The following is a 57671-nucleotide window of genomic DNA, read 5'->3' as shown; positions in this document are numbered from 1 at the left end:
GCCTCGCCGAACTGGAGGCGGACCGCCGCCTCGCCCTGGAGGCGGCCGCCGGGCTGACCGCCGCCCGCGCCCGGGAGGAACTCGTCCGCACCGTCGAGGGCGAGGCCCGCCGCGAGGCCGCCGTGACCGTCCGGGAGATCGAGCGCCGGGCGAAGACCGAGGGCGACCAGCGGGCCCGGGAGATCATCGCCGGCTCGATCCAGCGGCTGGCGGCCGAACACACCGCCGAGACCGTGGTCGCCTCCTTCAAGCTGCCCAACGAGGACATGAAGGGACGGGTGATCGGCCGCGAGGGCCGCAACATCCGCGCCTTCGAGGCGGTCACCGGCGTCAACCTGATCGTCGACGACACCCCCGAGCTCGTCCAGCTCTCCTGCTTCGACCCGGTGCGCCGGGAGGCCGCCCGGCTCACCCTGGAGGCGCTCACCGCGGACGGCCGGATCAACCCGCTGCGGATCGAGGAGGTCCACGAGCGCAGCCGCGCCGAGGTCGAGCGCCTCTGCGTCCGCGCCGGCGAGGACGCCCTGCTCGCGGTGCAGCTCGACGGCATGGAGCCCGAGCTCGTCCGGACCCTCGGCACCCTGCGCTACCGCACCTCGTACGGGCAGAACGTGCTCGGGCACCTGGTGGAGTCGGCGCACATCGCCGGCATGATGGCGGCCGAACTCGGCGTCGACCGGGAGCTGGTGAAGCGTTCGGCGCTGCTGCACGACATCGGCAAGGCGCTCAGCCACGAGCTGCCCGGCAGCCATGCCGCGATCGGGGCCGAGTTCGCCCGCCGGCACGGCGAGTCCGCGGAGGTGGTGCACGCCATCGAGGCGCACCACGGGGAGGTCGAGCCGAAGACCGTGGAGGCGGTGCTCACCCAGGCCGCCGACGCCTGCTCCGGCGGCCGCCCGGGCGCCCGCCGGGAGTCGCTGGAGGCGTACGTCCGGCGGCTGGAGCGGCTGGAGGAGATCGCCCGCTCGCACGACGGCGTGTCCAAGGTCTTCGCGATGCAGGCCGGGCGGGAGGTGCGGGTGATGGTCCAGCCGGAGAAGGTGGACGACCTGCAGGCCCAGACGATCGCCCGGGAGGTCGCCCGCCAGGTGCGCGAGGAACTGACCTACCCGGGCCAGATACGGATCACCGTGGTGCGGGAGAGCCGGGCGACCGAGTTCGCCCGCTGAGCCGGGCCGCCGCGGTGGTGTGACGGCCGGTCGGCGGTCCGGTGGGCGCCGGTCAGCGCCGTGCGGCGCTGTCCCGGGCGGCGTCCTCCCGCGGTGCCTGCACGTCATGGCCGGCCGGCCCGCCCGGCCGGTGGACGGCCGCCTCCTGCGCCGTGCCCGAGCGCTCCGCACCGGCCCGCCCCGCGTCCTTGGCCGTGCCCGCGGTGAGCGGGGCCGGCCCGCCGCGGGCGGCGTCGGCGAGGCTGTGCAGCTCGTCGGCGCGGCAGCCCTGGGTGGTGCCGACCAGGTGCCCGTCCGGACGCACCAGCAGCACGGTGTGCGGCTCCGCCCCCGGGTACTCCTCGGTGACCAGCACCTCGGCGGGGACGGGCAGGGCGGCGGCGACCTCGGTGAGCCGGGGCATCAGGCCGGCGCCCAGCCAGTGCCGGGAGGACCAGACGGCGGTGCCGGGGGCGACCAGCACCAGCAGGAAGCCCAGGCCGAGCCGGGCGCGCAGCCGGTCGGGGGTGCCCTCGGTGGTGACCACCGGCAGGTCGGGGACCTGGACGCCGGGGGCGGTTGCGGGCAGCAGCTCGGTGAGCGTGGTGCCGCGGCCCGGTCCGCGCGGGACGGGCACCCGGCCGGCCTCCCCGGCCGGGGCGGTCGGGTAGGCGGGGGCGCCGCCGAAGCGTCCGGTGCCGAGCTGGCCGTCGGCGAGCAGCGGGGCGTGCTTGCGGAAGGAGCCGGTGAACAGCGAGCGCCGGGTCTGCTGCCAGCCGCGCAGCGGGCGCAGCAGCGGCATGGTCTGGTCGACGGCGCGCAGCCGGGCGCCGACGGCGCCGCGGCGTTCGGCCTCGTAGCCGTCCAGCACGGCTTCGCCGTTCTGCGGGCCGCCGGCCTGGCGGTGCCAGGCGAGGGCGAGTCGCCAGGCGAGGTTGTCGGCGTCGCGCAGGCCGTCGACGAGGTTCTGCATGCCGAGGGCGCCGTGCAGGTGGGCGGCGTCGCCGGCGAGGAAGCAGCGGCCGGAGCGGAAGCGGGCGGCGAGCCGCTGCTGGGCGGTGTGGTCGGCGGCGGCGAGCAGTTCGTACGTGGGGAGTTCGCCGCACCAGCCGGCGAGGGCGGACTTGACCCGGGTGAGCAGGGTGTCGCCGGTGACGATGCCGGGCCAGGTGGCGTGCGGGTCGACCGGCTCGGTGGGGGCGGGGCGGCCGGGGGGCAGCCGCCAGTCGAGGCGCCAGAGGCCGTCGGGGAGCGGGCGGGCGGAGGCCTCGCGGTCGCCGCGCCACGGGGGTTCGCGGTGCAGCCGGGCCTCGCCGGGGAAGGGCAGGTCGACCCGGACGGTGGCGACCGCGTGGCGGTCGACGGCCGGGCGCCCGGGGAAACGGATCTTCAGCAGTTTGCGGACGGTGGAGCGGGCGCCGTCGCAGCCGACCAGGTGGCTGCCGCGCCACCAGGTGGCGGCGCCGTCCCGGGTGCCGGTGGTGCGGACGCCGACGCCGTCCCGGTCCTGTTCGAGCTCGACGACGCGGGTGAGCGGGACGAGCTGGATCAGCGGGGTCGCGGTGACGGCGTCGCGCAGGCCGCGCTGCAGCCGGTGCTGCGCGAGGTGCAGCACCGGCTCCTCGCCGAGCGGGATGCGCAGGACCTCGGCGCGGCGGCGCCATACGGTGAAGGCGTCCCAGCGGGCCGCGTCGGAGGCGGCCCTGCTGTAGCCGAGCCGTTCGAGCAGGGCGGTGGTGTCGGCGCCGAGGACGACCGTCCGGGGGCTCTCCGGGCACAGGCCCGCACCCTCGTCGAGGACGATGCTGGGCACCTCGTGCCGGGCCAGTGCCAGGGCTGTGGACAGCCCCACCGGCCCGGCCCCGACCACGATCACCGGATCCACGAGGGGACCTCCGGGCGTGCGGGATCAGCATGTGCCGCGCGGGTGGTCCCTGGTGGTGTCACGAACAGCAATGCAACAGATCACCGGGGTTGCCGTCAAGCAGCAGCAGGTGTGCGCCGGTTCGCGCCGCGGCGGCCACGCGCCTCGAGCCACTTCGCGAGGGCGGTGAGCGCCAGGCACAGGCCGATGTAGAGCGTGCCTATCACGATGATCATCGGGATGTACGGGTACCCGGGCGAGTTGCTGGCGATCAGCTTGCCGGCGTAGAGCAGCTCGGGGTAGGTGATGATGAAGCCGAGCGAGGTGTCCTTGAGGGTCACCACCAGCTGGCCGATGATGGCCGGGAGCATGGCCTTGACGGCCTGCGGCAGCAGGACCAGCCGCATCGTCTGGTTCTTGCGCAGACCCAGCGCGTACGCGGCCTCGCCCTGACCGCGCGGCACCGCGAGGATGCCGGTGCGGATGATCTCGGCCTGGACGGCTCCGTTGTAGAGGGTGAGTCCGAGGACGAGGGCCGCCATCGGCTCCGAGGCGAAGACCCCGCGGTACAGCGCGAAGATCATGATGAGCAGCGGCATGGCCCGGAAGAACTGCACCACGACGGTGCACACGGTGCGCACCGGCTTGTGATCGGAGAGCCGGCCGACGGCCAGCAGCCCGCCCAGCACGATCGAGAGCACGCCGGCCAGGGCGAAGGCCTTGAGGGTGGCCAGCATGCCGTTGAGGATGCGCTCCTGGACGGTCGCGTACAGGAACGGGTCCCACAGCTCGGCGTCGAACTGTCCGGCGTCGGCGAGCTTGGCGTACGAGTACCAGAGCAGCCCGGCGATGCCGAGCAGCGAGGCGATGCCGAACAGCCGGTAGCGCAGGCGGGCCTTGGGGCCGGGGGTGTCGTAGAGGACGGACGCGGTGGCGGTGCGGGTGCTCATCGGACCACCGCCAGGCGGGTCTCCAGGAGACGGAACACTCCGCCGATGGTGAAGCTGAGCAGCAGGTACGCCAGTGCCACCCAGAAGAAGATCCCGAAGATGGCGTACCCCTTGTCGGTGAGTGTCGCCTGCAGGTTGTAGAGCTCGGCGTTGTTGAACGCGCCGGCGATCGCCGAGTTCCTGGGCAGGGCGATGAAGACACTGCTCATGGGCGGCAGCACGGTCCGGGCCGCCTGCGGGAGCACGATGCTGCCGAGCGTCTGGCCGAAGGTCATGCCCAGGCTGCGGGCCGCCTCGGCCTGGCCGAACGGCACGGTGTTGATGCCCGAGCGCAGCACCTCGCAGACGAACGCGCCGGTGTACGAGCTCAGCGCGATCACCGCGAAGGTGAAGGCGTCGAAGTGCGCGTCCAGCCGCGGCAGCGCGAAGAACGCCACGAAGAACAGCAGGGTCAGCGGGGTGTTCCGGAAGGTGTTCACCCATACGGTGCCGAACACCCGCAGCGCCGGGACCGGGGAGACCCGGAAGGCCGCCAGCACGGTGCCGAGCAGCAGCGCGAACAGTGCGCTCACCGCGCTCAGCTCGATCGTCTGCAGAAAACCGTCGCGGAAGAGTGCGAAATTGTCGTCCTCGAACAGTATGCCCACGCCGGCGGCCCTCCTCTCAGTGTCGGTTCAGTCGGTCAGCGCCCGACTCAGTAGCGCTCCAGCGCCGGGACGGCCGGAGCGGCCGCGCCCGACAGGCCGAGGGTCGCGTCGTAGGCCTTCTTCCAGTCGCCGTTGTCCTGGTGGGCCTTCAGCGCGTTGTTGATGGCGTCCCGCAGCACCTTGTCGTCGTGGTTCAGGCCCACGCCGTACTTCTCGGTGGAGAAGGTCTTGCCGACCACCTTGAGCTTGCCGGCGTTCTTGGCGCCGAAGCCCTTGAGGATCGCGTCGTCGGTGGTGACCGCGTCGACCTCGCCGGTCAGCACCTTCTCCACGCACTGGGCGTAGGTGTCGTACTGGACGACCTTCTTGCCCTCGCCGACGTACTTCTCGATCTGCTTCACCGAGGTGGAGCCGGTGACCGAGCAGACGTTCTTGCCCTTGACCGACTCCGGGCCGGTGATGTCGGTGTTGTCCTTCTTCACCAGCAGGTCCTGGCCGGCGATGTAGTACGGGCCGGCGAAGGAGACGTCGGCCTTGCGCTTGTCGTTGATGCTGTAGGTGCCGACGTAGTAGTCGAGGCCGCCGCCCTTGATCTCCGTCTCGCGGTTGGCCGACACGACGGTCTTCCAGGTGATCTGGTCGGGCGAGAAGCCGAGGTCGGCGGCGATCATCTTGGCGATCTCGATGTCGAAGCCGTTGCGGGTGTTGGTGGTCAGGTCCTCGAAGCCGAGGAACGGCTGGTCCGCCTTGGCGCCGATGGTGAGCTTGCCCTTGGCCTTGGCAGCCTTCCAGACCGGCGAACCCTCCAGGTTCGCGGACTTGTTGACGGCGTAGGTGGGCAGCGTCGGGGCGGCGGCGTCGGAGCCGGCGGCCGGCGAGCCCTCCTTGCCGCAGGCGGCGACGGCGGTCAGCGCGAGCACCGACAGGGCGGCGGCGATGGTGCGACGAGTCCTCATGAGGGTTGGCTCTCCTCGGTTGTGGCCACCGGACGACCGGGGCGCTGGGCGGGACCTTCCGTGACTGCGGCCGGGCACCCCGTCGGGCCCGGCCGTTACTGATCGGCGCGCTGGGGCGCCGGTCTGCTCAGTGGCTGAGGATTTTGGACAGGAAGTCCTTGGCTCGGTCCGTCCGCGGGGCGGTGAAGAACGCGTCGGGGTTGTTCTCCTCGACGATCCGGCCGTCCGCCATGAACAGCACCCGGTTGGCCGCGGAGCGGGCGAAGCCCATCTCGTGCGTGACCACGACCATCGTCATGCCGTCGGCGGCCAGTTGGCGCATGACCTCCAGCACCTCGGTGACCATCTCCGGGTCGAGCGCGGAGGTGGGCTCGTCGAAGAGCATCACCTTCGGCTTCATCGCCAGCGCGCGGGCGATCGCCACGCGCTGCTGCTGGCCGCCGGAGAGCTGCGCCGGGTACTTGTCGGCCTGCGCGCCGACACCGACCCGCTCCAGCAGGGTGCGGGCGGTGGCCTCGGCCTCCGCACGCGGCACCTTGCGCACCTTCACCTGGGCGAGGACGACGTTCTCCAGCACCGTCTTGTGCGCGAACAGGTTGAAGCTCTGGAACACCATGCCCACCTCGGCGCGCAGCCGGGCCAGCTCCTTGCCCTCGGCGGGCAGCGGCTGGCCGTCGAGGGTGATGGTGCCCGAGTCGATCGTCTCCAGTCGGTTGATCGTCCGGCAGAGCGTCGACTTGCCCGAGCCGGACGGGCCGATCAGCACCACGACCTCGCCCTGGCGGATGCTCAGATCGATGTCCTGGAGCACGTGGAGCGCGCCGTAGTGCTTGTTGACCTTGTCCAGCACCACCAGCGGAGCCTGGCCGGCCACGGCATCGGTGACGGCTTTCTCGGTCATCGCGCGCGCTCCTCGTCTCTGACCCAGGGCGAACTCCCTTGGGACGCAGTGCTGGTGATGCAAGTTGGTGCCGGGGGCCGGAGCCGGCGGAGCCCGCAGCCCCCGGTGGGCAGACCATAGGAGCCCCGACGATGCCATGTCAGTCGATCTGAGCGGAACTTGAGGATCACGATCCGGCCACGCATTCCGCCGGTGCCCTGCTCGGAGCCGTGCCGGGGCCCTGTTCCCCGTGCCGCTGCCGGTCCGGCGGCCCCTCCCGCCACCGGCCGGGGCCGGCGGCCCGCGTGCCGTGCACCCGGGATCGCGGCAGCTCCGGGACGGTTCCGCGGGAGCCCCCGGCAGCTCGGGCACTGCCCCCCGGAAGGGGGTGCGGAGGTCCTGCCGCGAGCTCGCGGCGCGTCCGCGGCGGACGGCCGTCCGGGCCCGTTTGGGCCGGTGGTACCGCGGCCCCTGCGGCGAACGGCACAATACTCCGAACCGCGCGGCCGTACCGGTGCGGCCGGGAGCCCGGCACACTGGCCGGACAGGCCCGTGCGGCAACGGGAGAAAAAAAGGAGGTACCGGATGCGACTGCTGCTCGTCGAGGACGACGACCGCGTCGCCGCCGCGCTCACCGCTGTCCTGGGCCGGCACGGCTTCCAGGTCAAGCACGCGCGCAGCGGGCACGAGGCGCTGGACGCCCTCGTTCCCGACGGCAACGATCCGTTCCGGGTGGTGCTGCTCGACCTCGGGCTGCCCGACCGGGACGGCTTCGAGGTGTGCAGCCGGATCAGGGCGGGCAGCGGCGTACCGGTGATCATGGTCACCGCCCGCGCCGACATCCGCTCCCGCATCCACGGCCTCAACCTCGGCGCGGACGACTACATCACCAAGCCGTACGACATGGGCGAACTGCTCGCCCGCATCCACGCCGTCGCCCGCCGCGGCCTGCCCGCGACCCCCGCCGGCACGGCCGAGCCGGCCGGCGGCCCGCTGGAGTCCCGCGGGATCGTCATCGACCGCGAACGCCGCCGGGTCAGCGTGCACGGCCGCGACGTCCCGCTCACCCGCAAGGAGTTCGACCTGCTCGCCCTCCTCGCGCAGAGCCCCGGCGTCGTCTACCGCCGCGAGCAGATCTTCAGCGAGGTCTGGCGCAGCGGCTGGGAGGGCAACGGCCGCACCCTGGAGGTGCACATCGGCTCGCTGCGCACCAAGCTCGGCCTGCCCGGCCTGGTCGAGGCCGTCCGCGGCGTCGGCTACCGGCTCATCCCGGAACAGCCCGCCGACGCCCCCGACACCGCCCCGCAGCCCGGTGCCGCGGACGGCACCGCGGAGCGCTGACCCTCCGTGCGCAACCGCCTGCTCGGCATCCTGCTCTCCCTGATGGCCTGCGTCCTCGCCGCCCTCGGGCTGCCGCTGGCCGCCGCCGTCGCCGCGGCCGAGCAGAGCCGGGTGGTGGTCGACCGGATCGACGACGCCGCACGCTTCGCCCAGGACCTGCCCACCCAGGGCAGGGCCGGGTCCGACACCGCCGTCAAGGGCGGCACCGTGCCCGCCGCCGGCGACACCACCCGGCTGCACATGCTGGCCCTGGAGGCCGCCCGCTACCACGGCCTGTACGGCGTGCGGATCGGCATCTTCCAGCGGGACGGCAGCGCGATCGCGGTCGCCCCCGACAGCTGGACCGCACCCGGCGGCGGGCCCGGCGGGCAGGCCTTCCAGGAGGCCCTGGACGGGCGCCGCAGCCACAACCCGCCGCAGGTCTGGCCGTGGACCCCGGACCGCACCGTCACCGTCGCGCTGCCCGTGGTCCGCGACGGCGACGTCGTCGCCGTGGTGATCACCGAGTCGCCCACCGGGCCGATGCGCGCCCGGGTGCTGCACCGCTGGCTGTGGATCGGCGCCGGCGAGGCACTCGCCATGATCATCGCCGTGCTGCTGGCCTTCCGGCTGACCGGCTGGGTGCTCCGCCCCGTCCGCACCCTGGACCGGGCCACCCACGACATCGCCACCGGCCGCCTCAACGCCCGGGTCGCCGCCAGCGGAGGCCCGCCCGAGCTGCGCCGTCTCGCCCGCTCCTTCAACGACATGGCCGACCACGTGGTGCTCGCCATCGACCAGCAGCGGGCCTTCGTCGCGGACGCCTCGCACCAGCTCCGCAACCCGCTGGCGGCACTGCTGCTGCGGGTCGAGCTGCTCGGCCTGGAGCTGCCCGAGCGGCACCAGGAGGAGGTCGGCGCCGTCCGCGAGGAGGGCACCCGGCTGGCCCGCGTCCTGGACGACCTGCTGGGCCTGGCCACCGCCGAGCACGCCCGCCCGGAACCCGAACCGGTGGACCTCACCGCCCTGGTGCTCGCCCGGGTCGACGCCTGGCGGCCGGTCGCCGACCAGCGCGGCGTCGACCTGGTCTGGGACGGGCCCCCGATCGCCTACGGCATGGCCGACCCGATCGGCTTCGGCAGCGCCCTGGACGCGGTGCTCGACAACGCGCTGAAGTTCACGCCCGCGGGCCGCCGCGTCGCGGTCGACACGGTGCTGCGCAAGCGCGAGGTCAGCGTCGCGGTGACCGACTCCGGGCCGGGCCTCACCGAGGAGGAGCTGGGCCGGATCGGCGACCGCTTCTGGCGCAGCCCCCGCCACCAGAACGTGGACGGCTCCGGCCTCGGCCTCTCCATCGCCCGCACCCTGCTGCTCGCCGGCGGCGGCTCGCTGGACTTCGCGCAGGCCGACCCGAGCGGCCTCACCGTCGTCCTCACCGTCCCCCGCCAGCGGAACTGAGTCACGGCCGGCGCCAGGGGCACCGGGGCAGCCACTCGGGCGCCCCCACGCGCCCCTCGGCGGCTGCCCCGGTGCGGACGGCCGTCAGGGCTTGATCGAGGTGTAGTACCGGCGGGCGCCCTCGTGGAGGGGCAGGGGGTCGGTGTAGACGGCGGTGCGGAGGTCCACCAGCTGGGCCGCGTGCACCACGGAGCCGATGGTGTCGCGGCTGTCGATCACCGCGGCGGTCACGCCCTGCACCAGTCCGGGATCGACGTCGTCCCGGGTGATCAGCAGGTTCGGCACGGCCACCGTCGGCACGGCGGTGCCGGCCGGCTCGGCCTTGGGGTAGGCCTCCTTGGGGATGGTCGCGACCCGGTAGGCGTCCGTGCCGCCGCCCTCCTGCTGGTGCAGCCCCTCGGCGAGGTCGGCCAACGGCACGATGCGGATGCGGAACCGCTCCGACAGGTCGGTCAGTGCGTTGGTCGGCAGGCCGCCGGACCAGAAGAACGCGTCGATCCGCCCGTCCCGCAGCTGGTCGGCCGCGTCGCCGACGCCCAGCAGCGCCGGCCGGACGTCCTTGTCGATGTCCAGGCCGGACGCGGCCAGCAACTTGCGGGTGACCAGGTTGACGCCGGACTTCTCCTGGCCCACCCCGACCCGCAGGCCCTTCAGGTCGGCCGTCCGCCGCACCGGCGAGTCGGCCGGCACCACCAGCTGCAGGTAGTCGTCGTAGAGCCGGGCGATCGCCCGCAGCCGCCACTTGGACGGGCTGTTGAAGCCCGCCACCGCGTCGGCGGTCGCGATCGCGAAGTCGTCCTGCCCGGCGGCCACCCGTTCGAGGTTGTCCACCGAGCCCTGCGAGTTGTCCAGGCGCATCTGCACCCCGGGCATCGCCGTGGACACGTAGCCGCGCAGCAGCTGCCCGTAACGGTCGTAGACGCCGCGCTGGACGCCGGTCGAGAAGCCGATCTCGCCCTTCGGGTAGGCGGGCGCGGCGGACGAGGACAGCCACCAGCCGGTCAGGCCGCCCGCCAGGAGCAGCAGCACGAGGCCGAGCGGAACCGGCCGCCGGCGGGCTGCCCGGCGCACGGCGGCGCCGAAGCGGGCGGGTATCGAGGACTGGGCCATGCAAGGGATAGTGCCAGGCCCGGCGGCCCGGCGGGAGGCCCGTCCCACTGCCCGTACCCTTGCTGTCGTGGGTATGGAGGAGAGCTTGCGAACTTACAAGGTCGTCACGTACGGCTGCCAGATGAACGTCCACGACTCCGAGCGGCTGTCCGGCCTGCTGGAGGACGCCGGCTACACCAAGGCCGCCCAGGACGGCGACCCCGACCTGGTGGTCTTCAACACCTGCGCCGTGCGCGAGAACGCCGACAACAAGCTGTACGGCAACCTGGGCCGCCTGGCGCCCGTGAAGCAGCAGCACAAGGGCATGCAGATCGCCGTCGGCGGCTGCCTCGCCCAGAAGGACCGCGACACCATCGTCCGCAAGGCGCCCTGGGTCGACGTCGTCTTCGGCACCCACAACATCGGCCACCTGCCCGCCCTGCTGGAGCGCGCCCGGGTCGAGCAGCAGGCCCAGGTCGAGATCCTCGAGTCGCTGGAGACCTTCCCCTCCACCCTGCCCACCCGCCGCGAGTCCGCGTACGCCGCCTGGGTCGCCATCTCGGTGGGCTGCAACAACACCTGCACCTTCTGCATCGTCCCCGCGCTGCGCGGCAAGGAGGAGGACCGCCGGCCCGGCGACATCCTCGCCGAGGTCGAGGCGCTGGTCGCCGAGGGCGTCGTCGAGGTCACCCTGCTCGGCCAGAACGTCAACTCCTACGGCTCCGACCTGGGCGACCGCGAGGCCTTCTCCAAGCTGCTGCGCGCCTGCGGCGAGATCGAGGGCCTGGAGCGGGTCCGCTTCACCTCGCCGCACCCGCGGGACTTCACCGACGACGTCATCGCCGCCATGGCCGGGACGCCGAACGTGATGCACCAGCTTCACATGCCGCTGCAGTCCGGTTCCGACCCGGTGCTCAAGGCGATGCGGCGCTCGTACCGGCAGGAGCGCTACCTCGACATCATCCGCAAGGTCCGCGCGGCCATGCCGGACGCGGCGATCTCCACCGACATCATCGTCGGCTTCCCCGGCGAGACCGAGGAGGACTTCGAGCAGACCCTGCACGTCGTCCGCGAGGCCCGCTTCACCAACGCCTTCACCTTCCAGTACTCCAAGCGGCCCGGCACCCCCGCCGCCGAGATGGAGGACCAGGTGCCGAAGGCCGTCGTCCAGGCCCGCTACGACCGGCTGATCGCCCTCCAGGAGGAGATCTCCTGGGAGGAGAACAAGAAGCAGGTCGGCCGGAAGCTGGAGATCCTCGTCGCCGAGGGCGAGGGCAAGAAGGACGACCGGACGGACCGGCTCTCCGGCCGCGCCCCCGACAACCGGCTGGTGCACTTCACCCGGCCGTCCGAGCCCGTGCGGCCCGGCGACATGGTCACCGTGGAGATCACCTACGCGGCCCCGCACCACCTCCTCGCGGAGGGCACCCCGATCGCCGTCCGGCGCACCCGGGCCGGCGACGCCTGGGAGAAGCGGCAGGCCGCCCCGGCCAAGCCCGCAGGCGTGATGCTCGGCATCCCCACCGTCGGCGCCCCGGCGCCGGCGGCCGCACCGGGCTGCGGCTGCGACTGAGCACCCGCGGAGAAGGACCACTGGGGCGCGGGGCACTGCGCGGACGGAAGGCTGCGGCCTGCACCTTCCGCTCTCGCGCAGTGCCCCGCGCCCTGCCTCTTGTGAGGGGCGCCCGCCTTCCGGGCTGCGCGGTTCCCCACGCCCCTGATCCGGCCGCCCCCGACTTGTGAGGGCTGCCCACCCCTGGGCTGCGCAGTTCCCAACGCCCCGGTGGTTCACCGCGGGCGTTCGGCGGAGCCGGTGCGATTAGAGTGATCGCCATGCTGGTTGCCGCCGCCGTGTGCCCTTGTCCGCCGTTGATCGTTCCGGAGGTGGCGGCGGGTGCCGCGCCCGAGCTGGACGGGCTGCGTGCGGCCTGTGCGGAGGCGGTGGGCGGGCTGCTGGAGTCCGGGGCGGAGCTGATCGTCGCGGTCGGGACGGGCCCGAAGGCGGAGGTCTGGACGGAGGGCGGGGCCGGGTCCTTCCGCCGGTACGGGGTGGATCTTGCGGTGAAGCTGCCTGCGGCCGGTGTGTCCGGCCCGGAGCTCGCCCCGTCGCTGACCGTCGGCGCCTGGCTGCTGGCCGAGGCGGGGGCGGCCCTGCCGACCCATGCCTGTGCCGTGCGTGCGGACACCGCCCCGGAGCGGCTGGCCGGTCTGGGCCGGGGCCTGGCCGACCTCGCCGACCGGGTCGGCCTGCTGGTGCTGGGCGGTGGCAGTGCGTGCCGCTCGGTCAAGGCGCCGGGCTACTGGGACGAGCGTTCCGAGGCGTACGACGCGGCGGCGGCCGCCGCCCTGGGGACAGCCGACACCGCGGCACTGGCCGCCCTCGACCCGCAGCTCTCGGCGGAGCTGCAGGCCGACGGCCGGGCGCCCTGGCAGGTGCTGGCGGGTGCCGCGGAGGGGGCCGGCCTGGGCGGGCGGCTGCTGTTCGACGAGGCGCCGTACGGGGTGGGCTACCTGGTCGCGTCCTGGCGCTGAGCCGGGGAACGCCCCGCCGGCGGGGGTGTCACGAGGTCTTGCCGGGGCCCGGCTTGGTGGCGAAGTCGTTGATCATGTGCTTGGCCTTGGCCGTGCCGTGCTCGATCTTGGCGTGGTACTTGTGCTTGGTCGCCTTGTCGACGGCCTCGCCGGTCTTGTCGACGGCGTTGTCGATCGTGTCCTCGTGCCGGCCGGTGAGTTCGCTCGCCTTGACCTTGAGCTCGCCGGCCTTCTCCTTGAGGCTGTCCTTCAGTCCCATGGCTGGTCTCCTCGTCCGGTGGGGAGGGCCGGACCCGGCAGGCCGGCGTCCCCCTTTGGTCCAACGCTCGGATGTGCCCGGTTGTCCTCCTCGACAAACCAGGTGTAATCGGACAAAACGATACGGCGGGCCGACTCCCGCCGCAGGGTTTGCGAGACTGGGCGGGTGAGCAGCTCCAGCCCCACCCCGTCCCGCGTCGTCTCCGTGGTCGGCGCGACCGCCGCCGGCAAGTCGGACCTCGCCGTCGCCCTGGCCCGGGCCCTCGGCGGCGAGGTGATCAACACCGACTCGATGCAGCTCTACCGGGGCATGGACATCGGCACCGCCAAGCTGACGACGGAGGAGCGCGGCGGCATCCCGCACCACCTGCTGGACGTCTGGGACGTCACCGAGGCGGCCAGCGTCGCCGAGTACCAGCGGCTGGCCCGGGCGGAGATCGACCGGCTGCTCGCGGCGGGCCGCACCCCCGTCCTGGTCGGCGGTTCGGGCCTGTACGTCCGGGCGGCCGTGGACGAGATGGAGTTCCCCGGCACCGATCCGTCGGTACGCGCCCGACTCGAGGCCGAGTTGGCCGAAATCGGCTCCGGCGGGCTGCACCGGAGGCTGGCCGGGCTGGACCCGGCGGCGGCCGCGGCGATCCTGCCGAGCAACGGCCGGCGGATCGTGCGCGCCCTGGAGGTCATCGAGATCACCGGGCAGCCGTTCACCGCGAACCTGCCCGGTCACACCGCGGTGTACGACACCGTGCAGATCGGCGTCCGGGTGCCGCGCCCCGAGCTGGACGAGCGGATCGAGCTGCGGGTGGACCGCATGTGGGATGCCGGACTCCTGGACGAGGTACGGGAATTGGAGAAGGTCGGGCTGCGCGACGGGAAGACCGCCTCGCGCGCGCTCGGCTACCAGCAGGTGCTCGCGCACTTCTCCGGCGAGTGCACCGAGGCCGAGGCCCGGGAGGAGACCGTCCGTGCCACCCGGCGGTTCGCCCGCCGCCAGGAGTCCTGGTTCCGCCGGGACGACCGCATCCACTGGCTGGACCGGCCGGCCGGCGCCGACCCGGTGGAGCTGCTCGCCCGCTCGCTCGAACTGATCGCCCCCTGACAACCCGGCCGGAGCCCGCAGGGGCGTGATCCGGCCATGTCGTTCGTGCAGCTGCCCACGCAGCGGAAGGTGCAGGACGAACCGGCGGTTACAGGGGGATCACGTCATGGCCACGGATCACCCGAGGACCCTCGGGACGCCCTGTCGGCGACCTTGGACATGCCATCATCGTCAGTACCAGGGGTCGGTCCGCGCGGACCGGCCCGACCGTTCACGAGTCCGTGAACTCGTGTCGATCCGTCAGGGGAGGCCGCGTGTCGACGGGTACCGGCCCCGAAACCGAGGAGCTGTCGCACAGCACCGATCGTGTGCTGCCCGAGCTCGTCGTCCCCACCTCGTACGCGATCGCCCTGCCCGCCATCGAGGACCTCGCCGCCCCCGGCGTGGTGCACGAGCGGGAGATCCGCCCGCGCCGCAGGCTGCGCTGGTGGCAGCTGCTGCCGATCGTCCTGATGGCCACGGTCGGCTCCCTGATGTTCGCCTTCCCGCTGGCCTTCTCCGGCGACGCGGCCTCCTCGATGATCGGCATGCTCGGCCTGCTGCTGACCGCCGCCTCCGGCGGCTGGGGCGCGATGGCCGCCCGGCGCGCCGGGTACAAGTGGCCGGGTCTGCCGCGGCGCGGCAGCGGCCGGCGGGCGAGCCGGCGGGCGATCGCGATGTACACGCTGATGGCGGGCGCGGCGATGGCGCTGGCCCTCTGGCGGGTCGTCCACCTGCGCGGCTGATCAGTACCATCGGCTGTGTGAGCGCACCCACCACTCCCGGCCTCGCCTTCCTCAAGGGCCACGGCACCCAGAACGACTTCGTGATCGTCCCCGACCCGGACGGTCTGCTCGACATCGGCCCGGCCGCGGTCGCGAGGATCTGCGACCGGCGCGCGGGCGTCGGCGGGGACGGGCTGCTGCGGGTGGTGCGCTCCGCCGCCGACCCGGCCGCCGCGCACCTGGCCGACGAGGCCGAATGGTTCATGGACTACCGCAACTCCGACGGTTCGATCGCCGAGATGTGCGGCAACGGCGTCCGGGTGTTCGCCCGCTACCTGGTGCGGGCCGGCCTCGCGAAGCCCGGCCCGATCGCCGTCGCCACCCGGGCCGGCGTCCGCCGGGTGCGGGTGGCCGAGGACGCACCGGACGGCACCCCCGGCGACGTCACCGTGGACATGGGCCGCGCCCTGCTGCCCGGCCCGGACGGCATCGAGGTCACGGTGGGGGAGCGCACCTGGCCCGCCCTCAACGTCAACATGGGCAACCCGCACGCCGTTGCCTTCGTCGCGGACCTGGACGAGGCCGGCGACCTGTTCACCGCCCCGGGCACCAGCCCGGAGGGCGCGTACCCCGAGGGCGTCAACGTCGAGTTCGTCGTCGACCGCGGCCCCCGGCACGTGGCGATGCGGGTGTACGAGCGCGGCTCCGGCGAGACCCGCTCCTGCGGCACCGGCGCCTGCGCGGTGGCCGTCGCCGCCGCCCGCCGCGACGGGCTGGACCCGGCCGCCACCGGCGAGGCCGTCCGCTACACCGTGGACGTGCCCGGCGGCCGGCTGGTGATCGAGGAGTTCCCGGACGGCCGGGTGGAGAAGACCGGCCCCGCCGAGATCGTCGCCACCGGGACCCTCGACCCCGCCTGGCTGGCCGCCCTCCCGGCCTGATCCGACGGTCCGTCGGGCGCCGGCCGGCCGTACCCGTCGGTCCGTCATGTCCCGGGCGTACCGCCCGCTTTCCCGTTTCCGTGACCGGTGAATCCGCCCGTTCGGGTGATCCTGGTCACGGACCGGCAGCAATGCGTCGCGGATCGTGCTGAGCTCGGTAGCATGGACCACCGGGTCGGAAGCCCGCTCCGGTGATCACTGCCGGAGGTGCGGATGGCCATCGAAGCAGGACCGATCGAGACCGCTCAGCCCGGCGCCGCCCCGCGGCGTCCGCTCGGCAGGCTGAGCCGCAACGCCCTCACCAGGGCGGGCCGCGCCGCGGTGCTGGCCGCCGGCCGCGCCCCCGTGCCCGATGCCATCGAGCCGATCGTCCAGGCGCACCGCCGCCACCATCCGCAAGCCGATCTGCCCCTCCTCGCGCGCGCCTACCGGCTCGCCGAGGAGGGCCATCGCGGCCAGACCCGCAAGAGCGGCGAGCCGTACATCACGCACCCGCTGGCCGTCACCATGATCCTCGCCCAACTCGGTGCCGGCACGACCACGTTGGTGGCCTCGCTGCTCCACGACACGGTCGAGGACACCGATGTGACGCTCGATCAGGTCGCCGCCGACTTCGGGCCCGAGGTGGCGTACCTCGTCGACGGCGTCACCAAGTTGGAGAAGGTCGACTTCGGCGCGGCCGCCGAGGCCGAGACCTTCCGCAAGATGCTGGTCGCCACCGGCGACGACGTCCGGGTGATGGTCATCAAGCTCGCCGACCGGCTGCACAACATGCGCACCATCCGGCACATGAAGCCCGCCAGCCGCATCCGCATCGCCAAGGTCACCCGGGACGTCCTCATCCCGCTCGCCGAGCGCCTCGGCATCCAGGTGCTCAAGGCCGAGCTGGAGGACATCGTCTTCGCCACCCTCCACCCGGAGGAGTACGCCCGGACCCGTGCCGTGGTGGCCGCCCACGAGGCCCGGCCGGAGGAGCTGCTGCAGCCCTTCGCCGAGAAACTCGCCCGCCAGCTCGCCGAGACCGGGGTGGCCGCCGAGGTCACCGTCCGGCCGCGGCACTGCGTCTCCGTCCACCGGGTGCTGCTCAAGCGGGCGGCCGCGGCCGGCGCCGACGGGCGCCCGCAGGCGCTCCAGCCCGCCGACTTCGGGCGGCTGCTCGTCGTGGTGGAGGACAACGCCGACTGCTACGCCGTCCTCGGCGAGCTGCACACCTGCTGGACACCGCTGCCCGGCGAGTTCAAGGACTTCGTGGCCGCCCCCAAGTTCAACCTCTACCAGTCGCTGCACACCGCGGTGCAGCTGCCCGGCGGCGAGGTCGCCGAGGTCCTCGTCCGCACCCGGCAGATGCACGCGGTCGCCGAGTTCGGCGTGGTCGCGCTCGGCGACCCGCACCAGCCGGCCGGCGGGCCGGGCGCATCCGGCACGTCCGGCACGTCCGGCACGTCCGGCACGCCCGGCGCCTCCGGCGACGAGCTCGACCGCACCGACCCGGCCCGCCCGGGCTGGCTCAGCCGACTGCTCGCCTGGCAGCAGGAGACCCCGGACCCGGACGCCTTCTGGTCGACGCTGCGCGACACCCTCGCCGACGACGGCGAGATCACCGTGGTCACCGAGGCCGGTGACACCCTCCACCTGCCGTCCGGTGCGACCTGCGTGGACGCCGCCTACCTGCTCGGCGAGGAGACCGGACACCGCTGCGTCGGCGCCCGGGTGAACGGCCGCCTGGTCGCCCTGGCCACCGTGCTGCGCGACGGTGACATGGTGACCGTGCTGACCGATCCGACCGGCGAACCGCCCGGCCCCGCCGCCGGCTGGCTGGACCACGCCCGCACCCCCGCCGCCCGGCTGGCGATCGAGCGCTGGCTGGCCGACCGGCCGCCCGCCGCCCCCGTCGTCGACACCGGCCCCGCCGACGGCAGACCCGTCCCGCAGGCCCCCGACCGGACACCCGCCGGCGGGCGCGGGCGGCCCCCGGTGGCCGCCGTCCTCGGCCGCCCCGGCACCCCCGTCCGCCTCGCCCGCTGCTGTACCCCGGTGCCGCCCGACGCGGTGACGGGCTTCCCGATCCGCGGCGGCGCCGTCGCAATCCACCGCACCGGCTGTCCGGTCGGCGAGCAGATGCGCGAGGACGGCAGAGGCCCCCTCCAGCTGACCTGGATCCCCGGCGCCGCGCCGCCGAACGGCTACCGGGTCACCGTGCAGGCCGAGGCGCTGGACCGCCCCCGGCTGCTCGCCGACCTCACCGCGGCGATCTCCGGCGAGGGCGTCGGCATCTTCTCCGCCGAGGTCGAACCACCCCGCGACCTGCGAGTACGGCACAGCTACACGATCGAACTGCCCGCCGCCGAGACCCTGCCCGCGGTGCTCCGGGCGATGCTGCGAGTACCCGGTGTGTACGACGTCTTCCGTCCCGGCATCCCCCGCGACGACGCCGCCCCCGGCCCCGTCCGCACGGCGGCCGCGCAGGCCGGCGCGGTAAATGGGGGTGACCCGGCCGACGGGGGCGTGCGACCATCGTGGGGAATGCACGGCCGGTCCGCGGCGTTCACCGGAGGCAGTAGCGCCGGTGCCGCCGGCGGTCCGCAGGGGTAGCTCATCCCGCCCGCGTGAGAAGGGGCGGCAGCTGGGCAGACTCCTCGATGCAGCCCGTCTGCGCCGGCCTCCCAGACACGCAAAGGATGAGATGACCTCCACGTTCGACAGCCGCGCCCAGACGCGCGAGTCCGCCCGCCGGCTCGCCGACCTCAGGGCCGGGGCCCTGATGGACGAGGACCTCGCGGCGATCGACGAGGACCTCGACCACTTCGACGGGGAACAGTACGACCGCTCCGAGCGCGCCGCGCTGCGCCGCGTGGCCGGCCTTTCGACCGAGCTCCAGGACGTCACCGAAGTCGAGTACCGCCAGCTCCGCCTGGAGCGCGTGGTGCTCGTCGGCGTGTGGACGGACGGCACGATCGAGGAGGCGGAGAACTCGCTGGCCGAGCTCGCCGCCCTCGCCGAGACGGCCGGCTCCGAGGTGCTGGACGGTGTGATCCAGCGCCGCGACAAGCCCGACGCCGCCACCTACATCGGTTCCGGCAAGGCCCAGGAGCTGCGCGACATCGTCGCCTCCACCGGCGCCGACACCGTCGTCTGCGACGGTGAGCTCACCCCCGGCCAGCTGATCCACCTCGAGGACGTCGTCAAGGTCAAGGTCGTCGACCGGACGGCCCTGATCCTCGACATCTTCGCCCAGCACGCCAAGTCCCGCGAGGGCAAGGCCCAGGTCTCCCTGGCGCAGATGCAGTACATGCTGCCGCGCCTGCGGGGCTGGGGTCAGTCGCTCTCCCGGCAGATGGGTGGCGGTGGCTCCGGCTCCTCGGGCGGCGGCATGGCCACCCGCGGTCCCGGTGAGACGAAGATCGAGACCGACCGGCGCCGGATCCGCGAGAAGATGGCGAAGCTCCGCAAGGAGATCGCCGACATGAAGAAGGGCCGCGACACCAAGCGCCAGGAGCGCCGGCGCCACCAGGTGCCGTCGGTGGCCATCGCGGGCTACACCAACGCCGGCAAGTCCTCGCTGCTCAACCGGCTCACCGGAGCCGGCGTTCTGGTGGAGAACGCCCTGTTCGCCACCCTGGACCCGACCGTCCGGCGCGCCCAGACCCCGAGCGGCCGGGTGTACACCCTGGCCGACACCGTCGGATTCGTCCGGCACCTGCCGCACCACCTGGTCGAGGCGTTCCGCTCGACCATGGAGGAGGTCGCCGAGGCGGACCTCATCCTGCACGTGGTCGACGGCTCGCACCCCGAGCCGGAGACCCAGCTGGCCGCCGTCCGCGAGGTCATCGTCTCGGTCGAGGCACAGGACGTGCCGGAGATCGTGGTGATCAACAAGGCGGACGCCGCCGACCCGGCCGTCCTGCAGCGCCTGCTCCGCCGCGAGCCGCACGCCATCGTGGTGTCGGCCCGCAGCGGCATGGGCATCGAGGAGCTGCTGCAGCTCATCGACGACGAGCTGCCCCGCCCGGCCGTCGAGGTCCAGGCCCTGGTGCCCTACACCCGCGGCGACCTGGTCTCCCGGGTGCACAAGGAGGGCGAGCTGCTCTCCACCGAGCACACCGGCGACGGCACGCTGCTGCGGGCCAAGGTGCCCGCGGAGCTGGCCTCCGAACTGGAGCGCTTCGCCGTGGTCGCGCAGGCCTGACGGCACCGCACGAACGGCGCGGGCCCCGATCCCTCCCGGGATCGGGGCCCGCGCCGTTGCCGTCACTTCTTCAGCGTGCTCATGTAGTCGAACATCGCCTTCGCCTGTCCGCCGAGCGCCGGACCGGCCATCCAGGCCGCCGGGCGCGGACCGATCGAGTTGTTGCTGATCAGGGTCGGCTTGCCGTTCCGCAGCACGAACCAGCCGCCGCCGCTGGAGCCGCCGGTCATGGTGCAGCCGATCACGTACATGGTCGGCCGCTCGGCGTCGAAGGACAGCCGGGCCGGCTTCACCCGGGAGTCGCAGTACTCCAGCTCGCGGCCGTCGAACGGCGCGCCCTGCGGGTAGCCGTACGCGGAGGCCGAGGTGATCTGGGCGCGCGGCGCGTCGAACCACACCGGCACCGAGCTGCCGACGACCTCCTCCAGCGAGCGGCCGTCGGCGGAGTCCTCGTTGTGCACCCGGATGATCCCGAAGTCGTACTGGCTGGCCGGGCCGCCGCGCTCGCCGCCCTCCTCCGCCCACTGCGGGGAGACCACCGCGTAGTCGGCCGTCCAGGCGCCGTACGGCGCGAGCTGCTCGAAGCTCGCCTTCTTGCCGCCCGAGGCCGCGCCGGTGCGGTTGTACGAGGGCACGAACGCCATCTTCTTGAACCAGGTGCCGCCCTTGCCCTCGTGCAGGCAGTGCGCGGCCGTCCACACCAGGTTGGACTTGCCGGGGTGCGCCGGGTCGCTGATCACGGTGCCGGAGCAGACCGCGCTGCTCTCCGCGTCCACCTGCATGAAGATCTTGCCCAGGACGGCCGAGGCGGGGGAGTAGGGGTGCGGCTGCGGCTTGGCGGCGATCTTCGCCGGCGGCTGCGGGTCGTTCTCGGGCGCGGTCTTCTCCGACTGCAGGGTGGCGTCCTGCGCCTCCATGCCCTGCGCCTTCTCCATCCGGGCCTGGTCCCAGAAGCCCTTGAGCTTCTCGGCGGTGAAGCCGTGCGCCTTCGCCCAGTTCGCCCAGTCGTCCTTGGTCCAGTTCTTCAGGTTCTTCAGGGCCTCGCCGAGGTCGAGGCCGGGCTTCGCACCGGTCGGCGCCGCGGTGGCCGCCGGGGCGGCGTCCGCGCCGGAGCCGCCCTCCGGGTCGCAGGCGGTCGCGGTGAGGGTGAGCACGGCTGCGGCCGCGGCGGCCGCGGCGGTCCTGCGGATGGTCGATGGCATGTCTGTCCCCGTCGTTGTGTCGTGTTCGCCGCACCGGCCCGCGGGCCGGGGACGCTCCCGGCCGCGGCGGCCGGCGCGGCTGCGGTTACTTCTGCGAGATGTAGGCGAGCGCCTGCCTGGCGACGCCCTCCAGGTACGGGCCGCTCAGCGTGGTGTGGGCCAGCGTGCCGATCGAGGTGTTGCTGACCAGCGCCAACCTGCCGTCCGGCATGGCGGCGAACCAGCCGCCGCCACTGGCACCGGCCGTCATGGTGCAGCCGATGGTGAGCATCGGCGGGCGGGCGGCGTCGAAGGACAGCCGGGTGGGCCGTCCGCCGTCGCACCTGTCGAGCTCCTGGCCGTTGAACGGCTTCACCGCCGGATAGCCCCAGGCGGAGATCTTCAACTGATCGCGCGGCGCGTCGAACCAGACCGGCACCGCGGTGCCGATCGTCTCCTCCAGGGACTTCGCGGGGTCGTCCGGGTTGTGGACGCGCAGCACCGCGAAGTCGTACTGGTTGGCGGCGTCACCGCTGTGCCCGCCCTCGGCCGGCCACAGCGGTGAGGTGATCACCTTGTCGGCCCACCACTGCCCGAGCGGTGCGACCTCGGCCGGCTTCGCCTTGCGCCCGCCGCTCGCCGCCCCCGAACTGTTGTACGCGGGAACGAAGATGATGTTCTTGAACCAGTCGCCGCCCTTGCCCTGGTGGACGCAGTGCGCCGCCGTCCAGACCAGGTTCGACTTCCCCGGGTGCGCCGGATCGGCCACCACCGTCGCCGAGCACTGGCCGATGCCCCCGCCCGGCGCATTGCTGAACACCTTCCCGGAGGCCGGGTACCGCGTGTACGGGCGCTCCACCGCGACCGCCTGCACCGGCGCCGGGTCCGGCTCGGTGCCGTTGTCACCGGGCGGCGGCGGTGCCGCCGGCGGAGCCGGCTGCTGCGGTGCGGCCTTCTCCATCCGGTCCGGGTCCCACAGGTCCCGCACCACCGGGTTCTGGAACACGTGCTTGGACGCCCAGTTGTCCCAGTCCGAGAACTTCCAGCGCCTCAGCTCGTCCCAGCTCCGCGGCAGCCCCGCCAGCAGGCCCGACGGAAGGTCGGCGGGCAGCCGCAGCCGACCCGCCTGCGCGGACGCGCTCCCGGACGGTTCCGCGCCGCCCCCGCCCTCCGGCGTACAGGCCGCCACCGTCAGCAGCAGTGCCGCGGCGAGTGCCGACAACGGCCCCGCGCGTCTGATCAGTGCCATGGCTACGTCCCCCCTGACGTCGCTGTGTTCGAATCACCGCCGGTGCAGTCTCCCACCACCGGCGGCACGTACGCGCCGTGCCTGGTGCATGCCTGACGAGAGGTCACCGAACCGTGACCCGGGGCCTACCGTCAGCACACACCACCCCCACGAGTGAGTGATTGGCGAGGATTCACCATAACGAGTGAGGTGATCTTGTGGTCGTCCGCCACAGGTAGGTAACCCTTACCTGTCGCCTTCCGGGTGCTGTCCCCCCGCCGCACCCGTTCGACCCCCCGCGCCCTCGTACGGCGCGCCCCAAAGGAGCAGCCTTGAGCACCGCCCTCGCCGGAGCCCCGACCCCCGCCGTGCCGCCCGGACCCGCTGCCCGCCGAACGCCCCCCACCCCCGACGACCCCCTGCTCCACCCCGACCCGGCCACCGCCGCCGAACACGCCGGCACCGAAGCCGTCCTGCGCTGCTGGGCCCGCGAGACCGGCGCCCGCCCCGACCCCGCCGGACGCCTCAACGTCCCCGTCCTCGGCGGAGCCGCCCACCTCACCGCCCCCGTCCGCCACTGGTCGCCCACCGGCCGGCACCGCTTCGGCCCGGTCACCGTCACCACCGGCCCCGGCGGCCCCGCCGCACCGGTCGACGCCGTCACCGCCACCGCCCTGCTCGCCCGCACCCTCACCGACCGGCCCGAACCCGGCCGGATCGCCGACCTCGCCGCCCGCGTCGCCGACTCCGTCGCCCGCACCGCCGAGATCCTCGCGCACCGCCGCACCATCCCCGACCCCGTCGGCACCAGCCCCTTCCTCCGCGCCGAACAGGCCCTGCTGCTCGGCCACCCCCTGCACCCCACCCCCAAGAGCCGCGACGGCCTCGGCCCCGCCCAGAGCCGCGCCTACTCGCCCGAACTCCACGGCTCCTTCGCCCTCCACTGGTACGCCGTCGACCGCACCCTGCTCGCCTCCGACTCCGCCACCGGGACGGCCGCCGAAACCCTCACCGCCGAACTCCTCGGCGACCCCCGGCTCCTCCCGCCCGGCACCGCAGCCCTCCCGCTCCACCCCTGGCAGGCCCGCGAACTCGCCCTGCGCCCCGCCGTCGCCGCCCTCCTCGACCAGGGCCTGCTGCACGACCTCGGCCGGCACGGCGACCCCTGGCACCCCACCTCCTCCGTCCGCACCGTCACCCGCCCCGGCACCCCCTGGATGCTCAAGCTCTCCCTCGGCCTGCGCATCACCAACTCCCGCCGCGAGAACCTCCGCAAGGAACTCCACCGCGGCACCGAGGTCCACCGCCTGCTCGAAACCGGCCTCGGCGCCGAATGGCAGGCCGCCCACCCCGGCTTCGACATCGTCCGCGACCCCGCCTGGATCGCCGTCGACCACCCCGGCCTCCCCGACCCCGACGGCCTCTCCACCGTGCTGCGCCACCAGCCCTTCGGCCCGCACGACCGCGCCGTCTGCCTCGCCGGTCTCCTCGCCGAACGGCCCACCGACCGGCTCGACTCCCACCTCGGCCGGATCGTCGCCGCCCTCGCCGCCCGCAGCGGCCGCACCCCGGCCACCGTCACCGCCGAATGGTTCCTGCGCTACCTCGACGCCGTCGTCCTGCCGATCCTCTGGTTCGACGGCCGGGCCGGCATCGCCCTCGAAGCCCACCAGCAGAACACCCTCGTCCTCCTCGACCGGGACGGCTGGCCCACCGGCGGCCGCTACCGCGACAACCAGGGCTACTACTACCGCGCCTCCCACGCCGAACGGCTCACCGCCCGCCTGCCCGGCCTCGGCAGCACCAGCGACACCTTCGTCCCCGACCACGTCGCCGACGAGCGGTTCGCCTACTACCTCGGGATCAACCACATCCTCGGCCTGATCGGAGCCCTCGGCGCCCAGCAGCTCGCCGACGAGGAAGTCCTGCTCGCCGCCCTGCGCCGCTTCCTCGCCGGCCCCCGCGCCGCCGCCACCGGCTCCACCCTCCCCGCCCACCTGCTCACCGCACCCACTCTGCGCTGCAAGGCCAACCTGCTCACCCGGCTGCACGGACTCGACGAACTCGTCGGCCCGGTCGAGACCCAGTCCGTCTACACCGACCTCGCCAACCCGGTGGCCGGCGCATGACCCCGCCCGCCGAGCAGCCGCCCGGCCACCGGACCCGCGACCCGCTCGACCACGTCGCCGACTGGGGCCCGATGGCCACCCCGGCCGGCGAGTTCCGGCTCCGGCCGGTCCGCCTCCCCGACGACCTCCCCCTCCTCACCGGCTGGATGAACGACCCCGCCGTCGACGCCTACTGGCAGCTCGCCGGACCGCCGGAGACCACCGAACGCCACCTGAGGGCCCAACTCGACGGCGACGGCAGCAGCCTGCCCTGCCTCGGCCTGCTCGACGGCACCCCCGTGAGCTACTGGGAGGTCTACCGCGCCGACCTCGACCCGCTCGCCCGCCACTACCCCGCCGAACCCCACGACACCGGCCTCCACCTGCTGCTCGGCCCGCCCGACGCCCGCGGCCGCGGCCTCGCCGCCGTCCTGCTCGCCGCCCTCGCCGACCGCATCCTCGCCCGGCGTCCCGCCTGCCGACGCGTCCTCGCCGAACCCGACACCCGCAACACCGCCTGCCGCCGCGCCCTCGCGCGGGCCGGCTTCGCCCCCGCCGGCGAACTCCGACTCCCCGACAAGCAGGCCGTACTGATGGTCCGCCGCCGCACCGCCCCCGCACCGGGCCCGGCCCGGCCCGAGCCCTACGACCTCCTCGGCGTCGGCATCGGCCCGTTCAACCTCTCCCTCGCCGCCCTCGCCGACGGCGCCGCCGACGCCGTCTCCGCCCTCTTCTGCGAGGCCGAACCCGAATACCGCTGGCACCCCGGCATGCTCGTCGACGGCGCCAGGATGCAGGTCCCCTTCCTCGCCGACCTCGTCTCCCTGGTCGACCCCACCAGCCCCTGGACCTTCCTCAACTACCTCCGCCACCAGGAACGCCTCTACCCCTTCTACTTCGCCGAGCGCTTCCAGCTCTCCCGCCGCGAATACGAGCACTACTGCCGCTGGGTCGCCCACCGGCTCCCCAACTGCCGCTTCGGCGCCCCCGTCACCGCCCTGCGCCGCGACCCGGCCGACGGACTCTTCCGCGCCGAGGCCGGCGGCCGGGAGATCCGCGCCCGCAACGTCGTCCTCGGCGTCGGCACCCGCCCGCACCGCCCCGCCGCCTTCACCGCCCTCGACGGCCACCCCCGCGTCTGGCACTCCGCCGACTACCTCGCCCGCCGCGACAGCCTCGACGGCGCCCGCGACATCACCGTCCTCGGCTCCGGCCAGTCCGGCGCCGAGGTCTTCCTCGACCTGCTGCGCCGCCGCCCCGACGACGGCACCCGGCTGCGCTGGCTCAGCCGCACCCGCGCCCTCGCCCCCATGGAGTACTCCAAGCTCGGCCTGGAGCACTTCACCCCCGACTACACCCGCTACTTCCACAGCCTCCCGCGGGAGGTCCGCGACCGCCTGGTGCCCGCCCAGTGGCAACTCCACAAGGCCGCCAGCGCCGAGACCCTCGCCGAGATCCACGACCTGCTGTACGAGCGCTCCATCGGCCGTCCGCCCGGCAGCGACCCGGTCGAGATCGTGCCCGGCACCGCCGTCGCCGCCGCCCGGCCCGGCCCCTGCGGAGGGCTCGAACTCCACTGCCGGCACACCGACTCCGGCACCGAGCACGTCCTGCGGACCGACGCCGTCGTCCTCGCCACCGGCTACCGCGCCACCCGGCCCGAGGCGCTCGACCCGATCGCCGAGTTCATCGACTGGGACGAGCAGGGCCGCTACCGCGTCGACCTCGACCAGCGCGTCGCCACCCGGCCCGAACTCGCCGGCGGCCTCTACGTCCAGAACGCCGAACTGCACACCCACGGCGTCGGCACCCCGGACCTCGGCCTGGGCGCCCACCGCGCCGCCGTCATCCTCAACGCCGTCGCCGGCAAGGAACTCCACCCCCTCCCCACCCGCACCGCCTGGACGAGCTTCGCTCCGCCCGGGAAAGGCCTGTGACTCGGGGTGGGCGGGGTGAGGGCCCGGGACTTCGTGGACGACCCGGCATCCGATGCCCACGAATCGTCCGTACCCGCTGTTCTGTCGCCAGCTCGCCTCCGGGCCCGCTGTTCTGTCGCCCGCTCGCCTCCGGGCCCTCCTGATCCGGCGCCGACGGTCTCCCCCAGCCTGGCGGCTGGGAGGTGCCCCCATGCTCCGTCGCTGCGCTCCCTCGCTCGCCCTCCTTGCCCGCCGACGGGCAGGAGGGGCCCACCCCTTCGACGCCGGCGGGCCCTTCGGCTCGGGGCGGTGCCGCTCCCGCGCGGTGACTGTGCTGTGCGGGGCGTCCCGGAAAACCCGGGCCGGTGGCGGCGACGGTTCGTCCACGCCCCCGGCCGCGCACGGCGCACTCCTCGGCGCGGGTCGAGGTAGGCCCGTCGCGACCGGGCCCGATTGTCGGTGCAGCGCCGTAGGGTGGTCGGCGTCATGACGAACGACTCCGCACCCCTGCCCCTGCCGGGCGACGACGACGCGCCGGCCCCCGTACCGCGGTCCCGCATCCCGGAGCTGCTGCACGCCGCCGTCACGGCCGTCGGGGGCGTGGAGCGCCCCGGCCAGGCCAGGATGGCCGAGGCCGTCGCCGACGCCGTCGACGAGGGCGAGCACCTCCTCGTCCAGGCCGGCACCGGCACCGGAAAGTCCCTCGCCTACCTGGTGCCCGCGCTCGCGCACGGCGACCGCGTCGTGGTGGCCACCGCCACCCTCGCCCTGCAGCGCCAGCTCGTCGAGCGCGACCTGCCCCGCACCGTCGACGCCCTGCACCCGGTGCTGCGCCGCCGGCCGCAGTTCGCGATGCTCAAGGGCCGCTCCAACTACGTGTGCCTGCACCGGGTGCACGAGGGCACCCCGGTGGACGAGGGCGAGGGCCTGTTCGACGCCGCCGAGGTGCTCGGCGGGCCGAGCAGCAAGCTCGGGCAGGACGTCGTGCGGCTGCGCGAATGGGCCGAGGAGACCGAGACCGGAGACCGCGACGACCTCTCGCCCGGCGTCTCCGACAAGGCCTGGGCCCAGCTGTCCGTGAGCTCCTCGGAGTGCCTGGGCGCCTCCAGGTGCCCCTACGGCCAGGAGTGCTTCGCCGAGGCAGCGCGCGAGCGGGCCAAGACCGCCGACGTCGTCGTCACCAACCACGCGATGCTGGCGATCGACGCCATCGAGGGCGCCCCGGTGCTGCCCGAGCACGGGCTGCTGATCATCGACGAGGCGCACGAGCTGGTGAACCGGGTGACCGGTGCCGCCACCGCCGAGCTCACCGTGCACGCCGTGAACCGGGCCGTCCGGCGTGCTGCCAAGCTGGCCAACGAGAAGGCCGTGGACGCACTCCAGGCCGCCGCGGAGAACTACCACGGGCTGATGGAGACGGCACAGCCCGGCCGGGTCGAGGAGCTGCCGGAGTACCTGGCGTACGCCGTCACGGCCATCCGGGACGCCGCCCGCCAGGTGATCACCTCGCTCGGCGAGACCCGCGACCGGGCTCTCTCCGACGAGGACGCCGTCCGCAAGCAGGCGATGGCCTCCGCCGAGTCGCTGCACGAGACCGCCGACCGGCTGCTCCAGGACTCCGCCTACGACGTGGTGTGGATCGAGCGCAGCGACCGCTTCGGCATGGGCACCGCCTCGCTGCGGGTCGCCCCGCTCTCCGTCTCCGGGCTGCTCAGGGAGAACCTCTACCGGGACCGCTCGGTGGTGCTCACCTCCGCCACCCTCAAGCTGGGCGGCGACTTCAACGGCGTCGCGGCCTCGGTCGGCCTGCCCGTCGAGGGCCGGCTGCCGGACGAGCGCACCCCCGGCGAGACCCTGCCCGAGGGCGGCGAGGAGGCGCCGCCGCCGTGGCGCGGCCTGGACGTCGGCTCCCCGTTCACCTACCCCAAGCAGGGCATCCTCTACGTCGCCAAGCACCTGCCGCCGCCCGGCCGCGAGCCGGACCGGCCGGCCATGCTGGACGAGCTGGCGGAGCTGATCGGCGCGGCGGGCGGGCGAACCCTCGGCCTGTTCTCCTCGATGCGGGCGGCGCAGGCCGCCGCCGAGGCGCTGCGCGAGCGGCTGGACCAGCCGATCCTGCTGCAGGGCGAGGAGACGCTGGGCGAGCTCATCCGCAGGTTCGCGGGGGACGCGCAGACCTGCCTGTTCGGCACGCTGTCGCTGTGGCAGGGCGTGGACGTGCCCGGGTCCTCCTGCCAGCTGGTGGTGATGGACCGGATTCCGTTCCCGCGGCCGGACGACCCGCTGATGAGCGCCCGCCAGAAGGCGGTGGAGGAGGCCGGCGGCAACGGCTTCATGGCGGTGGCGGCCACCCACGCGGCGCTGCTGATGGCCCAGGGCGCCGGTCGGCTGGTCCGTGCGGCGGACGACCGGGGAGTGGTGGCGGTGCTGGACCCTCGGCTGGCCACGGCCCGGTACGGAGGCTTCTTCCGCTCCTCGATGCCGGACTTCTGGTACACCACCGACCGCAACCAGGTGCGCCGCTCGCTCGCCGCGATCGACGCCTCCGCACCCCCGGTCAAGTAAGCCGGTCGACCACACGGGTCGACCATGCGGGTCGACCACGCGGGTCGACCACGCGAAGGGGCGCGGGGAACTGCGCGACCCATGGCGGGTGCACCGGGAAGTCCGGGCGCACCGGTCATGGGTCGCGCAGTTCCCCGCGCCCCTTCGCGGTCTTCGTCAGAGGCGACGCAGCACGGCGACGACCTTGCCGAGGATGGTGGCGTTGTCGCCCGGGATCGGGTCGTACGCGGGGTTGTGCGGCATCAGCCAGATCTTGCCGTCCTCGCGCTTGAGGCGCTTGACGGTGGCCTCGCCGTCGATCATCGCGGCGACGATGTCGCCGTTCTCCGCGACCGGCTGCCGCCGGACGGTGACCCAGTCGCCGTCGCAGATGGCCGCCTCGATCATCGAGTCGCCGCGGACGGTGAGCGCGAAGAGCTCGCCCTCGCCGACCAGCTGGCGCGGCAGCGGGAAGACGTCCTCGACCGTCTGCTCGGCGAGGATCGGCCCGCCGGCGGCGATCCGGCCGACCAGCGGCACGTACGAGGTGGAGGGGCGGCCGGCGGTCTCGGCGGTGTTGGGGCGGGCGACCTCGACGCCGCGCACCTCGTAGGCGCGGGGGCGGTGCGGGTCGCGGCGGAGGAAGCCCTTGCGCTCCAGGGCCATCAGCTGGTGGGCGACGGAGGAGGTGGAGGAGAGGCCGACCGCCTGGCCGATCTCGCGCATGGACGGCGGGTACCCTCGGCGCTGGACCGAATCCCTGATGACCTCGATGACGCGGCGCTGGCGCTCCGTCAGACCGGCCTCGTCGGTGCGGATGCCGGGCGGGCGGCCGGGCAGGGAGCGGGTGGGGACGGGTGTGCCGAGCACGTCGTCCTGCACGGCGGCGTGCTCGATCGGCTGGCTACGGCTCATGCTGTGGTCCACGCCTTGCTGGTCCGTGGTGCGCGCGGAGCGCTCCTGCACCGGGATGGAGTTGCTCTTGAGATCTACGGTGTTCATCGCGGCCCCTCATTGGACAGGCGTTTCTCCCTTGCCCTGCTCAACTGGTGCCCCTATCGAAAGGTTGCGCCAAACACACGTTCGAGTGAATTATTTAGCAGTCTGCTGACGCGATCAAGGCTTTGGGTGTACATCGATTAAATGTTCGACTCTCGCAGTCTATTTCACCGCCTCCGGGGATTTCGACCCGGTCGGCGGAACGGCCGGGAACGAACCCGCGGCGCCCGGCGTGGCGAGCGGCCCCGGCGCTAGATCTTGTGCCAGTCTCTCCGCTCGGGCCCACAGGTTGTGGTCGGCTTGCTGTGGACCCCTGCCCATCGCGTAGAGTGTCCCGGTCCGCTGTCGTGCCGTTCGGGAGGGAGTTCTCAGGTGCACTGCCCCTTCTGCCGGCATCCTGACAGCCGGGTCGTGGACAGCCGGGCCAGCGACGACGGCAGCTCCATCCGCCGCCGGCGCCAGTGCCCCGACTGCGGTCGGCGGTTCACCACCGTCGAAACCGCCACCCTGATGGTGATCAAGCGCAGCGGCGTCACCGAGCCCTTCTCCCGCGAGAAGGTGATCTCCGGCGTCCGCAAGGCCTGTCAGGGCCGCCCGGTCACCGAGGACGCGCTCGCCCAGCTCGGCCAGCGGGTCGAGGAGTGCGTGCGGGCCTCCGGCAGCGCCGAGCTGTCCACCCACGACGTCGGCCTGGCCATACTGGGCCCGCTCAAGGAGCTCGACGTCGTCGCGTACCTGAGGTTCGCGTCCGTCTACCGGGCCTTCGACGGCCTGGAGGACTTCGAGGCCGCCATCGCGGAGCTCCGCGCCGAGCAGCCCTTCGTTCCGGAGGACGGCACCGCGGTGCCGGTCCCCGCCGCCGCGCCCTAGGGCCGCGGCAGGTCCACCGCTTCGACCGTCCGCGGTCGGCGCGTGCCCACGCAACGGGTACAGAACACAACACAACGTGCGAAAGCGGCCGGCGTCCGCGGCTGCCCGCACACCAGGAAGCGAACCACCGGATGCCCGTAAGCCGGAAGCATCGGGGCGTCCAGGGCGTTTGCCCAGGAGGAGGAAGAAGAAGTGACCGACACGACGAGCGGTTCCGCACGCGGGTCCAAGTCCGCGAAGGCGACCAAGGCGGCCGGCAGGGCCCCCGAGGGCGGGCTGCGGATCGAGCGCATCTACACCACTCCTGGCGTCCACCCCTACGACGAGGTGACCTGGGAGCGTCGCGACGTCGTCATGACCAACTGGCGTGACGGCTCGATCAACTTCGAGCAGCGCGGCGTCGAGTTCCCCGACTTCTGGTCGGTCAACGCGGTCAACATCGTGACCTCGAAGTACTTCCGCGGCGCCGTCGGCACCCCGCAGCGCGAGTGGAGCCTCAAGCAGATCATCGACCGGGTGGTGCTGACCTACCGCGCCGCCGGCGAGAAGCACGGCTACTTCGCCACCCCGGACGACGCCGAGACCTTCGAGCACGAGCTGACCCACGCCCTCCTCCACCAGGTGTTCAGCTTCAACTCGCCGGTCTGGTTCAACGTCGGCACCAAGCAGCCCCAGCAGGTCTCCGCCTGCTTCATCCTGGCCGTCGACGACTCCATGGAGTCGATCCTCGACTGGTACAAGGAAGAGGGCATGATCTTCAAGGGCGGCTCCGGCGCCGGCCTCAACCTCTCCCGCATCCGCTCCAGCAAGGAACTGCTGTCCTCCGGCGGCAACGCCTCCGGTCCGGTCTCCTTCATGCGCGGCGCCGACGCCTCCGCCGGCACCATCAAGTCGGGCGGCGCCACCCGCCGCGCGGCCAAGATGGTCGTCCTGGACGTCGACCACCCGGACGTCGAGGCCTTCATCGAGACCAAGGTGAAGGAGGAGGAGAAGATCCGCGCCCTGCGCGACGCCGGGTTCGACATGGACCTGGGCGGCGACGACATCACCTCCGTCCAGTACCAGAACGCCAACAACTCCGTCCGCGTCTCCGACGAGTTCATGACCGCGGTCGAGAACGGCACCACCTTCGGCCTGCGCGCCCGGATGACCGGCGAGGTCATCGAGACCGTCGACGCCAAGAAGCTCTTCCGCAAGATGGCCGAGGCCGCCTGGGCCTGCGCCGACCCGGGCATCCAGTACGACTCGACCATCAACCACTGGCACACCTGCCCGGAGTCCGGCCGCATCAACGCGTCCAACCCCTGCTCCGAGTACATGCACCTGGACAACTCCAGCTGCAACCTCGCCTCGCTCAACCTGATGAAGTTCCTGCGCGACGACGACTCTTTCGACGCCGCGACCTTCGCCAAGGTCGTCGAGCTGGTCATCACCGCGATGGACATCTCCATCTGCTTCGCGGACTTCCCCACCGAGAAGATCGGCGAGACCACCCGCGCCTACCGCCAGCTCGGCATCGGCTACGCCAACCTCGGCGCCCTGCTGATGGCCACCGGCCACGCGTACGACTCCGAGGGCGGCCGCGCCCTGGCCGGCGCCATCACCTCGCTGATGACCGGCACCGCCTACCGCCGCGGCGCCGAACTCGCCGCCGTGGTCGGCCCGTACGACGGCTACGCCCGCAACGCCGCCGCCCACCGGAAGGTCATGCAGCAGCACGCGGACGCCAACGCCGCCGCCGTCCCGGTCGACGACCTGGACGCCCCGGTGTGGGCCGCCGCCACCGACACCTGGGGCGACGTCGTCCGCCTCGGTGCGGCCAACGGCTTCCGCAACGCGCAGGCCTCGGTGCTCGCCCCGACCGGCACCATCGGCCTGATGATGGACTGCGACACCACCGGCGTCGAGCCCGACCTGGCCCTGGTGAAGTTCAAGAAGCTCGTCGGCGGCGGCTCGATGCAGATCGTCAACGGCACCGTCCCGCGCGCCCTGAAGCGCCTCGGCTACCAGGACGAGCAGGTCGAGGCGATCGTCGCCCACATCGCCGAGCACGGCAACGTGATCGACGCCCCGGGCCTGAAGGCCGCCCACTACGAGGTCTTCGACTGCGCGATGGGCGAGCGTTCCATCTCGCCGATGGGCCACGTGCGGATGATGTCGGCGATCCAGCCGTGGATCTCCGGCGCCATCTCCAAGACGGTCAACATGCCGGAGAACGCCTCGGTCGAGGACGTCGAGGAGATCTACTTCCAGGCCTGGAAGCTCGGCGTGAAGGCGCTCGCGATCTACCGCGACAACTGCAAGGTCGGCCAGCCGCTCTCGGCGAAGACCAAGACCCCGGCCGTCGAGGAGAAGGCCGCCGAGGCGCCCGCCGCGGTCGAGAAGGTCGTCGAGTACCGCCCCGTCCGCAAGCGCCTCCCCAAGGGCCGCCCGGGCATCACCACCTCCTTCACGGTGGGCGGTGCCGAGGGCTACATGACCGCCAACTCCTACCCGGACGACGGCCTGGGCGAGGTCTTCCTGAAGATGTCCAAGCAGGGTTCGACCCTCGCGGGCATGATGGACGCCTTCTCCATCGCTGTCTCGGTCGGCCTGCAGTACGGCGTGCCGCTGGAGACCTACGTCTCGAAGTTCACCAACATGCGCTTCGAGCCGGCCGGTCTGACCGACGACCCGGACGTGCGGATGGCCCAGTCGATCGTCGACTACATCTTCCGCCGCCTGGCGCTGGACTTCCTGCCGTTCGAGACCCGTTCCGCGCTCGGCATCCACTCCGTCGAGGAGCGCACCCGGCACCTGGAGACCGGCTCCTACGAGCCCGTCGAGGAGGACGTGGACGTGGAGGGCCTCGCCCAGTCCGCGCCGATCGCCGCCCCCAAGGCCGCCGAGCAGCCCGCCCCGGCGAAGCCGAAGGCCGCCCCGGTCCAGGCCCACAACTCCACCGAACTGGTGGAGATCCAGCTGGGCCTGAACGCCGACGCGCCGCTCTGCTTCTCCTGCGGCACCAAGATGCGCCGCGCCGGCAGCTGCTACCTCTGCGAGGGCTGCGGCTCCACCAGCGGCTGCAGCTGACGACCCTGCGGCTGGGCTGACGACGCCGAGCCGCGGAAAGGGCCGGACCCCGAGCGGGGTCCGGCCCTTCGTCGTGTCCGTCAGTGGGTGGTGCTCAGGGAGGGGAGGGGCCATTCGCGGTGGAAGGCGGGGAGGGGGAGGTCGGCCTTGAAGAGGGGGGTGCCGAGGATCTTGATCTGGGCGTAGAGCCGGCCGTTGATGTCGAGGCCGGCGGTGTTGGTCCAACTGCCCTCGACGTGCGGGGGCTCGCCGGTGGTGTCGAGGGTGACGCTGCCGGCGACCCGGGTGCGCAGGTAGGGCTCGATGCCGGCGGCGACGCCGACGGTGTTGTAGAGGCCGACGGAGGCCTCGGCGGTGAGGCCGGTGCGCAGGGCGGCGTTGCCGCTGAGCCTGGCCCGGACGGGGCCGACGGTGGTGGTGCCCGGGTCGGCGGTGGTGGTCCAGCCCTTGCCCTTGGCGTAATCGGCGTGGACCGACCAGGCGCCGTCGAGGTTCTGTTCGGCCTCGACGGTGAGCTTGCCGTCGGCACCGACGGTCAGGTAGCAGGTGAGGTCGAGGTTGACCACGACCGGGAAGCCCGCGACGGTCAGGACGGGGCTGGCGCTGAGCTTGGCGAGGGGGACGCGCAGCGGGGTGGGGTTGGCGGCGAGGGTGGCGCTGACCTTCCAGTCGGCGTGGGCTCCGAGGCCGAAGCCGACGCGGGCCTTCTCGATGCCGCCCTTGAGGATGCCGCGGCCGTCGTAGGAGAAGTCGACGGAGGGGTCGAGCCGGATGCCGGCGGCGAGGTCGGCCTTGGCCCCGCCGGGCAGCGGGACGCTGGTGCTGGCGTCGAGGGAGAGCTGGGCGGAGGCGGTGCCGTTGCCGCCGCCGGGGCGGGCGGTGAATCCGACCTTGAGGTCCTTGACCAGGGGCTGGACGCGGATGCCGTGGGCGTCGATCGCGGTGTGCTGCTCGGTGGCGGTGGCGCCGAGCAGTTCGGCGACCTCGGCGGGCCGGGTGGTGACCTCGACGCGGTCGCCCTCGGTCTTCTGCACACCGGTGACGGCGACGAGCGCGCCGCGGGGTGCGGCGGGGGTGGGCGGGCTGGCGATCAGCTGGCCGGTGCGGACGGTGTCCGGTGCGGCGGTGGTGCCGGTGCTCGGGGTGTGCGAGGGGCCGGTGCTGCGGGGAGTGCCGGTGGGCTTCGCGGCGGCTCCGGCGCGGAGGGTGGCGCGGCCGCTGGCGGGATCGTAGGCGAGGAGGGCGACGGCCTTTCCGGTGCCGGCGGCCGGCTTGCCCGAGGTGGCCGGGGTGGCGACGGCGGCCGGGGACACGGCGACGGCCGGTTCGGTGCTGCTCGGGGCGGTGGCCGCCGGGGCCGGGGCGGCCTCCGTGGTGAGGGCCGCGGCGGCGAGGGCCGGGTCGGCGGCGGGTGCGGAGGCGGCGCAGCCGGTGGCGGCGAGCAGCAGGGTGGCGGCCAGTGCGGAGAGCGCACGGGAGCGTATGGACATGCGGAGGGTTCGCCTTCGATGTGGTGAGGGCAGGTTCAGGCCGGACGGGGGTGGCCGACCGACGCATTCCTTGACATGTTACTGACGAGTCATCGGTTGGACGAAAGTGACGCAGGCTCAACTTTCTGGAGGTGGATGCCGGATGAGCTTCGGATGGCATGCCCGGCGGGTGGCGGATTCGAGGCTGCCGCTGCGGGTGAGGGTGGCGGCGCTGCGGTCGTGCGTGCAGCTGTACCGGCCGCTGGGGTTCCACGGGACGCTGGACCGGCTGGCGTGGCTGGCCGGCCCGTTCCAGCGGGACGAGGCGGCGCTGCTGCGGGCGCTGGCGGTGCTGGAGGAGGACCGCGGGCGCTGGCTGGCGGAGTTGGACGACTACGCGCGGTCGCGCCGCACGGGCAAGCGCTGCGGGCGGCGGGTGCCGGGGGAGGGGGAACGTAATCCGAACGACCGGTCGTACTGGTCGGTGTGAGGGCGGGGCGGCCGTCGGGGGTGGCCGCCGAGGCCCGTCCTCCGGGGCTCATCTTGTCAACAAAGGTTGACAAGCGGGCGATGTCAACCTAGGTTGACACCATGAGCGAGACGAGACAGCTCGCCGCAGATGCGGGCAGCCGCGACCCCGCGATCGGCCTGCGGGCCGTCCGGGCGCTGCGGGACCTGGCCGACCGGCTGGAGGACCTGCAGGTCGGCAACGCCCGTGCGCAGGGTTGGTCCTGGCAGGAGATCGCCGCCTGCCTGGGCGTCAGCCGGCAGGCGGTGCACAAGAAGTACGCCAAGAGGATCTTCGGTTCGAGAGGGGAGGGCTGACCGTGTTCGAGCGGTTCACGGACGGCGCGCGACGCGTCGTCATGCAGGCCCAGGTGGAGGCGCGCGAGCTCGGCCACGAGCAGGTGGGCACCGAGCACCTGCTGCTCGGCGTGCTGCACGACCCGGCCGATCCGGTGGCCGCCCTGCTGGTCGCCGACGGCTTCGACCACGGCACCGCCCGTGCCGAGATCCTGCGGCTGGCCGGCGGCGGCGTGGACGGCCGGGCGCTGGCCTCGATCGGGGTCGACCTGGACGCCGTCCGGGCGGCGGTGGAGTCCTCCTTCGGCGAGGGCGCCCTGGAGCGCAGGCCGGCCGACGGCCGCCGCGACAAGTCCCGCCACCGGCTCTCCGCCCACGCCCGCAAGACCCTGGAGCTGTCGCTGCGCGAGGCCCTGCGCCTCAAGCACAAGGAGATCGCCACCGGCCACATCCTGCTCGGCCTGATCCGCGAGGGCCAGGGCACGGGTGCGCTGGTGCTCTCCGGCCACGGCCTGGACTTCGCCAAGCTCCGGCGGGACGTGGAGGCCGTCATCGGCTGACCGCCGCACCGCCGGCGGGCCGTCCACGGGCCCGCCGTCCGCGCCGCGCGCACCGGAGCACCCGGGGCCGTCCCGCATGGCGGGACGGCCCCCTCGCGTCCGTCAGGCCGTGCGGCCCGTGGACGGGCCCCGCCCCGCCCGGTTACCGGGTGGTACGGACGCGGAGCGTCAGCCTGTGCGACTGTCCGTCAACTCGCCCATTGAGTCGAAAAGCTGAATGGATATGATCTGGCGACCGCGTGTACCGATCAAATGACCGGTGCGCGCCCGGCTGTGCGTACCGCCGGTCCGCCCGGTCGCCCTGCTCCGCCGCCGACGCCGCACGAGGATCAGACAGATGAGAGCTCGCACGCGCCCCGCCCGGGCGGCGTACCAGGGACCGGACGGCGGGCTCGCGGTCCGCGCCGCGGCCGGGATGCTCCTCGGCGCGGGGGCCGCCGCAGCAGCCGTCGTCCTCACCCCCACCGCCCACCGTGCCGCCGTCGCGGGCGTGTCCGCGGTCGCCGCGCTGCTCTGGTGCTGCCTCGTCGGGTACGCCGCCAAGCTGGGTGCCCGCGCCCGCACCGCCGAGAGCGGCCTCGCCGCCGCCCGGCGCGAACTCGCCGAGACCGGCGCCGCCGCGGGCTCGCTGCACACCGAACTCACCGCCGCCCACACCACCGCAGGGGCACTGCGCGCCGCCCTGGCCAACGCCCAGGCCGAGGCCGGCGAGATCCGCGCCGACCTCGACCGGGCCCGCGCCGCCGAGCAGACGCTGCGCACCGAACTCGCCGCCCTGCACGAGGCGCACAGCGCAGCCGTCCGCGAGCGCACCGAACTCGCCGCACTCCGCGACCAGGTGCTGCCCCAGGTGGTGGAGCGGCTGCGCGCCGGCGCCTCGGTGGACACCGCGCTGGCCGGCCACGACCTGCCCGCGCACCACGCACTGATGCGCACCGTCGCCGAGGCCGTCGCCCGCGGCGAGCGCCAGCGCGCCGCCGCACTCGCCGTCTGCGCCACCGCCGCCGGCCGCGTCCAGGCACTGGCCACCAGCATGCACGCGGAACTCCGCGACATGCAGCACCGGCACGGCGAGGACGTCCTCGGCGACCTGCTCGTCCTCGACCACTCCACCGCCCAGGTCGGCCGGATGGCCGACTCCATCGCGGTGCTCACCGGCGCCCGCTCCGGCCGCCGCTGGACGAAGCCGATCGGCGTCGAGTCCGTGCTGCGCGGCGCCCTCGGCCGGATCGGCGCCTACCAGCGGGTGCGGCTGCACAACGCCTCCACCGCCGCGGTGGCCGGCTTCGCCGCGGAGGGCGTGATGCACGTCCTCGCCGAACTCCTCGACAACGCCGCCAACTTCTCCGCCCCGCCGGCCGAGGTGCACGTCTACGTCGAGGAGGTGCACTCCGGCCTGGTCGTCACCGTCGAGGACGGCGGCCTCGGCCTCAGCGAGAGCTGGCTGCGCCGCGCAGAACAGGCCGTCTCCGCACAGCCGCTGGACCTCAGCGCGCTCTCCGCCGGCACCCGCCTGGGCCTCGCCGTGGTCGGCTCGCTCGCCCGCAAGCACGGCCTGTCGATCTCCTTCCGGCCCTCCGCCCGCGGCGGCACCGGCGTGGTGGTGCTGATCCCCGAACAGCTCGTCAGCCACCCCGCACCCGCCCTCGCCAGGGCGCTCGCCGCCGAGCGGCAGGCCGCCGCGGCCGCACCCGCAGCCCCGCCCCGGGCCACCGTGCGCCCCGCACTGGAGCCGGCCCCGGCCCCCGCCCGCAGCGGCGGGGCACCCGCAGACGACGCCGGCAACGACGCCGGCAGCGACACCCCGCCGGCCGGCCGGGCCCTGCCGCAGCGCCGCCGCGGCCAGACCCTGGCGGCCGCGGCCCCGGCGGCCGCGCCCACCCCGGTGAAGCACCCCGACCGAGCCGGCGCGGCCCTCTCGGCGGCCCGGTTCGGCGCGTTCCGCAAGGCCCTGCAAGGGGCCGAGTCCCCCGATGCCCATCCGAAGGACGATGCCTGATGAGCAGCAGCACCGACCGCGACCTCGACTGGCTGCTGGAGAACCTGCTGGCGGTCACCCCCGGCGCCCGCCACGCCCTGGTGCTCTCCGCCGACGGCCTGAAGCTCTGCCACACCTCCGGCCTCGGCGCCGACCGGGCCGACCAGCTGGCCGCGATCGCCTCCGGCATGCAGAGCCTGGCGCACGGCGCCTCCATCGAGTTCGGCGACTCGACGGGCGGGGTGCGCCAGTCGATGACCGAGTTCCACGGCGGCATCCTGTGCATCGTCGCCGCCGGTGAGGGCGCCCACCTGGCGGTCGTCACCGACGACGACGCCGACGTCGGCGTCGTCGGGCACAACATGCACGGGCTGATCGAGCAGATCGGGGTGTTCCTCAGCGCCCCGCCGCGCGAGATCGAGGCCGGGGTGTGACGCGGCCGCTGCCCGGCCGGGACGAGGACCCGGACCGGCTCTACACCGTGACCCGCGGCCGGAGCCGGCCCCCGGAGCACGCCTTCGACCTGGTGACGCTGATCGTCACCGAGCAGGAGCCGGTGCCCGGCATGCAGTCCGAGCACGCGCGCATCCTCACCCTGTGCGCCACCCCGACGGCGGTGGTCGAACTCGCCGCCGAACTCGGCCTGCCGGTCAGCGTGGTGAAGATCCTGCTGGGCGACCTGCTGGAGGCCGGCCGGATCACCGCCCGCCACCCCAGGTTCGCGCCGTCGAAGGCGCGGCTGCCCGACCTCGACACGCTGAAGCAGGTACTGCATGGTCTCCAACGGCTCTGACACCCTCGCCCCGGCCGGCAGAGCGCCGCTCAGCAGCACCGCCGCCAACGGCCTGAAGATCGTCGTGGTCGGCGGCTTCGGCGTGGGCAAGACCACCCTCGTCGGCTCGGTGAGCGAGATCCGCCCGCTGAACACCGAGGAGACCATGACCCGGGCCGGCGAGGGCGTCGACGACCTCACCGGGGTCCGGGGCAAGCGCTCGACCACGGTCGCCTTCGACTTCGGCCGGATCACCCTCGGCGCCGAGAACGTCCTCTACCTCTTCGGCGCCCCCGGCCAGGAGCGCTTCTGGTTCCTGTGGGACCGGCTGTTCAGCGGCGCCCTCGGCGCCGTCGTCCTGGTCGACACCCGCCGGCTGGAGGAGTCCTGGTACGCCATCGACCGCCTCGAGCACCACGGCACGCCGTTCGTGGTGGCCCGCAACAACTTCGGGCCGCCGGAGCACACCCTCGCCGAGGTGAGGGCCGCCCTCGACCTCGGCGACCACGTCCCGCTGGTGGAGTGCGACGCACGGGACCGCGAGTCGAGCAAGCAGGTGCTGATCGAACTCGTCCGCCACCTGCACCGCATGGCCGAGGCCGAGGCCTCCGGAGAGGACACCCCGTGACCGAGCCCGTGACCACCCCGCCGCCGGGCTGCCCGGCGCACGCCGACGCGGCCCCGCTCTACGGGCCGCGCTTCCAGACCGACCCCGGCGCGCTCTACCAGGAGCTCCGCGACCGGCACGGCCCGGTCGCCCCGGTCGAGCTCGCCGGCGGCGTCCCCGCCTGGCTGGTGATCGGCTACCGCGAGCTCCAGCTGGTCACCGGCCAGCCCAAGGTCTTCGGCCGGGACTCCACCCGCTGGAACCAGTGGCCGAACATCCCCGAGGACTGGCCGCTCAAGCCGATGATGGCCCCCGTCCCGTCGATCCTGTACGCCGAGGGGGCCGAGCACCAGCGCCGCAGTGCCGCAGTCACCGACGCGCTCTCCGGCATCGACCCGTACGAGCTGCGCATCCACTGCGAGGAGGTCGCCGACCGGCTGATCGACGGCTTCGCCGGCCGCGGCGAGGCCGATCTGGTCGCCGACTACGCGCACCGGATGCCGCTGCTGGTGCTGTGCAAGCTGTTCGGCCTCGACGAGGACGAGGCCCCGGTGCTCATCCGCGGCCTGCTCGCCATGCTGGACGGCGGCGCCGACGCCCAGGAGGGCGCCCAGCAACTGCTCGCCGTGATGCTCGGACTCGTCGAGCGGCGCCGCGGGAAGCCTGCCAACGACCTCACCTCGCGGCTGCTCGCCCACCCGGCAGGACTGGGCGACGAGGAGGTCATGCGGGACCTGCGGGTGCTGCTGATCGCCGGCCACCAGCCCTGCGCGTACTGGATCTCCAACGCCTTGCGGTTGATGCTCACCGACGAGCGGTTCGCGGCCTCGCTGTCCGGCGGCCGCCGCTCCATCGGCCAGGCGCTCGGCGAGGCCCTGTGGGAGGACACCCCCACCCAGATCTTCGCCGGCCGCTGGGCGACCCGGGACGTCCAGCTCGGCGGCCAGCGGATCGCCAAGGGCGACATGGTGCTGCTCGGCTTCGCCGGGGCCAACGCCGACCCGTCCGTGCGACAGGAGTCCGGCCGGCCCGCCGAGGGCAACCGCGCCTACCTGAGCTTCTCCTACGGCGACCACGGCTGCCCGTACCCCGCCCGGGAGGCCGCCGAGGTGATCGCCAACACGGCGATCGAAGTGCTGCTGGACCGGCTGCCCGACCTGCGCCTCGCGGTGTCCGAGAGCGCCCTGGTGTGGCGCCCCTCGGCGTGGGTGCGCGGACTGATGGCGCTACCGGTGGCGTTCACGCCCGGCTACGTGGGCGAGTGACCCGAGAAGGAGGAGGGGCAGGGATGACCGAAGCGATCACGGCCGCCGCACCGAGCACGGCCGCGCCGCTGGTGATGGACCCGCTGGCGCGCGACAACGCCGCCGAGGGCGCGCTGCTGCGCGCCGCCGGGCCGGTGGTGCCGGTGGAGCTGATGGGGGTGCGCGGCTGGGCCGTCACCCGGCACGCCGAGGCCCGACAGTTGCTGACCGACGCCCGGCTGGTCAAGGACGCCTCGCACTGGGCGGCCTACCAGAAGGGCGAGGTGCCGAAGACCTGGCCGCTGATCGGCCTGGCGGTGCCGGGCCCGTCCATGGTCACCACGGACGGCGCCGAGCACCGCCGGCTGCGGGCGATCGTCGCGCAGGCCTTCACCCCGCGCCGGGTCGAACTGATGCGGCCCAGGATCGAGGAGATCACCGCCGAACTGCTCGACCGGGTCGCCGCCGCGGGGCCGGTGGTCGACCTGAAGACGGTCTTCGCCTTCCCGCTGCCCATGTCGGTGATCGGCTGGCTGCTCGGCGTGCCCGAGCACGACCACGCCTACATCCGCGAGCTGTACGAGCGGTTCTTCTCCAGCACCACCAGGCCCGCGGACGTGCCGGCCACCATCGCCGCGCTGAACGCCCTCGTCGCCGACCTGGTGGCCCGCCGCCGGGCCGAGCCCGGCGACGACCTGATCAGCGCCCTGCTGGCCGCCGACGTCGAGGGCGGCGCACTGACCGACGCCGAGGCCTCCGCCACCCTGCGGGTGATCATCGCCGCCGGGCACGAGACCACCGTCAACCTGATCACCAACGCCGTCCGCGCGCTGCTCGCCCATCCGGACCAGCTGGCGCTCGCCCGTTCGGGTGAGGTGGCCTGGTCGGCCGTGGTCGAGGAGTCGCTCCGCTGGACGCCCCCGACCAGCAACTTCCTGTTCCGCTTCGCCGCCGCGGACATCGAGGCCGGCGGCACCGTGATCCCCGCCGGGGACGCCGTCCTGATCTCGTACAACGCGATCGGCCGCGACCCGGTGCAGCACGGGATCACCGCCGAGCTGTTCGACATCACCCGCGACGCCGGCCGGCACCTGTCCTTCGGGCACGGGCCGCACGTCTGCCCCGGCTCGCCGCTGGCCCGCCTGGAGGCGTCGGTGGCCCTGCCGGCCCTCTTCGAGCGGTTCCCGGACCTCGCCCTCGCCGTGCCCGACGGCGAACTGCAGCCGAACCCCACCATGGTGGTGAACAGCCTGCGCGAGCTGCCCGTCCGGCTATGACCGGTTCGGAGGGCCGTTCGGAGGGCCGGTTCGGAGGGCCGGTCCGCCACCGGCCTTCCAGCACAACCGGATTACGACCGGGACACCGCGCGATGAAGGTCGAACGCGCACCTTGGCGTGCGGTAACCGGTGAGTTAACGTCGTCAAGCCAGCGAAGTCGCTGGGTACAGCTCGATCAACCGGTTCAGCGCAGCGTTGTTGTGTCCCACCGCCGGCATCCCGGGGTGCCCCGGCCAGGAGGAGCGCATTGACCACCACCACGATCGCCTGTGAGGCCCGCCGATGACCCCAATCCAGCGGCGGCGACTGCTCGCCGCCCCCGCCGTGCTCGCCCTGGCCCTGACCGCGGCCTGCTCGAACAGCTCCTCCAAGGACGGCGGCGGGACGTCGGCAGCGCCCACGCTCACCGGTGACTGCGCCAAGTACCAGGCCTACGCGGGCCATTCCGGTACCAAGGTGACGATGTTCGCCTCGATCCTCAGCCCGGAGTCCGACTCGCTGGAGAAGTCCTGGGCCGAGTTCAGTTCTTGTACGGGCATCAAGATCTCGTACGAGGGCTCCAACGACTTCGAGTCCCAGCTCCCCGTGCGGGTCAGCGGCGGAAACGCCCCCGATTTCGCGATCATCCCTCAGCCCGGCCTGCTCGCCCAGATGGTGAAGACCGGAAAGGTCGTCAAGCCGCCGGCGCAGACCGTCGCCAACGAGGACAAGTGGAGCCCGGTCTGGAAGACCTACGGCTCCGTCAACGGCACCTTCTACGCGGCGCCGATGAGTGCCAACATGAAGTCGCTCGTCTGGTACTCGCCGAAGGCCTTCAAGCAGGCCGGCTACGAGGTCCCGAAGACCTGGGCCGACCTGATGGCCCTCAGCAACAGGATCGCCACCTCCGGCGGCGCCAAGCCCTGGTGCGGCGGCATCGCCTCCGGCACCGCCACCGGCTGGCCGGCCACCGACTGGGTCGAGGAGGTCGTCCTCGGCACCTACGGCGGCGACGTCTACGACCAGTGGGTCAGCCACAAGGTCAAGTTCAGCGACGAGAAGATCACCACCGCGATGAAGACGGTGGCCGACTGGATGCAGAACCCGGCCTGGGTCAACGCCGGCATCGGCGACGTGAAGTCGATCGCCACCACGACCTTCCAGGACGCCGGCGCGCCGATCCTCAGCAACAAGTGCTACATGCTGCAGCAGGCCTCGTTCTACCGCGCCCAGTGGCCCAAGGGCACCAACATCGGCCCGGACGGCGACATCTTCGCCTTCCACCTGCCCGCCGTGAACCCGGCGGTCAACAGCCCGGTCGAGGGCGGCGGCGAGTTCCTCGCCGCGTTCTCCAACCGCCCCGAGGTGCAGGCGGTGCAGAACTACCTGTCCACCAGCGACTGGGCGAGCAGCCGGGTCAAGGTCGCCTCCGGCTGGGTCTCCGCCAACCAGGGCGTGGACAAGAGCCTCTACACCGACCCGATCGACAGGCTCTCCGCCGAGGCGCTGACCGACCCGGCCGCCACGTTCCGCTTCGACGCCTCCGACCTGATGCCGGCCGCCGTCGGCTCCGGCCAGATGTGGAAGTCGTTCACCGCGTGGTTCGCCGAGGGACAGGCCATTCCGAAGGTGGCGGCTGACATCGACGCGGCCTGGCCGCAGTAACGGCAGCCGCCCCGGGCAGCGCGGGTCCCACCCACCCGCGCTGCCCCTCCCCATGTCCGCCGAGGAAGGACCTTCCGCATGCCCGCGGCCACCGCTGCCGTGCACCTCGCCGACTCGGCGTGGACGGACGCGACGATCAAGTTCACCAACACCGTCGGAGCCGTCGCAGGCTTCCTCGGGGTGCTGCTCCTGATCTTCTACGCGGCCGGCCGGGCCACCGGCCGGTTCGCCCGGCCGCTGGCCGTCCTCGTCATGGTCGGCCCCGCCCTCCTGCTGCTGCTCGTCGGCCTGATCGTGCCGCTGATCCGCACCGTCTACCTGAGCTTCTACAACGACGACTCCACCAAGGCCGTCGGCGCGGACAACTACGGCTGGGCCCTCACCACCGAGTCGATCCACCAGGTGCTGTGGAACACCTTCCAGTGGCTGGTGGTCGCCCCGCTGGTCGCCACCGGCGCCGGCCTGCTGCTCGCCCTCATGGTGGACCGGCTGCGCGGCCAGGCGGTCTACAAGTCCCTGCTGTTCATGCCGATGGCGATCTCCCTGGTCGGCGCCTCCATCATCTGGAAGTTCGTCTACGAGGACCGCGACCCCTCCCAGCCGCAGATCGGCCTGCTCAGCCAGCTCGCGATCAGCCTCGGCTGGGACGACCCGCCGAACTGGATCCTCTCCCACCCGCTGAACAACTACCTGCTGATGATCGTCATGATCTGGGTGCAGACCGGCTTCGCCATGGTGGTCCTCTCCGCCGCGATCAAGGCCATCCCGGACGAGATCACCGAGGCCGCCCGACTCGACGGTGCCCGCGGCCTCCAGCTGTTCCGCCACGTCACCGTGCCGATGATCCGCACCACCCTGATCGTCGTGCTCACCACGGTGATGATCACCACGCTGAAGGCCTTCGACATCGTCCGCACCATGACCGGCGGCAACTTCGGCACCCAGGTGCTCGCCAACGAGATGTACTCGCAGTCCTTCGTGCAGTTCAACGTCGGACGCGGCAGCGCCCTCGCCGTCATCCTCTTCCTGGCCGTGATCCCTCTGGTGGCCTACAACATCGTCCAGCTGCGCAAGGAGCGTGAGCACCGATGAGCGAGCAGCTCGCCCCGGCCCCGCAGCCGGGAGAGGCGGACGGCACGCCCCCGGTGAAGGCCGTCCGCCGCGCCTTCAGCAGCCCGCTGGCCTCCATGCTGATGATCGTCGTCACCGTGCTCTGGACGATCCCCACCATCGGCCTGCTGATCACCTCGCTGCGCCCCGAGGAGGACGTCTCCAGCAGCGGCTGGTGGACGGCCTTCGGCGACCCGAACCTCACCCTGGAGAACTACCACACGGTGCTCTTCGAGGGCGGCTTCGGCGTCAGCGGCGGCCTGATGCCGTACCTGGTCAACTCGCTGGCGATCAGCATCCCCGCGACGGTCTTCCCGCTGGTGCTCGCCGCCATGGCCGCGTACGGCCTGGCCTGGGTGAAGTTCCGCGGGAGCGACGTCGTCTTCTTCCTGATCTTCGCGCTGCAGGTGGTGCCGCTGCAGATGGCGCTCATCCCGCTGCTCCAGCTGTTCTCCGGCGGCGCGCACATCGGCTCGGTCACCATCATCCCGGCCTTCGACCTCAGCGGCACGTACGCCCCGGTCTGGCTGGCGCACACCATGTTCGCCATGCCGCTGGCGATCTTCCTGCTGCACAACTTCATCGCCCAGCTGCCGCGGGACGTGATGGAGGCGGCCGTCGTCGACGGCGCCACCCACTTCAAGATCTTCCGCTCGATCGTGCTGCCGCTGTGCGCCCCGGCGCTGGCCTCCTTCGCGATCTTCCAGTTCCTCTGGGTGTGGAACGACCTGCTGGTGGCCCTCACCTTCGCCGGCGGCACCCCCGAGGTCGCCCCGATGACCGTCCGGCTGGCCCAGCTCACCGGTTCCTTCGGCGGCCGCTGGGAGCTGCTCACCGCGGGCGCCTTCCTGTCGCTGATCGTGCCGCTGATCGTCTTCTTCGCGCTCCAGCGGTACTTCGTCCGCGGCCTGCTGGCGGGCTCGGTCAAGGGCTGAGGCCCCGGGGCGGCCGCTCTCCTGCGCCGGCGCTCTCCTGCGCCGGCCGTTCTCCGCTCCGGCCACTCTTCCCGCTTCGGCCGTCCTCCTGCTCGGCCACCGCGCGACCGATCCTGACGGTGCGTGACATGGTCCGGGAATGTGGGGATTTCGAGGACGCGCAACCCGTACAGCCGGTACACCGGTAGCGGCGATTCCGCCGACTGTCCGGTTGTCCGACTTGTGGGGGATGGCGTGAGGTTCAGAAGACGTCTGGCGTGCCTGGTGGCCGCCGTGCTGGCGGGGGCCGTCCTGGCCGCCGCACCCGCGGAGGCCGCGGGCACGGCAACCCTCGGCAACACCGTGGTCGGCTCGGCCACCGACTCCGGCGACTCCAACTACATGAACACCTCGCGCTTCGTCACCGGCGCAGGCGGCGGCGCGCTCAACAGCATCAGCGTGCACGTCGGCGCGGTCGGCGCCGCGCCCAACAACCAGTACCAGGTCGCGGTCTACACCGACGCCGCGGGCAAGCCGGGCGCGCTGGTCGCCAACAGCACCTCCGGCACCCTCACCGCCAACGCCTGGAACACCCTGCCGCTGTCCGGGACGCTCACCGCCAACACCGCCTACTGGCTCGCCTACAACAGCAACGGCGCGAGCGCGGCCGTCAACAACCTGCACTACAGCAGCGGCGGCACCAGCGGGTACTCCACCGGCGGCGCCCCCTTCGGCACCTGGCCAGCGGCCTTCGGGGCGAGCAGCACCATGAGCGCCACGTTCTCGATCTACGCCACCTACACCCCCGACGGCGGCGGCACCACCCCGCCCGGCAGCGGCCCCGGCGCCGAAGGCCCGATCCTGCTGGTCGGCAACGCGGCGAACCCGTACACCGCCTACTACACCGAGATCCTCAAGGCCGAGGGCCTCAACTACTACAAGCAGACCGACCTGTCGGCGGTCACCGCGGCGATGCTCGCCTCCTACGACGTCGTGCTGCTCGGCGAGAACGCCCTCACCCCGGCCCAGGTCTCCATGTTCACCACCTGGACCAACGGCGGCGGACGGCTGATCGCGATGCGCCCCGACAAACAGCTCGCCGGGCTGCTCGGGCTCACCGCCACCACCGGCACCCTCGCCGACGCCTACCTGAAGATCGACACCGCGGCCGCCCCCGGCGCCGGCCTCACCGCCGACACCATGGGCTTCCACGGCACCGCCGACCGCTGGACGCTGAACGGCGCCACCGCCGTCGCCACCCTCTACGACGACGCCACCACGGCGAGCACCAACCCCGCCGTCACCCTGCGCACCGTCGGCACCGGCCGTGCCGCCGCCTTCACCTACGACCTCGCCAAGTCCGTCGTCCAGACCCGCCAGGGCAACATCGCCTGGGCCGGCCAGCAGCGCGACTCCACCGACGGCTACGAGGCCAGCGAGATGTTCTTCGGCACCAACGGCCAGCCGAACTGGAACAACCTCGACAAGGCGCTGATCCCGATCGCCGACGAGCAGCAGCGGCTGCTCGCCAACCTGATCACCCTGATGGACTCGGCGAAGAAGCCGCTGCCGCGGTTCTGGTACTTCCCGCGGGACGTCAAGGCGGTCGTCGTGATGACCGGTGACGACCACGGCATCGGCGGCACCGTCGGCCGTTGGGACAGCTACATCTCCCAGTCGCCGGCCGGCTGCTCGGTCGCGGACTGGGAGTGCGTGCGCGGCTCCTCGTACATCTACACCGACGACCCGATGACCCCGGCGCAGGCGCAGTCCTACACCGACGAGGGCTTCGAGGTCGGTGTGCACGTCACCACCGCATGCAAGCCGTGGGGCACCACCGCCAACCTGCAGGCCCTCTACAACGACCAGCTGACGGCCTGGAAGGCCAAGTACGGCTCGCTGCCGAACCCGTCGAGCAGCAGGACGCACTGCGTCGAGTGGGACGACTGGGCGACCCAGGCCAAGACCAAGCTGGCCAACGGCATCCGGCTCGACATGGACTACTACTACTACCCGTCCGCCTTCGTGCAGGACCGGCCGGGCTACTTCAACGGCACCGGCATGATCATGAAGTTCGCGGACACCGACGGCAGCGTCATCGACGAGTACCAGGCCACCACCCAGCTCACCGACGAGTCCGGCCAGTCCTACCCGTCCACGGTCGCCACCCTGCTCGACGGCGCCGTCGGCTCCAAGGGCTACTACGCGGCGATCGGCGCCAACATCCACACCGACTTCGCCGCCTCCAGCGCCTCGGACGCCGTCGTCACGGCGGCCAAGGCCCGCGGGGTGCCGGTCGTCTCCGGCCGGCAGATGCTCACCTGGCTGGACGGCCGCAACGGCTCCGCGTTCTCCAAGCTCGCCTGGAGCGGCTCCTCGCTCACCTTCGACATCACCGGCGGCACCCGCGGCCTGCGCGCCATGGTGCCGGTGAACTCCGCCTCCGGCACGCTCACCGGGATCGCCAAGCAGGGCCAGGCGGTACCGTACCGGATCGAGACGGTCAAGGGCGTCGCCTACGCCTTCTTCGACGGCGCCGTCGGCTCCTACACCGCCACCTACGGGCAGGACACCACCGCGCCCACCGTCACCGGCACCACCCCGGCCAACGGCGCCACCGGCGTCCCGGCCGCAGGCACCGTGAAGTTCTCCTTCAGCGAGCCGCTGGACGCCGCGACGGTCACCTCCTCGGCGCTCACCCTGAAGACCACCGGCGGCGGGACGCCCGTCGCCGGCACCGTCAGTTACGACGGGGCCACCAGCACCGCCGTGTTCACCCCGAGCGCCGCCCTGGCGCTGACGACCGGATACACCGCCACCGTCCAGGGGGTGAAGGACCTGGCCGGCAACGCCCTCGCAGGCCCGGTGAGCACCGCCTTCACCACCGCGGGCGCACCGCCCAGGACGATCGGCTCCAGCACGGTCGGCACGCTGACCGACGACACCGACTCCAACCACCTGAACGGATCCAAGGTCACCACCGGGTCCTCCCCGGTGCCGCTCACCTCGCTCAGCGTGCACGTCGGCGGGGTCAGCTCGGCGCCCAACAACCAGTACCAGCTGGCCGTCTACAGCGACAACGCCGGCTCGCCCGGGAACCTGATCGTCTCCACCGCCTCCGGCACGCTCACCCCCAACGCCTGGAACTCGCTGCCGGTCTCCGTCACCCTGGCCGCCAACACCACCTACTGGTTCGTCTACAACAGCAACGGGACGAGCTCCACGGTGAACAACATGCACTACTCCACGGGCGCCGCCGGCTCCGGCGCCTACAGCAACACGGTGGTGCCGTTCGGCACCTGGCCGGCCGCCTTCGGAACGGCGGTCAAGGACAACCTCGTCTACTCGCTGTACGGCGAGTACTGACGATCCTTCGGGCGGGCCGCCGCGGGCAGGCCTTCCCGTGCGGGGCGCTTGTGTCACAACTCTGCGACACAAGCGCCCCGCGGCACTTTTGAACCTGTTCAGAAATGCTCCCGGAGGCCTAGAGTCACGATCACCATCGCGGGGCTGCCGGTCGGCTGCCGCGTGTTCCGTGACGCCTGAGGGGGACTCATGCCGACACCGTCAGACAACACGCCGCCGCCCGTGCCCGGGAAGGGGCCTGCCGGGGGCTCCGGTGGTGCCGGGGATTCCGGAGGTTCAGAGGGCTCCGGGGGCTCGCCTGCGGCCGACATCGGGGCCGGGGCCGGGGCAGGAGGCAAGGACGGCGGCGGCCCGGGGGCCCCGGATCCGGGTGCCACCGTGCCGGGTGCCCGGGCGGGGTCCGACGGCGGCTCCGGCGCCGAGCTCCGGAAGGCGGGAACCGCTCCCGAACCTAAGACTGCCGAAGCAGGCCCGGCGCCCGGTTCCGGTACCGCGTCCGGCTCCGTGCCCGAGGCCGGTGGTACGGGTGCAGGTGCGGCTTCCGGTGCCGCGCCCGGCCCAGGTGCCAGTGCAGGTGCCAGTGTTGGTGCAGGTAGGGCTGCCGGTGTCGGGGCGCCCGGGAGCGCGGCCCCTGCCGCCGGTCCTCGGCCGGGCCCCGGGCCCCGGCCCGGTGCGGGCCCCGCAGCCGCAGGTGTCTGGCGGCCGCCGCCGCCGACCCCGTCGCCTCTCTGGCACACCGTCACGGCCCCGACGCGGCCCGAGCTCCCGGGGCTGGGCGTGGTCGCGGCCGGTGGCGCCTCCGGCCTGCTGGCCGCGGCCCTGCTCAGCGAGGGGCTGGGCGTCAATGTGCTGCTGTGGGCGCTCGTCGGTGCGATTGCCGCCGGTCTCGCCGCGCACGCCACCGGGCGCAGGGTCCGTCTCTGGACGGTGGTGTGGACGGTCGCCGCGCTGACGCTGCTGCTCGTCCCGGCACTGATCGAGGCCTCCTGGCCGGTGGTACTGGCGCTGCTCGCCGCGGCGGGCGCCGGATCGATCGCCCTGCACGGTGGGAAGCGCTGGCCCGGCGTGGTGCTCGGCGCCCTCGGCATGTGGTCGCACCTGATCCCCGGCCTGGCCTGGTCGGTGCTCGCGCTGCGCAACCGCCAGTACCCGGCGCGGGACCGGGTCGTCTCCGTGGTCAAGGCGGTGGCGGTGTCGCTGGCGCTGCTGCTGGTCTTCGGCGCGCTCTTCGCCAGCGCCGATGCAGCCGTCGCCGAGCTCCTGGGCGACCTGATGCCGAGCATCGACGCCGACGACGTGCCGATGAGGCTGCTGCTCTTCGCGGTCGGTCTGCTGGTGGCGCTGGCTGCCGCGCACACCGCCGCCGGGCCGCGCCGGTTCGACCGCTTCCCGGTGAAGCCGGGCCGCGAGCGGGGGCGCCTGGAGTGGGCCCTTCCGCTGACCGCCCTGAACCTGCTCTTCGGTGCCTTCGTCGCCGTCCAGGCCGCGGTCTTCGTCGGCGGTTACGAGTCGGTGATGCGCAAGCCCGGCGTGCTCCCCGCCGAGTACGCTCGCCAGGGCTTCTGGCAACTGCTGATCGTCACCCTGCTGGTGCTCGTCGTCCTCGGGCTCGCCCGCCGCTGGGCACCGCGCTCCACCGCCGGCGACCGGCTGATGGCCAAGAGCCTGCTGTCGCTGCTGTGCACCCTGACCCTGGTGGTCGTCGCCTCCGCCCTGTACCGGATGCACCGTTACGTGGACAACTTCGGCCTGACGCGGCTTCGGATCTCGGTGGCCGCGGTGGAGATCTGGCTGGGTGTCGTCCTGGTGCTGGTGCTGGTCGGCGGCCTGGTCGCCACCGCCCGCTGGCTGCCGCGGGCCGTGGTGCTGAGCGCCGCCGCCGCGACCGCGGTCTTCGGTCTGATCAGCCCGGACGCACTGATCGCCGAGCAGAACGTGCACCGCTTCGAGCAGTCCGGCCGGATCGACGTCGGCTACCTGCGAGACCTCTCCGCCGACGCCGTGCCCGCCCTGGACCGGCTGCCCGAGGACCAACGCACCTGCGCCCTGCAGAAGATCGCCTCGGATCTCGACGCGGAGCACCTGCCCTGGTACGCCACCAGCCTCGCCGAGGCCCGCGCCCGGGAGATCCTGCGGGACCGCCCGGTGCCCCTCACCGGGCGCAGCTCCTGCCTCCGGGTCGGCGTCCGTACGGACCGGCTCTACGGCGAGTACGACTACTGACCGGTGCGGCCCCCGTCGGCACGGCTGGCGGCGGGCCGGATCCTCCGATCCGGGTGGCGGGCCCTCGGCCCGCCACCCGTCGGTGTGTCAGAGGGCCACGCCGGCGGCTCCCTCCGAGGGCAGGTCACTCGCCTTGGCCTTCACCACGACGAGCGACACCACCAGTGCGACGACCGCCAGCAAGGCGCCCACGATGAACGCCTGCCCGATGCCGTGCGCCAGCGTCTCGCTGTACGCCGCGCTGCCGACCGGGAACTCGTGCGTGCGCTGGAACAGCTGCGCCTGCTCCGGGCTCGCGCTCTGCAGGAAGCCGGGCACGAGGTCGGTGGCCTTGGACTTCGCCGCGGTGCTGAACACCGTGGTCAGGATCGACAGGCCGAGCGCGCCACCGATCTGCTGCACCGAGTTCAGCAGGCCGGAGGCCGCGCCGGTCTCCTGGTTCGGCACGCCGGACACGGCGATCAGCATCACCGGGACGAAGATCAGGCCCATGCCGAAGCCGAAGATGACCGTCGGGCCGAGGATGCCGTCCACGTAGCCGCTGTCGGCCTTGAGCTGCGTCAGCCAGGTCAGGCCGATCGCCACCAGGGCGGCGCCGCCGGCCATGAACACCTTCGGGCCGAGCTTGGCCTGGAAGGCCGAGGCGATCTGCGCGGCCACGATGATCGAGGCGCTGATCGGCAGGAACGCCACGCCGGCCTTCAGCGGGCTGTAGTGGATCACGGTCTGCACGAAGATCGTGATGTAGAAGAAGATGCCGAACATCGCCGCGGCGAGGCAGAGCATCATGATCAGGCCACCGGTGCGGTTGCGGTCGCGGAACAGGTGCAGCGGGGTGATCGGCTGCGCCGTCCGCCGCTCGATGACCACGAAGGCGGCCATCAGCAGCACGCCCGCGGCGAAGGAGACGAGCGTCAGTGCGTCGCTCCAGCCGTCCGAGGCGGCGCGGATGAAGCCGTAGACCAGGGCCACCAGGCCGACCGTCGAGGTCAGTGCACCGGGCAGGTCGAAGCGGCCCTCCGTGCGCTCCGACTCGGTGATGTACATCGGTGCGGCGATCGCGATGAGCGCGGCGATCGGCACGTTGACGAAGAACACCCAGCGCCAGTCGAGGTATTCGGTGAGCAGGCCGCCGGCCAGCAGGCCGATCGCCGCACCCGAGCCCGCGACGGCCGAGAACACGCCGAAGGCGCGGTTGCGCTCCGGCCCCTCCTCGAAGTTGCTGGCGATCAGCGCGAAGGCCGTGGGTGAGCAGATCGCGCCGCCGAGGCCCTGCAGGGCGCGGGCGAGGAGCAGCATCGTCGAGTCCTGCGCCAGGCCGCCGAGCAGCGAGGCGAAGCCGAACAGCAGGGTGCCCACGATGAACACCCGGCGCCGGCCGAGGATGTCGCCGAGGCGGCCGCCCAGCAGCAGCAGGCCGCCGAAGGCAAGGGTGTACGCGTTGATCACCCAGGAGAGGGTGGTGTCGGAGAAACCGAGGTCGCCCTTGATGTGCGGCAGGGCGATGTTCACGATCGTCGCGTCGAGCACGACCATCAGCTGGGTGGCCGCGATGACGGTGAGGGTGACGCCCTTGCGCGGGCCGCGCCCGGCTTTCGTCGGTGTCGGTGTACCGACCGTGTCGGAGATTGCCACGTGATTGCCCCCTGTTGGTCCCGCACCGTGGGGTGGTGCGGGAGAGATGCGCCCTGACGTGCGAGGTTGTAACCCTCGCCGGCGGCCGGCCCCGGCCGTGCGGGCACTGTTAAGGAACGGACTCGTTCACTATCATGTGGACGATATCGGCTGGCGATTGTGAACGCAAGCGTTCTCTAGGGTGGTGACGATGGATCAGCTGGTGCGGCGCCAGATGTCTGACGAGCCGTCGGGTGGGGTGTTCCCGGCGAGATGCGCGCCGGTCGCACCCGGCGGTGCGACGCGGGCCGTACCGCCCCCGGCGAGCGCCTCGCCCCTGCCACCCCTCGAGGGGGACAGGCGCGTGCCCGACGCCGTGCCCGGTGCCGTCCCCGGGGAGGCCGGTGCCGTGACCGCCGTGCCGCGGCGGCGCGGCCGCGCACTGGAGGCCGCGATCTTCGAGGCCACCCTCGAGCTCCTCACCTCCGGCGGATTCGCCCGGCTGACGATGGAAGGCGTCGCCGGGGCCGCGCAGACCGGCAAGGCCGCGTTGTACCGGCGCTGGGCGTCGAAGGCGGATCTGGTCGTGCACGCCCTGGGGGCCACTCTGCCACCCCCCGCGGACATCCCCGACCTCGGGTCGGTCCGTTCGGAGTTGCTGCAGCTCATGGGCAGGCTCGGCGGGATCATGAACTCCCCGGCCGGGCACGCCATCCGCGTCCTGATGGCCGAACTCGACCACGAACAGGCCCTCGCCTTCAAGGACTTCCTCGACGGCCGGGTGCTCCGCCCGGCCAACGCCGCGATGCTGGCCATCCTCGGCCGCGGCGAGCGGCGCGGCGACGTCCGCCGGGGCGCGGCCACCCCGATCGTCGCCGACGTCGCACCCGCGATGCTGCTCTACCGCGCCAAGGTCTGCGACGGCCCCCTCGACGAGGACTTCTGCGGGGACCTGGTCGACCAGGTGCTCATCCCGATGGTCCGGCCGTAGGGGAACGGGCACCCGTCGGGGGCGCGGGGAACTGCGCAGGCCGAGTGTCCGGACGGCGCGGGCGGGCCGTGACCTGCGGGGCGGCCCGCATCCGAATCGCGCGGTTCTCCCCCGGCCTTCGGCCGGGAGGTGCCCCCACGCGCCCCGGGCGGGTGCGCCCGTGTGCCTCGGGGGCGTGCCCGGGGACGTAGGCTGGTGCCGCCGGAGCGACACGAATGGACCGCCATGCCCTACGACCCCCCGACCCACTCGGTCGAGCGTTCGCTGCGCCGGGCCGGAGCCGGCGTCGTGGCCGGCCTGGACGAGGTCGGCCGCGGTGCCTGGGCCGGCCCGGTCACGGTCGGTGCCGCGGTCACCGGGCTGCGCCGCCCGCCGGAGGGCCTCACCGACTCCAAGCTCCTCACCGTGAAGCGGCGCGAGGCCCTCGCCCCCGTGCTCGCGGACTGGGTCACCGCGTACGCGCTCGGCCACGCCTCCCCGCAGGAGTGCGACGAGTTGGGCATGACCGCCGCGCTCCGGCTGGCGGCCGAGCGGGCGCTCGCCGCGCTCCCGGTCCGCCCCGACGCCGTCATCCTCGACGGCAAGCACGACTACCTCGGCGGCTCCTGGCAGGTCCGCACCGTGATCAAGGGCGACCAGTCCTGCGTCTGCGTCTCCGCCGCCTCCGTCCTGGCCAAGGTGCAGCGCGACCGGATGATGGCCGAGCTCGGCGCCGGCCACCCCGCGTACGGCTTCGAGGACAACGCGGGCTACCCCTCGCCGGTGCACCGGGCGGCGCTGGAGGAGTTCGGCCCGACCGCCGAGCACCGGCTGTCCTGGGCCTACCTCGACGCGCTGCCGCGCTGGCGCCACCTCAGGCGCTTCCGCGAGCCCGAGCCGGCGGACGAGCAGCTCACACTGGGTTTCTGACGCCGCGTCGGACTGTCGGAGGCCCGCCCGAACGCTCCGTCGGGCGCCCGACAGGTGGGGTGCCCGTGCGCATCCGACCGGCATTTGATAGACATCCGGGTATGCCTGTCTTCCCCGAGGAGCCGGAGATTCACGAGAGTATCCCGGGCCCCGGCGTTCCCTTCCCCCGCAAGTCGGACGCATCCAGCCCCCGTACGCCTTCCGTCAACCCCGCTGCCTCCGGCGTCGTGCCGGGCCAGCGGCCTGCGCCGCCCCGTCCGGCGCCCCGCCCCGCCCCTCCGAGAGCCGCTGGTGCCGCCCCGGCTTCGCGCCCCGTGCCGAAGCCCGGCCCGGGCCCCCGTCGTGCAGCTCCGGCCGTCCGCCTCGTCCCCGCCGGTGCGCAGGACGCGGTCGAGCGTGCCGACGAGACGGTGGACCAACTGCTCGAGGCCGGCCGCAGCCCCGGCGACATCCTGGTGCTCACCGTCGGCGAGCCGCACCCCTGGCAGCAGCACGAGCTGTCCTTCGGCGAGGAGCGCTACTGGGCGCAGCTGGCCGAGGCCGCCGACGTGTTCTACGCCGATGCCGCCACCAAGCGCCCGCTGCGCCGCGATGTCGTGGTGCTGGTGGTGAACGCCGCGGGCGGCAACCGGGTCGCCCAGGCCGCCACCCGTGCCGCCGAGCGCGCCGGTTCGCTGCTGGTGGTGTGCGGCGGCACCGACACGGTCGCGCCGCTGTTCCCGGGTGCGGAGCGGCCCGTTCCCGCCTGATCGCACGGCCCGCTCGAGGTTCGCCCCGCGGTGCCGCCCGCCCTGTTCGGCGGGCGGCCGCGCGGCGTCGTTCGACCCCGGTGGCCCGGTTGCCTCGGCCCTCAGCGCACTGCCGCGTGGCGAAGCGCGCCCAGCGAGGAGACGGCTCCGACGGGTGCCGCCCGGCGCTGCCTGCGTGCCGGCTCGTGCGCGGTGCGCGGCGCCAGCTCGGTGACCGTGTGCAGCGGACCGTCGGCCCACGATCCCGAGTGGGGGTTGCGGCCGCGCCGTCCGTCGCCCAGCGAGTGCCAGCCGGTCGGTGTCAGCGTGATGTACGAGCCGCAGCGCAGCCCGTGCAGTGCGGCGGCGTCGCGCAGGGCCCACATCCAGGCGCCGTCCTGGGGCGTCCACTCCGGTGAGCCGTCGCGGCAGCGCAGCAGCACTGCCGTGCGGATCGGGGCGGACAGCCGCAGGTCGTGCGGGATCACCTGGCGCAGGTGGGAGAGGATCGCGTTGCGGTGCTGCCAGCCGTCGGTGACGTGCTGGCGGGTGCTGAAGGAGGCCGAGGCCACGAGCTGGTGCGACGCGTCCAGGACGGCGATGACCGTCGTGCCGGGCTGCGGCAGGTGCCGTTGGTGCAGCTCGCGGACGAAGTCGCGCGGAGCGCGCAGCAGCGGTATGTCCGACTCGGACCAGGCCTTCGGTTCGATGATCCGTCTGGCGGTGGGAAGACCCCGACCGTGGTCCCTGCGGTTGATCACGATCCTCCTTCCCGGTCCGCCGGCAGCTGCCGCGGCTGTGTGTGGGTACGCCAAACACCGGGTCTTGCGACCAGGTCTTGGGTACGGCCCAATTCTCCCGTCAGATCGGCCCGAGCGGCAATGAGGAAATGACGACCGCCGCCCGAAAACGGCGTTCTGCCGGATATATTCCACCACCTTCCCGGGGCCATTCGCCTGACGGAGGCCCGACGCCCGGGGGAAGCCGGGATTACCGCCCGGTGGCCCGCCGGTGAACGTCCCTGAGTGCCATGATCGAAATGCACGCAGTGCCTCGTCGGCGGCGGTGGAGGCGACTCGTCCGTGGCTCGCCGACGTGCCCGCCCGAGGCCGTGGAGGTGTCCGCAGGCGGCGCCGCCGAACCGGTGACGGCTCAGGCCTGGACGGCGAGCACCAGCGGCAGCACCCCGGTCGCGCCGGCCCGGCGCAGCAGCCGTGCGGCGACGGTCACCGTCCAGCCCGAGTCCACCAGGTCGTCGACCAGCAGGACGGGGCCCTCGGCCGCGGAGAGCGCGGCGCCGAGCTCGTCGGGGACGACCAGCGTGCCGGCCAGCGAGTGCAGGCGCTGGGCGCTGTTGCTGCGCGGGCCGTGCGGCGGGCGGCCCGTCGCGTACTCCACCCGCCCCAGCAGCGGGAGCCGGCCGATCGCGGCGATCCGCGCACCGAGGCTCTCCACCAGCTGCGGCCGTGTGGCGGAGGCCATCGTCACCACGCCGACCGGGCGGGCCGACC

At 73.1% G+C, this 57671-nt stretch carries 46 protein-coding genes (2 of these 46 cut by a window edge); 32 read left to right on the top strand and 14 right to left on the bottom strand.

What is annotated here, in order from left to right; translation table 11 throughout:
- Positions 1-1169, top strand: the 3' portion of a protein-coding gene (gene rny, locus AB0M03_RS11455) for a ribonuclease Y (RefSeq protein ID WP_363490969.1). 286 nt of this gene lie to the left of the window's left edge; the window shows 1169 of its 1455 coding nt (coding positions 287-1455); its start codon lies off the left edge, out of view; it ends in the stop codon at positions 1167-1169.
- 52 nt (positions 1170-1221) lie between these two features.
- Here the strand turns inward: rny and AB0M03_RS11450 are convergent, their stop codons facing one another.
- The 5 genes from AB0M03_RS11450 to AB0M03_RS11430 all read right to left on the bottom strand — a co-directional run bounded on the left by AB0M03_RS11450 (position 1222) and on the right by AB0M03_RS11430 (position 6466).
- On the bottom strand, positions 1222-3033 hold the full coding sequence (locus tag AB0M03_RS11450) for an FAD-dependent monooxygenase (RefSeq protein WP_363490967.1): 1812 nt from the start codon (positions 3031-3033) through the stop codon (positions 1222-1224).
- A 95-nt stretch (positions 3034-3128) separates the two neighbouring features.
- Positions 3129-3962 (bottom strand): amino acid ABC transporter permease, encoded by an 834-nt coding sequence (locus tag AB0M03_RS11445; protein WP_363490965.1) that lies wholly within the window; start codon positions 3960-3962, stop codon positions 3129-3131.
- Entirely contained in the window at positions 3959-4609 is a 651-nt protein-coding gene (locus tag AB0M03_RS11440; RefSeq protein ID WP_363490963.1) for an amino acid ABC transporter permease, read from the bottom strand. Before AB0M03_RS11440 ends, AB0M03_RS11445 begins: the two co-directional genes overlap by 4 nt.
- A 47-nt stretch (positions 4610-4656) precedes the next feature.
- Positions 4657-5565 carry a glutamate ABC transporter substrate-binding protein gene (locus tag AB0M03_RS11435; protein WP_363490961.1) on the bottom strand — a complete coding sequence of 303 codons (909 nt, stop codon included), beginning with the start codon at positions 5563-5565 and terminating at the stop codon, positions 4657-4659.
- Positions 5566-5692: 127 nt separating this feature from the next.
- A complete protein-coding gene (locus AB0M03_RS11430) occupies positions 5693-6466 on the bottom strand; it encodes an amino acid ABC transporter ATP-binding protein (protein ID WP_363490959.1) in 774 nt (257 codons plus the stop codon).
- A 564-nt stretch (positions 6467-7030) separates the two neighbouring features.
- On the opposite strand from AB0M03_RS11430, the gene AB0M03_RS11425 reads away from it, so the two are divergent.
- Both AB0M03_RS11425 and AB0M03_RS11420 read left to right on the top strand, forming a co-directional pair.
- The gene (locus AB0M03_RS11425; protein WP_363490957.1) at positions 7031-7786 is read left to right on the top strand and encodes a response regulator transcription factor; all 756 of its coding nucleotides are present in this window, start codon (positions 7031-7033) and stop codon (positions 7784-7786) included.
- A 6-nt stretch (positions 7787-7792) separates the two neighbouring features.
- Positions 7793-9223, top strand: coding sequence for a HAMP domain-containing sensor histidine kinase (locus AB0M03_RS11420; RefSeq protein ID WP_363490955.1), 1431 nt, complete (start codon positions 7793-7795; stop codon positions 9221-9223).
- An 84-nt stretch (positions 9224-9307) separates the two neighbouring features.
- Here AB0M03_RS11420 and AB0M03_RS11415 read toward each other — a convergent pair whose 3' ends face one another.
- Complete coding sequence (locus tag AB0M03_RS11415) at positions 9308-10333, bottom strand: TAXI family TRAP transporter solute-binding subunit (protein WP_363490953.1); 1026 nt, start codon at positions 10331-10333, stop codon at positions 9308-9310.
- A gap of 73 nt (positions 10334-10406) precedes the next feature.
- Between AB0M03_RS11415 and miaB the strand changes: the two genes are divergently transcribed.
- Together miaB and AB0M03_RS11405 are read left to right on the top strand one after the other, a co-directional pair.
- A complete protein-coding gene (gene miaB / locus AB0M03_RS11410; RefSeq protein ID WP_363491015.1) occupies positions 10407-11885 on the top strand; it encodes a tRNA (N6-isopentenyl adenosine(37)-C2)-methylthiotransferase MiaB in 1479 nt (492 codons plus the stop codon).
- A gap of 260 nt (positions 11886-12145) precedes the next feature.
- Entirely contained in the window at positions 12146-12844 is a 699-nt protein-coding gene (locus AB0M03_RS11405) for a hypothetical protein (protein ID WP_363490951.1), read from the top strand.
- Between the two features lie 28 nt (positions 12845-12872).
- Here the strand turns inward: AB0M03_RS11405 and AB0M03_RS11400 are convergent, their stop codons facing one another.
- On the bottom strand, positions 12873-13103 hold the full coding sequence (locus tag AB0M03_RS11400; protein WP_363490949.1) for an antitoxin: 231 nt from the start codon (positions 13101-13103) through the stop codon (positions 12873-12875).
- Between the two features lie 165 nt (positions 13104-13268).
- On the opposite strand from AB0M03_RS11400, the gene miaA reads away from it, so the two are divergent.
- From miaA to hflX, 5 genes are all read left to right on the top strand, one after another.
- Entirely contained in the window at positions 13269-14201 is a 933-nt protein-coding gene (gene miaA / locus AB0M03_RS11395) for a tRNA (adenosine(37)-N6)-dimethylallyltransferase MiaA (RefSeq protein WP_363490947.1), read from the top strand.
- Between the two features lie 254 nt (positions 14202-14455).
- Positions 14456-14926, top strand: a complete 471-nt coding sequence (locus AB0M03_RS11390) for a hypothetical protein (RefSeq protein ID WP_363490945.1) — start codon at positions 14456-14458, stop codon at positions 14924-14926.
- 17 nt (positions 14927-14943) lie between these two features.
- Positions 14944-15846, top strand: a complete 903-nt coding sequence (gene dapF, locus AB0M03_RS11385) for a diaminopimelate epimerase (protein WP_363490943.1) — start codon at positions 14944-14946, stop codon at positions 15844-15846.
- A gap of 213 nt (positions 15847-16059) precedes the next feature.
- Complete coding sequence (locus AB0M03_RS11380) at positions 16060-18438, top strand: HD domain-containing protein (RefSeq protein ID WP_363490941.1); 2379 nt, start codon at positions 16060-16062, stop codon at positions 18436-18438.
- A 91-nt stretch (positions 18439-18529) separates the two neighbouring features.
- On the top strand, positions 18530-20032 hold the full coding sequence (hflX, locus tag AB0M03_RS11375) for a GTPase HflX (protein ID WP_363490939.1): 1503 nt from the start codon (positions 18530-18532) through the stop codon (positions 20030-20032).
- 62 nt (positions 20033-20094) lie between these two features.
- Here hflX and AB0M03_RS11370 read toward each other — a convergent pair whose 3' ends face one another.
- Together AB0M03_RS11370 and AB0M03_RS11365 are read right to left on the bottom strand one after the other, a co-directional pair.
- Positions 20095-21234 (bottom strand): hypothetical protein, encoded by a 1140-nt coding sequence (locus tag AB0M03_RS11370; RefSeq protein WP_363490937.1) that lies wholly within the window; start codon positions 21232-21234, stop codon positions 20095-20097.
- 85 nt (positions 21235-21319) lie between these two features.
- The gene (locus tag AB0M03_RS11365; protein ID WP_363490935.1) at positions 21320-22462 is read right to left on the bottom strand and encodes a hypothetical protein; all 1143 of its coding nucleotides are present in this window, start codon (positions 22460-22462) and stop codon (positions 21320-21322) included.
- Positions 22463-22809: 347 nt separating this feature from the next.
- Between AB0M03_RS11365 and AB0M03_RS11360 the strand changes: the two genes are divergently transcribed.
- The 3 genes from AB0M03_RS11360 to AB0M03_RS11350 all read left to right on the top strand — a co-directional run bounded on the left by AB0M03_RS11360 (position 22810) and on the right by AB0M03_RS11350 (position 29030).
- Complete coding sequence (locus tag AB0M03_RS11360) at positions 22810-24570, top strand: IucA/IucC family protein (protein ID WP_363491013.1); 1761 nt, start codon at positions 22810-22812, stop codon at positions 24568-24570.
- Entirely contained in the window at positions 24567-26486 is a 1920-nt protein-coding gene (locus AB0M03_RS11355; protein WP_363490933.1) for a GNAT family N-acetyltransferase, read from the top strand. The genes AB0M03_RS11360 and AB0M03_RS11355 overlap by 4 nt, the downstream gene beginning before the upstream one ends.
- 465 nt (positions 26487-26951) lie before the next feature.
- Positions 26952-29030, top strand: a complete 2079-nt coding sequence (locus AB0M03_RS11350) for an ATP-dependent DNA helicase (protein ID WP_363490931.1) — start codon at positions 26952-26954, stop codon at positions 29028-29030.
- Between the two features lie 156 nt (positions 29031-29186).
- Here the strand turns inward: AB0M03_RS11350 and lexA are convergent, their stop codons facing one another.
- Positions 29187-29924 carry a transcriptional repressor LexA gene (lexA, locus tag AB0M03_RS11345; RefSeq protein WP_363491011.1) on the bottom strand — a complete coding sequence of 246 codons (738 nt, stop codon included), beginning with the start codon at positions 29922-29924 and terminating at the stop codon, positions 29187-29189.
- Positions 29925-30380: 456 nt separating this feature from the next.
- Between lexA and nrdR the strand changes: the two genes are divergently transcribed.
- The gene (nrdR, locus tag AB0M03_RS11340; RefSeq protein ID WP_363490929.1) at positions 30381-30878 is read left to right on the top strand and encodes a transcriptional regulator NrdR; all 498 of its coding nucleotides are present in this window, start codon (positions 30381-30383) and stop codon (positions 30876-30878) included.
- A gap of 192 nt (positions 30879-31070) precedes the next feature.
- Entirely contained in the window at positions 31071-33950 is a 2880-nt protein-coding gene (locus AB0M03_RS11335) for a vitamin B12-dependent ribonucleotide reductase (RefSeq protein WP_363490927.1), read from the top strand.
- Positions 33951-34030: 80 nt separating this feature from the next.
- Here AB0M03_RS11335 and AB0M03_RS11330 read toward each other — a convergent pair whose 3' ends face one another.
- On the bottom strand, positions 34031-35440 hold the full coding sequence (locus AB0M03_RS11330) for a hypothetical protein (protein ID WP_363490925.1): 1410 nt from the start codon (positions 35438-35440) through the stop codon (positions 34031-34033).
- 142 nt (positions 35441-35582) lie between these two features.
- Here AB0M03_RS11330 and AB0M03_RS11325 point away from each other — a divergent pair, with 142 nt between their 5' ends.
- The 14 genes from AB0M03_RS11325 to AB0M03_RS11260 all read left to right on the top strand — a co-directional run bounded on the left by AB0M03_RS11325 (position 35583) and on the right by AB0M03_RS11260 (position 51918).
- Entirely contained in the window at positions 35583-35909 is a 327-nt protein-coding gene (locus AB0M03_RS11325) for a hypothetical protein (RefSeq protein ID WP_363490923.1), read from the top strand.
- A 101-nt stretch (positions 35910-36010) separates the two neighbouring features.
- On the top strand, positions 36011-36244 hold the full coding sequence (locus AB0M03_RS11320) for a helix-turn-helix transcriptional regulator (RefSeq protein ID WP_363490921.1): 234 nt from the start codon (positions 36011-36013) through the stop codon (positions 36242-36244).
- A 2-nt stretch (positions 36245-36246) separates the two neighbouring features.
- Entirely contained in the window at positions 36247-36783 is a 537-nt protein-coding gene (locus tag AB0M03_RS11315; protein ID WP_363490919.1) for a Clp protease N-terminal domain-containing protein, read from the top strand.
- Between the two features lie 337 nt (positions 36784-37120).
- The gene (locus tag AB0M03_RS11310) at positions 37121-38782 is read left to right on the top strand and encodes an ATP-binding protein (protein WP_363490917.1); all 1662 of its coding nucleotides are present in this window, start codon (positions 37121-37123) and stop codon (positions 38780-38782) included.
- Positions 38782-39195 (top strand): roadblock/LC7 domain-containing protein, encoded by a 414-nt coding sequence (locus tag AB0M03_RS11305; protein ID WP_363490915.1) that lies wholly within the window; start codon positions 38782-38784, stop codon positions 39193-39195. The genes AB0M03_RS11310 and AB0M03_RS11305 overlap by 1 nt, the downstream gene beginning before the upstream one ends.
- On the top strand, positions 39192-39554 hold the full coding sequence (locus AB0M03_RS11300) for a DUF742 domain-containing protein (RefSeq protein WP_363490913.1): 363 nt from the start codon (positions 39192-39194) through the stop codon (positions 39552-39554). The genes AB0M03_RS11305 and AB0M03_RS11300 overlap by 4 nt, the downstream gene beginning before the upstream one ends.
- A complete protein-coding gene (locus AB0M03_RS11295) occupies positions 39535-40161 on the top strand; it encodes an ATP/GTP-binding protein (protein WP_363490911.1) in 627 nt (208 codons plus the stop codon). The genes AB0M03_RS11300 and AB0M03_RS11295 overlap by 20 nt, the downstream gene beginning before the upstream one ends.
- Positions 40158-41405 (top strand): cytochrome P450, encoded by a 1248-nt coding sequence (locus AB0M03_RS11290; RefSeq protein ID WP_363490909.1) that lies wholly within the window; start codon positions 40158-40160, stop codon positions 41403-41405. The genes AB0M03_RS11295 and AB0M03_RS11290 overlap by 4 nt, the downstream gene beginning before the upstream one ends.
- A gap of 23 nt (positions 41406-41428) precedes the next feature.
- Positions 41429-42661, top strand: coding sequence for a cytochrome P450 (locus AB0M03_RS11285; RefSeq protein ID WP_363490907.1), 1233 nt, complete (start codon positions 41429-41431; stop codon positions 42659-42661).
- Between the two features lie 282 nt (positions 42662-42943).
- On the top strand, positions 42944-44305 hold the full coding sequence (locus tag AB0M03_RS11280) for an ABC transporter substrate-binding protein (RefSeq protein WP_363490905.1): 1362 nt from the start codon (positions 42944-42946) through the stop codon (positions 44303-44305).
- A gap of 78 nt (positions 44306-44383) precedes the next feature.
- On the top strand, positions 44384-45397 hold the full coding sequence (locus tag AB0M03_RS11275; protein ID WP_363490903.1) for a sugar ABC transporter permease: 1014 nt from the start codon (positions 44384-44386) through the stop codon (positions 45395-45397).
- Positions 45394-46350, top strand: coding sequence for a carbohydrate ABC transporter permease (locus AB0M03_RS11270; protein WP_363490901.1), 957 nt, complete (start codon positions 45394-45396; stop codon positions 46348-46350). The genes AB0M03_RS11275 and AB0M03_RS11270 overlap by 4 nt, the downstream gene beginning before the upstream one ends.
- Before the next feature lie 234 nt (positions 46351-46584).
- Positions 46585-49695, top strand: a complete 3111-nt coding sequence (locus AB0M03_RS11265) for an Ig-like domain-containing protein (RefSeq protein ID WP_363490899.1) — start codon at positions 46585-46587, stop codon at positions 49693-49695.
- Between the two features lie 777 nt (positions 49696-50472).
- On the top strand, positions 50473-51918 hold the full coding sequence (locus tag AB0M03_RS11260) for a DUF4173 domain-containing protein (RefSeq protein WP_363490897.1): 1446 nt from the start codon (positions 50473-50475) through the stop codon (positions 51916-51918).
- An 87-nt stretch (positions 51919-52005) separates the two neighbouring features.
- On the opposite strand, the gene AB0M03_RS11255 is transcribed toward AB0M03_RS11260, so the two are convergent.
- A complete protein-coding gene (locus tag AB0M03_RS11255) occupies positions 52006-53547 on the bottom strand; it encodes an MFS transporter (RefSeq protein WP_363491009.1) in 1542 nt (513 codons plus the stop codon).
- Between the two features lie 349 nt (positions 53548-53896).
- On the opposite strand from AB0M03_RS11255, the gene AB0M03_RS11250 reads away from it, so the two are divergent.
- The 3 genes from AB0M03_RS11250 (at position 53897) to AB0M03_RS11240 (ending at position 56181) form a co-directional block, all read left to right on the top strand.
- Positions 53897-54523 carry a TetR/AcrR family transcriptional regulator gene (locus AB0M03_RS11250; RefSeq protein WP_363490895.1) on the top strand — a complete coding sequence of 209 codons (627 nt, stop codon included), beginning with the start codon at positions 53897-53899 and terminating at the stop codon, positions 54521-54523.
- A 225-nt stretch (positions 54524-54748) separates the two neighbouring features.
- Positions 54749-55432 (top strand): ribonuclease HII, encoded by a 684-nt coding sequence (locus AB0M03_RS11245; RefSeq protein ID WP_363490893.1) that lies wholly within the window; start codon positions 54749-54751, stop codon positions 55430-55432.
- A 314-nt stretch (positions 55433-55746) separates the two neighbouring features.
- Positions 55747-56181: a hypothetical protein gene (locus AB0M03_RS11240; RefSeq protein WP_363490891.1), complete on the top strand. Its 435-nt coding sequence runs from the start codon at positions 55747-55749 to the stop codon at positions 56179-56181.
- A gap of 101 nt (positions 56182-56282) precedes the next feature.
- Here AB0M03_RS11240 and AB0M03_RS11235 read toward each other — a convergent pair whose 3' ends face one another.
- On the bottom strand, positions 56283-56921 hold the full coding sequence (locus tag AB0M03_RS11235) for a hypothetical protein (RefSeq protein WP_363490889.1): 639 nt from the start codon (positions 56919-56921) through the stop codon (positions 56283-56285).
- A gap of 391 nt (positions 56922-57312) precedes the next feature.
- Positions 57313-57671, bottom strand: partial view of a DEAD/DEAH box helicase gene (locus AB0M03_RS11230; protein ID WP_363490887.1) — the end only. Its footprint extends 1942 nt past the window's final position; the window shows 359 of its 2301 coding nt (coding positions 1943-2301); its start codon lies beyond the right edge, outside the window; its stop codon occupies positions 57313-57315.

The organism is Kitasatospora sp. NPDC051914, from assembly GCF_040680995.1.
In the GTDB taxonomy this organism is placed as follows: Bacteria; Actinomycetota; Actinomycetes; order Streptomycetales; family Streptomycetaceae; genus Kitasatospora.
Note: the sequence above shows the minus strand (reverse complement) of the source record. Positions and strands in the feature narration are given on the sequence as shown.

Bases quoted from the DNA above. Each gene is read 5' to 3' on its own strand.
- AB0M03_RS11445 (WP_363490965.1), bottom strand. From the start codon at position 3,962: ATGAGCACCCGCACCGCCACCGCGTCCGTCCTCTACGACACCCCCGGC.
- AB0M03_RS11435 (WP_363490961.1), bottom strand. From the start codon at position 5,565: ATGAGGACTCGTCGCACCATCGCCGCCGCCCTGTCGGTGCTCGCGCTG.
- AB0M03_RS11430 (WP_363490959.1), bottom strand. From the start codon at position 6,466: ATGACCGAGAAAGCCGTCACCGATGCCGTGGCCGGCCAGGCTCCGCTG.
- AB0M03_RS11425 (WP_363490957.1), top strand. From the start codon at position 7,031: ATGCGACTGCTGCTCGTCGAGGACGACGACCGCGTCGCCGCCGCGCTC.
- AB0M03_RS11415 (WP_363490953.1), bottom strand. From the start codon at position 10,333: ATGGCCCAGTCCTCGATACCCGCCCGCTTCGGCGCCGCCGTGCGCCGG.
- miaB (WP_363491015.1), top strand. From the start codon at position 10,407: ATGGAGGAGAGCTTGCGAACTTACAAGGTCGTCACGTACGGCTGCCAG.
- AB0M03_RS11405 (WP_363490951.1), top strand. From the start codon at position 12,146: ATGCTGGTTGCCGCCGCCGTGTGCCCTTGTCCGCCGTTGATCGTTCCG.
- AB0M03_RS11400 (WP_363490949.1), bottom strand. From the start codon at position 13,103: ATGGGACTGAAGGACAGCCTCAAGGAGAAGGCCGGCGAGCTCAAGGTC.
- AB0M03_RS11380 (WP_363490941.1), top strand. From the start codon at position 16,060: ATGGCCATCGAAGCAGGACCGATCGAGACCGCTCAGCCCGGCGCCGCC.
- hflX (WP_363490939.1), top strand. From the start codon at position 18,530: ATGACCTCCACGTTCGACAGCCGCGCCCAGACGCGCGAGTCCGCCCGC.
- AB0M03_RS11370 (WP_363490937.1), bottom strand. From the start codon at position 21,234: ATGCCATCGACCATCCGCAGGACCGCCGCGGCCGCCGCGGCCGCAGCC.
- AB0M03_RS11365 (WP_363490935.1), bottom strand. From the start codon at position 22,462: ATGGCACTGATCAGACGCGCGGGGCCGTTGTCGGCACTCGCCGCGGCA.
- AB0M03_RS11355 (WP_363490933.1), top strand. From the start codon at position 24,567: ATGACCCCGCCCGCCGAGCAGCCGCCCGGCCACCGGACCCGCGACCCG.
- AB0M03_RS11350 (WP_363490931.1), top strand. From the start codon at position 26,952: ATGACGAACGACTCCGCACCCCTGCCCCTGCCGGGCGACGACGACGCG.
- lexA (WP_363491011.1), bottom strand. From the start codon at position 29,924: ATGAGCCGTAGCCAGCCGATCGAGCACGCCGCCGTGCAGGACGACGTG.
- AB0M03_RS11330 (WP_363490925.1), bottom strand. From the start codon at position 35,440: ATGTCCATACGCTCCCGTGCGCTCTCCGCACTGGCCGCCACCCTGCTG.
- AB0M03_RS11325 (WP_363490923.1), top strand. From the start codon at position 35,583: ATGAGCTTCGGATGGCATGCCCGGCGGGTGGCGGATTCGAGGCTGCCG.
- AB0M03_RS11320 (WP_363490921.1), top strand. From the start codon at position 36,011: ATGAGCGAGACGAGACAGCTCGCCGCAGATGCGGGCAGCCGCGACCCC.
- AB0M03_RS11310 (WP_363490917.1), top strand. From the start codon at position 37,121: ATGAGAGCTCGCACGCGCCCCGCCCGGGCGGCGTACCAGGGACCGGAC.
- AB0M03_RS11305 (WP_363490915.1), top strand. From the start codon at position 38,782: ATGAGCAGCAGCACCGACCGCGACCTCGACTGGCTGCTGGAGAACCTG.
- AB0M03_RS11295 (WP_363490911.1), top strand. From the start codon at position 39,535: ATGGTCTCCAACGGCTCTGACACCCTCGCCCCGGCCGGCAGAGCGCCG.
- AB0M03_RS11285 (WP_363490907.1), top strand. From the start codon at position 41,429: ATGACCGAAGCGATCACGGCCGCCGCACCGAGCACGGCCGCGCCGCTG.
- AB0M03_RS11280 (WP_363490905.1), top strand. From the start codon at position 42,944: ATGACCCCAATCCAGCGGCGGCGACTGCTCGCCGCCCCCGCCGTGCTC.
- AB0M03_RS11275 (WP_363490903.1), top strand. From the start codon at position 44,384: ATGCCCGCGGCCACCGCTGCCGTGCACCTCGCCGACTCGGCGTGGACG.
- AB0M03_RS11270 (WP_363490901.1), top strand. From the start codon at position 45,394: ATGAGCGAGCAGCTCGCCCCGGCCCCGCAGCCGGGAGAGGCGGACGGC.
- AB0M03_RS11245 (WP_363490893.1), top strand. From the start codon at position 54,749: ATGCCCTACGACCCCCCGACCCACTCGGTCGAGCGTTCGCTGCGCCGG.